The organism is Luteibacter sp. ME-Dv--P-043b, from assembly GCF_030209605.1.
In the GTDB taxonomy this organism is placed as follows: domain Bacteria; phylum Pseudomonadota; class Gammaproteobacteria; order Xanthomonadales; family Rhodanobacteraceae; genus Luteibacter.
The window spans coordinates 1-49,164 of sequence record NZ_JARVRT010000006.1 but is presented as its reverse complement, the minus strand read 5'-3'; the positions used below and the strand labels follow the sequence as shown (position 1 = coordinate 49,164).

General features: G+C 67.3%; 51 protein-coding genes. 30 read left to right on the top strand and 21 right to left on the bottom strand.

Features of this window, described 5'->3' with window-relative positions; translation table 11 throughout:
* Positions 1–218: 218 nt before the first annotated feature.
* Positions 219–2,108, bottom strand: a complete 1,890-nt coding sequence (locus QRN34_RS04075; RefSeq protein ID WP_285402235.1) for a DEAD/DEAH box helicase — start codon at positions 2,106–2,108, stop codon at positions 219–221.
* 148 nt (positions 2,109–2,256) lie between these two features.
* Here QRN34_RS04075 and fghA point away from each other — a divergent pair, with 148 nt between their 5' ends.
* Entirely contained in the window at positions 2,257–3,105 is an 849-nt protein-coding gene (gene fghA, locus QRN34_RS04070) for an S-formylglutathione hydrolase (protein ID WP_285402233.1), read from the top strand.
* Positions 3,102–3,656: a ribosomal protein S5-alanine N-acetyltransferase gene (rimJ, locus tag QRN34_RS04065; protein ID WP_285402231.1), complete on the top strand. Its 555-nt coding sequence runs from the start codon at positions 3,102–3,104 to the stop codon at positions 3,654–3,656. Before fghA ends, rimJ begins: the two co-directional genes overlap by 4 nt.
* Positions 3,657–3,738: 82 nt before the next feature.
* Here rimJ and QRN34_RS04060 read toward each other — a convergent pair whose 3' ends face one another.
* From QRN34_RS04060 to QRN34_RS04050, 3 genes are all read right to left on the bottom strand, one after another.
* Complete coding sequence (locus QRN34_RS04060) at positions 3,739–5,148, bottom strand: DEAD/DEAH box helicase (RefSeq protein WP_285402229.1); 1,410 nt, start codon at positions 5,146–5,148, stop codon at positions 3,739–3,741.
* Positions 5,149–5,377: 229 nt separating this feature from the next.
* Positions 5,378–6,040, bottom strand: coding sequence for a class I SAM-dependent methyltransferase (locus QRN34_RS04055; RefSeq protein WP_285402227.1), 663 nt, complete (start codon positions 6,038–6,040; stop codon positions 5,378–5,380).
* A gap of 55 nt (positions 6,041–6,095) precedes the next feature.
* Positions 6,096–6,395: an EF-hand domain-containing protein gene (locus QRN34_RS04050; protein ID WP_285402226.1), complete on the bottom strand. Its 300-nt coding sequence runs from the start codon at positions 6,393–6,395 to the stop codon at positions 6,096–6,098.
* Positions 6,396–6,613: 218 nt separating this feature from the next.
* Here QRN34_RS04050 and QRN34_RS04045 point away from each other — a divergent pair, with 218 nt between their 5' ends.
* Together QRN34_RS04045 and QRN34_RS04040 are read left to right on the top strand one after the other, a co-directional pair.
* Entirely contained in the window at positions 6,614–7,870 is a 1,257-nt protein-coding gene (locus QRN34_RS04045) for an MFS transporter (protein ID WP_285402224.1), read from the top strand.
* A 31-nt stretch (positions 7,871–7,901) separates the two neighbouring features.
* Positions 7,902–8,390: a peptidylprolyl isomerase gene (locus QRN34_RS04040; RefSeq protein ID WP_036144792.1), complete on the top strand. Its 489-nt coding sequence runs from the start codon at positions 7,902–7,904 to the stop codon at positions 8,388–8,390.
* Between the two features lie 81 nt (positions 8,391–8,471).
* Here QRN34_RS04040 and QRN34_RS04035 read toward each other — a convergent pair whose 3' ends face one another.
* Together QRN34_RS04035 and QRN34_RS04030 are read right to left on the bottom strand one after the other, a co-directional pair.
* A complete protein-coding gene (locus QRN34_RS04035; protein WP_285402221.1) occupies positions 8,472–8,924 on the bottom strand; it encodes an organic hydroperoxide resistance protein in 453 nt (150 codons plus the stop codon).
* A gap of 126 nt (positions 8,925–9,050) precedes the next feature.
* The gene (locus QRN34_RS04030; RefSeq protein ID WP_285402219.1) at positions 9,051–9,614 is read right to left on the bottom strand and encodes a C40 family peptidase; all 564 of its coding nucleotides are present in this window, start codon (positions 9,612–9,614) and stop codon (positions 9,051–9,053) included.
* A 175-nt stretch (positions 9,615–9,789) separates the two neighbouring features.
* Here QRN34_RS04030 and gorA point away from each other — a divergent pair, with 175 nt between their 5' ends.
* Together gorA and hutG are read left to right on the top strand one after the other, a co-directional pair.
* Entirely contained in the window at positions 9,790–11,151 is a 1,362-nt protein-coding gene (gene gorA, locus QRN34_RS04025) for a glutathione-disulfide reductase (protein WP_285402217.1), read from the top strand.
* A 17-nt stretch (positions 11,152–11,168) separates the two neighbouring features.
* A complete protein-coding gene (hutG, locus tag QRN34_RS04020; RefSeq protein WP_036143020.1) occupies positions 11,169–11,948 on the top strand; it encodes an N-formylglutamate deformylase in 780 nt (259 codons plus the stop codon).
* On the opposite strand, the gene QRN34_RS04015 is transcribed toward hutG, so the two are convergent.
* The 6 genes from QRN34_RS04015 to asnS are packed head-to-tail and all read right to left on the bottom strand — an operon-like array spanning position 11,941 to position 17,206.
* On the bottom strand, positions 11,941–12,363 hold the full coding sequence (locus QRN34_RS04015; protein WP_285402239.1) for a RidA family protein: 423 nt from the start codon (positions 12,361–12,363) through the stop codon (positions 11,941–11,943). The genes hutG and QRN34_RS04015 overlap by 8 nt on opposite strands.
* Positions 12,353–13,804 (bottom strand): aldehyde dehydrogenase, encoded by a 1,452-nt coding sequence (locus QRN34_RS04010; protein ID WP_285402214.1) that lies wholly within the window; start codon positions 13,802–13,804, stop codon positions 12,353–12,355. The genes QRN34_RS04015 and QRN34_RS04010 overlap by 11 nt, the downstream gene beginning before the upstream one ends.
* A gap of 8 nt (positions 13,805–13,812) precedes the next feature.
* Positions 13,813–14,601, bottom strand: coding sequence for an SDR family oxidoreductase (locus QRN34_RS04005; protein WP_285402212.1), 789 nt, complete (start codon positions 14,599–14,601; stop codon positions 13,813–13,815).
* 28 nt (positions 14,602–14,629) lie between these two features.
* On the bottom strand, positions 14,630–14,962 hold the full coding sequence (locus QRN34_RS04000) for a hypothetical protein (RefSeq protein WP_285402209.1): 333 nt from the start codon (positions 14,960–14,962) through the stop codon (positions 14,630–14,632).
* 7 nt (positions 14,963–14,969) lie between these two features.
* On the bottom strand, positions 14,970–15,782 hold the full coding sequence (locus tag QRN34_RS03995) for a MalM family protein (protein ID WP_285402207.1): 813 nt from the start codon (positions 15,780–15,782) through the stop codon (positions 14,970–14,972).
* A 20-nt stretch (positions 15,783–15,802) separates the two neighbouring features.
* The gene (gene asnS, locus QRN34_RS03990; RefSeq protein WP_285402204.1) at positions 15,803–17,206 is read right to left on the bottom strand and encodes an asparagine--tRNA ligase; all 1,404 of its coding nucleotides are present in this window, start codon (positions 17,204–17,206) and stop codon (positions 15,803–15,805) included.
* Positions 17,207–17,330: 124 nt separating this feature from the next.
* Here asnS and QRN34_RS03985 point away from each other — a divergent pair, with 124 nt between their 5' ends.
* From QRN34_RS03985 to radA, 10 genes are all read left to right on the top strand, one after another.
* A complete protein-coding gene (locus QRN34_RS03985; protein ID WP_285402202.1) occupies positions 17,331–17,657 on the top strand; it encodes an iron-sulfur cluster assembly accessory protein in 327 nt (108 codons plus the stop codon).
* Positions 17,658–17,849: 192 nt separating this feature from the next.
* A complete protein-coding gene (gene rpsF / locus QRN34_RS03980; protein ID WP_036142999.1) occupies positions 17,850–18,272 on the top strand; it encodes a 30S ribosomal protein S6 in 423 nt (140 codons plus the stop codon).
* Between the two features lie 15 nt (positions 18,273–18,287).
* Entirely contained in the window at positions 18,288–18,518 is a 231-nt protein-coding gene (rpsR, locus tag QRN34_RS03975; RefSeq protein WP_029214018.1) for a 30S ribosomal protein S18, read from the top strand.
* Between the two features lie 115 nt (positions 18,519–18,633).
* Positions 18,634–19,080 (top strand): 50S ribosomal protein L9, encoded by a 447-nt coding sequence (gene rplI, locus QRN34_RS03970; protein WP_036142996.1) that lies wholly within the window; start codon positions 18,634–18,636, stop codon positions 19,078–19,080.
* A gap of 277 nt (positions 19,081–19,357) precedes the next feature.
* Positions 19,358–20,578 carry an alginate export family protein gene (locus QRN34_RS03965; RefSeq protein WP_285402195.1) on the top strand — a complete coding sequence of 407 codons (1,221 nt, stop codon included), beginning with the start codon at positions 19,358–19,360 and terminating at the stop codon, positions 20,576–20,578.
* 119 nt (positions 20,579–20,697) lie between these two features.
* The gene (locus QRN34_RS03960) at positions 20,698–22,119 is read left to right on the top strand and encodes a replicative DNA helicase (protein WP_285402193.1); all 1,422 of its coding nucleotides are present in this window, start codon (positions 20,698–20,700) and stop codon (positions 22,117–22,119) included.
* Positions 22,100–22,906 carry an SGNH/GDSL hydrolase family protein gene (locus tag QRN34_RS03955; RefSeq protein ID WP_285402191.1) on the top strand — a complete coding sequence of 269 codons (807 nt, stop codon included), beginning with the start codon at positions 22,100–22,102 and terminating at the stop codon, positions 22,904–22,906. The genes QRN34_RS03960 and QRN34_RS03955 overlap by 20 nt, the downstream gene beginning before the upstream one ends.
* Before the next feature lie 302 nt (positions 22,907–23,208).
* Positions 23,209–24,177 carry a CsgG/HfaB family protein gene (locus QRN34_RS03950; RefSeq protein WP_285402189.1) on the top strand — a complete coding sequence of 323 codons (969 nt, stop codon included), beginning with the start codon at positions 23,209–23,211 and terminating at the stop codon, positions 24,175–24,177.
* Between the two features lie 109 nt (positions 24,178–24,286).
* Complete coding sequence (gene alr, locus QRN34_RS03945; protein WP_285402187.1) at positions 24,287–25,375, top strand: alanine racemase; 1,089 nt, start codon at positions 24,287–24,289, stop codon at positions 25,373–25,375.
* 82 nt (positions 25,376–25,457) lie between these two features.
* Positions 25,458–26,849: a DNA repair protein RadA gene (radA, locus tag QRN34_RS03940; protein ID WP_285402185.1), complete on the top strand. Its 1,392-nt coding sequence runs from the start codon at positions 25,458–25,460 to the stop codon at positions 26,847–26,849.
* 182 nt (positions 26,850–27,031) lie between these two features.
* Here the strand turns inward: radA and ccsA are convergent, their stop codons facing one another.
* Positions 27,032–27,829, bottom strand: a complete 798-nt coding sequence (gene ccsA / locus QRN34_RS03935) for a cytochrome c biogenesis protein CcsA (RefSeq protein WP_285402183.1) — start codon at positions 27,827–27,829, stop codon at positions 27,032–27,034.
* Between the two features lie 129 nt (positions 27,830–27,958).
* Here ccsA and ffh point away from each other — a divergent pair, with 129 nt between their 5' ends.
* The 5 genes from ffh to rplS all read left to right on the top strand — a co-directional run bounded on the left by ffh (position 27,959) and on the right by rplS (position 31,448).
* Positions 27,959–29,350: a signal recognition particle protein gene (gene ffh / locus QRN34_RS03930; protein ID WP_285402181.1), complete on the top strand. Its 1,392-nt coding sequence runs from the start codon at positions 27,959–27,961 to the stop codon at positions 29,348–29,350.
* Between the two features lie 108 nt (positions 29,351–29,458).
* Positions 29,459–29,710 (top strand): 30S ribosomal protein S16, encoded by a 252-nt coding sequence (rpsP, locus tag QRN34_RS03925; RefSeq protein WP_029213716.1) that lies wholly within the window; start codon positions 29,459–29,461, stop codon positions 29,708–29,710.
* Complete coding sequence (rimM, locus tag QRN34_RS03920; RefSeq protein ID WP_185754529.1) at positions 29,707–30,225, top strand: ribosome maturation factor RimM; 519 nt, start codon at positions 29,707–29,709, stop codon at positions 30,223–30,225. The genes rpsP and rimM overlap by 4 nt, the downstream gene beginning before the upstream one ends.
* A 16-nt stretch (positions 30,226–30,241) precedes the next feature.
* Complete coding sequence (trmD, locus tag QRN34_RS03915) at positions 30,242–31,024, top strand: tRNA (guanosine(37)-N1)-methyltransferase TrmD (RefSeq protein WP_285402176.1); 783 nt, start codon at positions 30,242–30,244, stop codon at positions 31,022–31,024.
* Between the two features lie 10 nt (positions 31,025–31,034).
* The gene (rplS, locus tag QRN34_RS03910; RefSeq protein ID WP_036142965.1) at positions 31,035–31,448 is read left to right on the top strand and encodes a 50S ribosomal protein L19; all 414 of its coding nucleotides are present in this window, start codon (positions 31,035–31,037) and stop codon (positions 31,446–31,448) included.
* Between the two features lie 196 nt (positions 31,449–31,644).
* Here rplS and QRN34_RS03905 read toward each other — a convergent pair whose 3' ends face one another.
* On the bottom strand, positions 31,645–33,708 hold the full coding sequence (locus QRN34_RS03905; RefSeq protein WP_285402174.1) for an EAL domain-containing protein: 2,064 nt from the start codon (positions 33,706–33,708) through the stop codon (positions 31,645–31,647).
* A 97-nt stretch (positions 33,709–33,805) separates the two neighbouring features.
* Entirely contained in the window at positions 33,806–34,831 is a 1,026-nt protein-coding gene (gene epmB, locus QRN34_RS03900; RefSeq protein ID WP_285402173.1) for an EF-P beta-lysylation protein EpmB, read from the bottom strand.
* Between the two features lie 87 nt (positions 34,832–34,918).
* On the opposite strand from epmB, the gene efp reads away from it, so the two are divergent.
* The 6 genes from efp (at position 34,919) to folE2 (ending at position 40,250) form a co-directional block, all read left to right on the top strand.
* Positions 34,919–35,497 carry an elongation factor P gene (gene efp, locus QRN34_RS03895; protein WP_036142959.1) on the top strand — a complete coding sequence of 193 codons (579 nt, stop codon included), beginning with the start codon at positions 34,919–34,921 and terminating at the stop codon, positions 35,495–35,497.
* Between the two features lie 96 nt (positions 35,498–35,593).
* Entirely contained in the window at positions 35,594–36,940 is a 1,347-nt protein-coding gene (locus QRN34_RS03890) for a TRZ/ATZ family hydrolase (RefSeq protein ID WP_285402169.1), read from the top strand.
* A gap of 67 nt (positions 36,941–37,007) precedes the next feature.
* Positions 37,008–37,721 (top strand): bifunctional 2-polyprenyl-6-hydroxyphenol methylase/3-demethylubiquinol 3-O-methyltransferase UbiG, encoded by a 714-nt coding sequence (gene ubiG / locus QRN34_RS03885; protein ID WP_285402167.1) that lies wholly within the window; start codon positions 37,008–37,010, stop codon positions 37,719–37,721.
* Positions 37,718–38,398 (top strand): HAD-IA family hydrolase, encoded by a 681-nt coding sequence (locus QRN34_RS03880; RefSeq protein WP_285402165.1) that lies wholly within the window; start codon positions 37,718–37,720, stop codon positions 38,396–38,398. Before ubiG ends, QRN34_RS03880 begins: the two co-directional genes overlap by 4 nt.
* A complete protein-coding gene (locus QRN34_RS03875; RefSeq protein ID WP_285402163.1) occupies positions 38,395–39,231 on the top strand; it encodes a squalene/phytoene synthase family protein in 837 nt (278 codons plus the stop codon). The genes QRN34_RS03880 and QRN34_RS03875 overlap by 4 nt, the downstream gene beginning before the upstream one ends.
* A gap of 95 nt (positions 39,232–39,326) precedes the next feature.
* Positions 39,327–40,250 (top strand): GTP cyclohydrolase FolE2, encoded by a 924-nt coding sequence (gene folE2 / locus QRN34_RS03870; RefSeq protein WP_285402161.1) that lies wholly within the window; start codon positions 39,327–39,329, stop codon positions 40,248–40,250.
* A gap of 27 nt (positions 40,251–40,277) precedes the next feature.
* Here the strand turns inward: folE2 and QRN34_RS03865 are convergent, their stop codons facing one another.
* From QRN34_RS03865 to yidD, 3 genes are read right to left on the bottom strand one after another with little or no spacing between them, the layout of a single operon-like run.
* Positions 40,278–41,069, bottom strand: coding sequence for a M23 family metallopeptidase (locus tag QRN34_RS03865; RefSeq protein WP_285402159.1), 792 nt, complete (start codon positions 41,067–41,069; stop codon positions 40,278–40,280).
* Positions 41,066–42,406 (bottom strand): dihydroorotase, encoded by a 1,341-nt coding sequence (locus QRN34_RS03860; RefSeq protein WP_285402157.1) that lies wholly within the window; start codon positions 42,404–42,406, stop codon positions 41,066–41,068. The genes QRN34_RS03865 and QRN34_RS03860 overlap by 4 nt, the downstream gene beginning before the upstream one ends.
* Positions 42,399–42,659, bottom strand: coding sequence for a membrane protein insertion efficiency factor YidD (yidD, locus tag QRN34_RS03855; RefSeq protein WP_240003931.1), 261 nt, complete (start codon positions 42,657–42,659; stop codon positions 42,399–42,401). The genes QRN34_RS03860 and yidD overlap by 8 nt, the downstream gene beginning before the upstream one ends.
* Before the next feature lie 115 nt (positions 42,660–42,774).
* On the opposite strand from yidD, the gene dksA reads away from it, so the two are divergent.
* Complete coding sequence (dksA, locus tag QRN34_RS03850; RefSeq protein WP_285402155.1) at positions 42,775–43,821, top strand: RNA polymerase-binding protein DksA; 1,047 nt, start codon at positions 42,775–42,777, stop codon at positions 43,819–43,821.
* Between the two features lie 60 nt (positions 43,822–43,881).
* Here dksA and QRN34_RS03845 read toward each other — a convergent pair whose 3' ends face one another.
* The gene (locus tag QRN34_RS03845) at positions 43,882–44,841 is read right to left on the bottom strand and encodes a LysR substrate-binding domain-containing protein (protein WP_285402153.1); all 960 of its coding nucleotides are present in this window, start codon (positions 44,839–44,841) and stop codon (positions 43,882–43,884) included.
* A gap of 84 nt (positions 44,842–44,925) precedes the next feature.
* Here QRN34_RS03845 and QRN34_RS03840 point away from each other — a divergent pair, with 84 nt between their 5' ends.
* Positions 44,926–46,197 carry an MFS transporter gene (locus QRN34_RS03840; protein WP_285402151.1) on the top strand — a complete coding sequence of 424 codons (1,272 nt, stop codon included), beginning with the start codon at positions 44,926–44,928 and terminating at the stop codon, positions 46,195–46,197.
* A gap of 12 nt (positions 46,198–46,209) precedes the next feature.
* Here QRN34_RS03840 and QRN34_RS03835 read toward each other — a convergent pair whose 3' ends face one another.
* Positions 46,210–46,644, bottom strand: coding sequence for a SufE family protein (locus QRN34_RS03835; protein WP_285402149.1), 435 nt, complete (start codon positions 46,642–46,644; stop codon positions 46,210–46,212).
* The gene (gene cysS / locus QRN34_RS03830; RefSeq protein ID WP_285402237.1) at positions 46,641–48,020 is read right to left on the bottom strand and encodes a cysteine--tRNA ligase; all 1,380 of its coding nucleotides are present in this window, start codon (positions 48,018–48,020) and stop codon (positions 46,641–46,643) included. Before cysS ends, QRN34_RS03835 begins: the two co-directional genes overlap by 4 nt.
* Positions 48,021–48,225: 205 nt before the next feature.
* Between cysS and QRN34_RS03825 the strand changes: the two genes are divergently transcribed.
* Positions 48,226–48,783 carry a glycine zipper 2TM domain-containing protein gene (locus QRN34_RS03825; RefSeq protein ID WP_285402147.1) on the top strand — a complete coding sequence of 186 codons (558 nt, stop codon included), beginning with the start codon at positions 48,226–48,228 and terminating at the stop codon, positions 48,781–48,783.
* Positions 48,784–49,164: the final 381 nt, after the last annotated feature.

Here is a 49,164-nt window from a genome sequence, read left to right as displayed (position 1 = left end):
TCTGCGACCGCTCGCGTCACAACCCACCTCAGTCTTGGAAAGAGCCGGCGGGTAGCCCCCCTCGGGGCCGGTAGCCGCAGGCGTGGCCCCGAGGGGGCTACCCGCCGGCTCTTGCCCCAAAACGCCAAGGCCCCAAAGCCAAACGCGATGCCGAAGGCGAGCCCACACAGAAACCCGCAACAAAAAAAGGCCCCGTTTCCGGGGCCTCTTTACATCGATCAGGAATCGCGTTTCTTGCGTGGCGGCTTGCCACCGCTCGGGCGGTTGCCCGAGGGACGGAAGTTGCCGCGCGACGGCGGACGCGATGCGCCGCCCGGGCCACCGGCACCGGCGCCACCGTTGCCGCTCTGCGGCGATTCCTTGCCGTCCCACTCGGCGATCTTCAGCTGCTGCTGCGCGACCCAAACCTTCTTCAGGTGGGTGAAGGTCTCAGCGGGCATGCCGTCCGGCAGGTCGATCAGGCTGTAATCGTCGCGGATGCTGACGCGGCCGATGAACTTCGCTTCCACGCCGCCCTCGTTGGCGATGGCGCCGACGATGTTGCCGGGCTTCACGCCGTGCTCGTGGCCCACTTCGATGCGGTACGTGCGCTTGCCCGCTTCCGTGGTGTGCGGACGCGGCTGGCGCATGCCCTCGCGGACCGGGCGCCGGTCGCTGAAGTCACCGCCGCCACCTTCACGCGGACCGCGATCGCGGTCGAAGTCTCGCTGCGGACGCTCGCGATCGAAATCACGCGGCGGGCGCTCGGTGTACTCGCGCTTGGCCGGCGGCTCGAGCAGCAGTGGCTGGTCGCCCTGGGCGATCTTGGCCAGCGCGGCGGCGATTTCGATCGCCGGCACGTTGTGCTCCTGCTCGAACTTCTCGACCATCTGCTGGAAGAAGCCGAGGTCGCCCGTGGCCAGCGTGTCGGAGATCTTCTGGTTGAACTTGTTGACGCGCGTGTCGTTCACCGCCTCGATGGTCGGCAGCTGCATCTGCTCGATCGGCTGGCGCGTTGCGCGCTCGATCTGGCGGAGCAGGTTCTTCTCGCGCGGGGTGACGAACAGGATCGCTTCGCCGCTGCGACCGGCACGACCGGTGCGGCCGATGCGGTGCACGTACGACTCGGTGTCGTGCGGGATGTCGTAGTTCAGCACGTGGCTGATCCGTTCGACATCGAGGCCGCGCGCGGCGACGTCGGTGGCGATGAGGATGTCGAGCTTGCCGGTCTTCAGCTGGTCGATCACGCGCTCACGCTGGGCCTGCGCGATGTCACCGTTGATCGCCGCGGCGGCGAAACCGCGCGCCTGCAGCTTGCTCGCGAGTTCTTCCGTCGCCGACTTGGTGCGGGCGAAGACGATCATGGCGTCGAAGCTCTCGGCCTCGAGGATGCGGGTGAGCGCATCCAGCTTGTGCACGCCGCTGACCCACCAGTAGCGCTGGCGGATGTTGGCCGCGGTGGTGGTCTTGTTCTTGATCGTGACTTCGACCGGGTCTTTCAGGTAGGTCTGCGCGATGCGGCGGATGGGCGCCGGCATGGTCGCGGAGAACAGGGCGACCTGGCGACCTTCCGGCGTGGCCTGCAGCAGTTTCTCGACATCGTCGATGAAGCCCATGCGGAGCATTTCGTCGGCTTCGTCCAGCACCAGGAAGCGCAGCGCGGAAAGATCCAGCGTGCCCTTGTCGAGGTGGTCGATGACGCGACCCGGCGTACCGACCAGGACCTGGGCGCCGCGCTTCAGGCCCTGCAGCTGCGGACCGTAGCTCTGGCCGCCGTAGATCGGCAGCACCTGGAAACCGGGCAGGTACGTAGCGTACTTCTGGAACGCCTCGGCCACCTGGATGGCCAACTCGCGCGTGGGGGCGAGCACCAGCGCCTGCGGCTTGTTGCCGGCGCGCAGGTCCAGGCGCGACAGCACGGGCAGCGCGAACGCGGCCGTCTTGCCGGTACCGGTCTGTGCCTGGCCGATGACGTCACGGCCTTCGAGCAGGGCCGGGATGGTGGCAGCCTGGATGGGAGAGGGGGTCTCGTAACCTACCTCGGTCAGCGCGCGCACGACGTTAGCGTCGAGAGCGAGCGCGCTGAAACCGGGCAGGGCCGGAGCGTTGTCTGTTTCGGGGGATGACATGGCGACCTCGAAGAGGGGGCGCGACGGCGACATTCGCGCGCCGGCAGTAGCGTTATTGTAGCAGCGATGGACGCTGTTCGTTGTGGTGTGTGGCCACTTGTCACGCCAGCGTTACACTTCCCGGTCAGCTTTCAGATAGGAGAAGGGCATGTCGGCAGTCGAAACGGTGTCCGAACAGCGATGCTTCGGTGGCGTCCAGGGCTTCTATTCCCATGGTTCGGACGCATGCGGCGGGCCCATGCGCTTCGCCGTTTACCTGCCTCCCGCGGCCGAACACGGGCCGGTGCCGGTCCTGTACTTTCTTGCGGGCCTGACCTGCACGGCGGAAACGTTTACCACCAAGGCCGGTGCGCAGCGCATGGCTGCGGAACTGGGCATCGCGCTGGTCATGCCCGATACCAGCCCGCGTGAGACGGAGTTGCCCGGTGCCACCGGCGACTGGGAATTCGGCGAAGGCGCGGGTTTCTATCTCGACGCTACCGAACAGCCGTGGGCTTCGCGCTTCCGCATGTATACCTACGTGGTGGATGAGTTGCCGCGCGTGCTTGCGGAGCGGTTCGCCCTGGACATGGGCCGTCAGGGCATCTTCGGCCATTCGATGGGCGGACACGGCGCACTGACCGTGGCGTTGCGCAATCCCGGGCGCTATCGCTCGGTGTCCGCGTTCGCGCCCATCGTCGCGCCGGCCAGTGTGCCGTGGGGCGAAAAGGCCTTTCCGCGCTACCTGGGCAACGATCGCAAGGCCTGGGCGAAGTACGACGCCACGGCGCTCGTGACCGCAGGCGCGCGCTTCGACGGTCGGATACTGATCGACCAGGGCGAGGCCGATGGTTTCCTGGTCGGCCAGTTGCAGCCGCAGCGCTTCGAAGCCGCGTGCGAGGACGCGGGCCAGAAGCTCGAACTGCGTATGCACCCCGGTTACGACCACAGCTATTACTTCATCCAGAGCTTCGTCGAGGATCACCTGCGCCACCATGCGAAAGCCTTGTCCGCATGAACGAGCCGATCCGTATGCGCACCTCGCGCACGGTGATCCGATTGCTCGACGTGGAGGATGCGGCGTTATTGCGCACCTATCGCGCGGAAAATCGCGAACACCTCGCGCCGTGGGAACCGTTGCGCAGCGACGCGCATTACACGATGGACGCGTGCCGCGCTGCTATCGACGCCGGTGGGGAAGCGGCGCGCGCCGATCGCGGGTACCCGTTCGCGATACTCACGCCGGATGCGTCCGACATGATCGGCAGCTTCACCTTCGCCAATGTGGTGCGTGGCGTGTTCCAGGCCTGTCATCTAGGTTACGGCATCGCGCGGAAATACGAGGGGCAGGGGCTGATGTTCGAAGCGCTGGATGCGGCGGTCCGCTACGGGTTCGGCCCTCTGGACTTCCATCGCATCATGGCCAACCACATGCCGCGCAACGAGCGCAGTGGTCGCCTGCTGGCGCGGTTGGGCTTCGAAAAGGAAGGCTACGCGCGGCGTTACCTGAAGATCGACGGCGTGTGGGAAGACCATGTCCTCACCGCCAGGATACGTAGCCAGGGCTGACGACATCCCCGAAAACGCGATGGGCCGCACGGACGAGGTGTCCGTGCGGCCCATCGATCACGCCGGAGCGTGGCAGCGATGCTTACGCGTTGCTGCTGGCCGGACGGCCACCGCGACCCTGGCGACGACGCTTGTGGTTGCCGGTGTTTTCACCGGTACCGGCCGCCGAGTGCCCATGCGGACGATGCGACGCCGGGCGACCGCCACCGTTGCCGCCACCGGCGCCCTGGCGCGACTGGCCGTTGCCGGCTGCCGTACGACCCTGGCCACCGCCACCGGAACCCGGTGCGCGCGGCTGGCGCTGCTGGCCGCCACCCTGCTTCGGACGCGGTGCACCGGCATCCAGGCGCAGCGGGGTGCTGGGCTCGTAACCGGCCACGTTGACGATTTCCAGGTCGGACTTGAGCAGGCGGCCGATGTCGCGCAGCAGGCCGGATTCGTCATGGCTGACCAGCGAAATGGCCTCACCCGTGGAGCCGGCGCGGCCGGTACGGCCGATGCGGTGCACGTAGTCTTCCGCGACCATGGGCAGGTCGAAGTTGATCACCACCGGCAGCTGGTCGATGTCGATACCGCGTGCGGCGATGTCCGTGGCGACCAGCACGGTGATGCGGTTGGTCTTGAAGTCGGACAGGGCGCGCGTGCGGGCGTTCTGGCTCTTGTTGCCGTGGATGGCTGCCGACTTGATGCCCGACTGCTCCAGGTGGCGCACGAGCTTGTCGGCGCCGTGCTTGGTGCGGCTGAACACCAGGGTCTGGCGGCGGCTGTCCTGCGACAGGATGTGCAGCAGGAGGTCGCGCTTCTTGGCGGCGTCCACCGGATGCACGCGGTGCGTCACGGTGTTGGCGACCGTGTTGGCCGGCTCGGTGGAGATCTCGCGCGGGTTGCGCATGAACTGCTGGGCCAGGGCCTTGATCTCGGGCGCGAACGTGGCCGAGAACAGCAGCGTCTGGCGCTCCTTCGGCACGGCGGCCAGGATGCGCTTCAACGCGGGCAGGAAGCCCATGTCGAGCATGCGGTCGGCCTCGTCCAGCACCAGCACGTCGACCTTGGACAGGTTCACCGAGCGCTGCTGCATGTGGTCGAGCAGGCGACCCGGCGTGGCCACCACGATATCGACGCCGCGACGCAGCGCGTGCAGCTGGTTGCCCATGCCGACGCCGCCGAAGATGACGGTGCTGGAAAGGGGCAGGTACTTGCCGTAGTCGCGCAGGTTGTCCTGCACCTGGGCGGCCAGCTCACGGGTAGGGGTGAGGATCAGCGCGCGGATGGGGCGCGCCTTCTCGCCGCGCACTTCGTTGGCGATGCGCTGCAGCAAGGGAAGGGCGAACGCGGCGGTCTTGCCGGTGCCGGTCTGCGCGGCGGCCATGAGGTCGTGGCCGGCGATGACCTGCGGGATGGCGGCGGCCTGGATCGGCGTCGGTTTTACGTAGCCGGCTTCGGAAAGGGCACGCAGCAACGCGGGCGCAAGGCCCAGCGAATCAAAAGACATGGGGTGGAGCTCCTGCTTGACTCGAGCGTTCCCTGGAACCGCGCTACGAGTTATGGATTGGCGGCCGCTAACCATGACGAAGACAGCAGGCTGGCCGGTGTCGAGCGCGCTTCCGGGGGTGGGGGAACGGGCGGGAGAAAACTCCGCGCCGGGGGTCCGCAAGGGAGTCGGAGCGCTTCTCGACCGGGTGAGTATACCTTATTGCGACGCACAATGGGCGTCGCGCGGGTCAACCCTGGCGGGAGGCCGTCATCAGGTAGCTGTTGTAGGGCGTGCGGCCGAACAGCGGGCGGAAGTCGACCCGGATGCCGCGCGGCTCCAGCACGTCGCGGATATCCGATTCTGTCGGGAAATACTGCGCCCCGCCGGGAATCCAGCCCACCGCGTGGATGAACTTTTCTTCCAGCACCGTGGCCCGGTAACGCCAGGTGCCGTCGCGGATGACGTTGCGCAGGATCAGCACGCCGTCGTCCGCCAGGTGGTCCACCGCGAAGCCGAGCAGGTCGACCTGGCGATCCCGGGGCAGGTAGTGCAGCACATCCAGCATGGCCACGTGCCCGCGCAGCGGCTGGGTGGCCGTGGCGTCCGCCTCGTGCAGCGCGATGCTCGCGGTCAGCCCGGCGCGCTCCGCGGCCTCGCGCCCCATGGCGATCTTGCGCGGATCGTGGTCGATGCCGACGTAACCCTCGAGCACGTCGCACGCGTGCAGGTAGTGCCCCAGCAGGCCCAGCCCGCAGCCGATATCCAGCAGGGGTAGCGGTCGGCCGCGAATCGCCTGCGCGGCGGCGGCGTATACCGGATCGCTGGCCAGCTTGCCGTGGATGTAGATGCGGTCGCCGTAGCGGCTGAACCGCGAGGCGATGCGGCGGCGTGTCCGGGTATCGGGGTGCATGGCGTCTCCGTCCGTGAAAAAGACGCCGGGCACGCGAGGTGCCCGGCGGGAAGCGCTAGTGCTGGGGCGTCGGGCTCTTGCTCATGTAGGCCTCGTACTCGCTCTTGTCCACCTTGCCGTCATGGTTGGTGTCGGCCTCCTGGATATGGGCGCGCAGGGTCTTGAGGGCCTCGACATCCTTGGGCATGTCCTTGCGCGTGATGTAGCCCTTGCCGTCCTTGTCCAGGTCGCTGAAGGCCGGTGCCGCATGGGCGTCGTTGCCGTCTTGCGGTGCGGCTGCGGGGTGCGCGGAAACGGCGCTGGCGGCCAGGGCCGTGACCAGGCCGATCGAAACGATGAAACGCGAGTGCTTCATGAATCCCTCCGTCGATGGTGCATCGAGACCGATGCGGGCTGTGGACGATGCCCCGGCGCATGTGCAGGTCGTGTACTTCACCAGTAAACCATCGGCTCCGGCCCGCGCCTCGCACCCAGGTCATCGCGGCCAGTCTAGCGGGCGGGGCGCCGGCCTGCCTGTCGATCCGATGCGCTGTGCTAGCCTCGGCGCCGCCCCGGAGTCTTGAGGAAATTCTGATGCCACTTCCCGCCGCGCTCCGCGAACTGGACGCCACCCAGCGCCATACGGTGCTTGCCAGTTTCCTCGGCTGGACCCTGGACGCCTTCGACTACTTCCTGCTGACCTTCGTCATCCTCGCCGTGGCGCACGAGTTCAACGTGCCCAAGCAGGAGGTCACCTACGGCCTGTTCCTTACGCTGGCGGCCCGGCCCATCGGTGCGCTGGTCTTCGGGCGTCTCGCGGACCGCTACGGTCGCCGCCCGGTGCTGATGTTCGACATCGTGCTGTTCTCGGTGCTGGAGGTGGCCTGCGCCTTCGCGCCCAGCCTCGGCATCCTGCTGGGCCTGCGCTTCCTGTTCGGCATCGCCATGGGCGGGGAGTGGGGCATTGGCGCGTCGCTGGCCATGGAGTCCATCCCGGCGCGCTCGCGAGGCCTCGTCTCGGGCCTGTTGCAGAGTGGCTACCCCTGCGGATTTTTCCTCGCGGCGCTGGTCAACTGGCTGCTGGTCGATCACATCGGCTGGCGTGGCCTGTTCATCGTGGGCGCGCTGCCAGCGTTCCTTGTTCTGTATATCCGCCGCAAGGTGCCCGAATCCCCGGTCTGGGAGGGGCGCCGGTCGCAGGCACGCGAGGGCGTCTTCGCCGCCATGCGCGGCCACTGGAAGCTGTTCATCTACCTCATGCTGCTGATGGCGGCGTTCAACATGTTCAGCCACGGCTCGCAGGACATGTACCCCACGTTCGTGCAGGAGACACTGAAGATTCCCGCCGGCTCGGGCACCGCCTTCCTGCTCACCGCGCTGCTCAACCTGGGTGCCCTGGTGGGTGGCCTCACCTTCGGTTCGCTGTCGGAGCGGATCGGCCGGCGGCGGGCGATCATCATCGCGGCGGTACTGGCGATCCCGGTGATCCCGCTATGGACCTATGGCGGCTCGTTGCTGCTGCTGGGCCTGGGCGCCTTCCTTATCCAGGTGATGGTCCAGGGTGCCTGGGGCGTGGTGCCCACCCATCTCAACGAACTGTCGCCCGATGCCGTCCGCGGCACCTTGCCCGGCTTCGCCTACCAGATGGGCAACCTGCTGGCCGCCATCACCGCGACCGCGCAGACCTGGCTGGCGGGACAGCGGGGCGGCGACTTCGCCTTCGCCATTTCCACCTGGATCGCCGTGGTGGCGGTGCTGCTGGCCCTGCTGACCTGGCTGGGCCCCGAGGCACGGGGCGTCGGCTTCGGTGGCAAGGTCGGGCCGCGTGACGACGGCCGTCCCGGTCGGTAAACTGCCGCGTTTTCCTCCGGTAGAAACCAACATGCAGGCTGGCAAGGACAAGGTCATCTCGTTCCACTACACGCTGACCGTCGACGGCGAGAAGGTCGAAAGCTCGATCGAGGGCGGCGAGCCGTTGTGGATCCTGCTGGGCCATGGCCAGCTGATCCCGGGCCTGGAAGCCGGGCTCGAGGGCAAGTCGGAAGGCGACGCGTTCGATATCGAGATCTCGCCCGAGAACGGCTACGGTCCGCGCCAGGAAGGCATGACCCAGCGCGTGCCCAAGAAGTATTTCCCGAAGCAGGGCAAGGGCCTGGCCGTCGGTGATTCCACCGTGCTGTCGCTGAAGGAAGGCGGCAACCGCGTGGTCGTGGTGCAGAAGATCGGCTCCAGCGTGGTCGATGTCGACCTCAACCACCCCATGGCCGGCAAGAGCCTGACCTTCCATGTCGACGTGCAGACCGTGCGCGACGCGACGGAGGAAGAAATCGCCCATGGCCACGCCCATCCCAAGGGTGACGGCGAGCACTGAGCCCCCGGGCACAGGCATAAAAAAACGGCGCCCCATGGGGCGCCGTTTTGTTTTCCGGCCATCGAGCGGCCGGGCTGATGTTTAGGCCAGCGCCTTGCCGTTGACCGACACGTCCACGTCGACATTGCCGCGGGTGGCGTGCGAGTAGGGGCAGACATCTTCGTGCGCGGTCTTGACGATCTCCTGGGCCACGGCGTCGTCGACGCCCGGCAGGGTCACCTCGAGCTTGACCTGCACGGCAAAGCCGGAGCCTTCACGCGGACCGATACCGACGCTGCTGGCCACCGAGGCGTTGTCGACCTTGACCTTCTTCTGGCCAGCGACGAAGCGCACGGCGCCTTCGAAGCATGCGGCGTAGCCAGCGGCGAAGAGCTGCTCGGGGTTGCTGCCGCCGCCATTGCCGCCCATTTCCTTCGGCAGGCGCAGGTCGAGCTTGATCAGGCCGTCGTCGCTTTCGACATGGCCTTCGCGGCCGCCGGCGACCTTGGCATGGGCGGTGTAGACGATCTTCTGCACTTTCGAGAGGTTGCTCATGGCGTTGTCCTTTGACGTGTCAGGGAAGGGAGGGCCGGGCAGGCCGACCACGAGGCTTATAAGACCACACAATTAAATCGTGCACAATTCAAATGGCGTGACGATAGGGGGTCCGTTGTGTTTCGTTCAGTTGAGGACGCGCCGTCCGTAGACGAAATTCTGCTTCCAGTACGAACCGTCCAGGTCGTCCAGGCGCACGGTGCCGCCGGAGTTGGGCGCATGCACGAAGCGGCCCTTGCCGACATACACGCCCACATGGGTCACGTGGCCGCGCCCGAAGAAGACCAGGTCGCCACTGGCGAGGCTGGATTCGTCGACCTTGGGCTTGTCCAGCGCGGCCATCTCCTGCGAGGTGCGGGGCAAGCGTAGCCCCGTGGACGTCAGGTAGATGTAATTGATCAGCCCGCTGCAGTCGAAGCCGCCCTGCGGGGTGTTGCCGCCCCAGCGGTAGGGCGTGCCGACCAGGCCGATGGCACGGAACAGCACATCGTTGGCGGCATCGGCCGGAGGCGCATCTGCCGGTCGGGTCGACCACTCGAGGTTCTTCGCCAGCGGTACGGCCGCTGCGGGATTGCGTTGCTGCGACGACGATCGCTTGGGCGGTGCGCTGCCGCAGGCGGCGATCAGGCTCATGCCCACGGCTAGCGTCAGCCGCCCGAACAGGCGCCACGGACGACAGGAGGTGGGCAAGGCAGATACCACGGATCGTTCCCCAGGAAGGATAGGCGGCCATGAGGTTAACAAATCAAGGGGTTGCACGGAACACCTGCTAAACCGCACGAATTTATCTCACGGACAGGCTCGCTCATTCGCGATCTTCACTGGTGGCTGGCTAGCCTCCGGTTTTGACCTGATGGAGTGCCGCATGACCGTGGAAGCCTTCGACCTCATCGTCATCGGCGGCGGCTCGGGAGGTCTTGCGACGGCCATCCGGGCGGGGAAACACGGCGCCCGGGTGGCGCTGGTGGAGCCGGCGGAACTCGGCGGCACCTGCGTCAACGCCGGCTGCGTGCCGAAGAAGGCGATGTGGTTCGCGGCGCAGATGGCCGAGGCGCAGTACATCGCGGTGGATTACGGCTTCCACGAGACACCGGGCCGCCTGGACTGGCCGCGTTTCATCGACCGGCGCAACGCCTACATCGAGCGTATCCATGGCAGCTACCGGCAGTCGCTGGACAAGGCGCACGTCACCCTGGTTCACGAGCGCGGCCGGTTTCTCGCTGCGGATCGCATCCTGGCCGGCGAGCGGGAGCTCACCGCGCCGCACATCGTCATCGCCACGGGCTCCACGCCGAACACGCTGGAGAAGCCCGGCTTCGATCTCGGCGTCACGTCGGACGGTTTCTTCCGCCTGCGGGAAAGCCCGAAGCGCACGGCCATTGTCGGCGGCGGTTACATCGCCGTGGAACTGGCCGGCGTGCTTCGCGCCCTGGGCAGCGAGGTGGACCTGTATGTCCGCGGCCGCCTGATGAGCGACTTCGACGAGGAGATGTCCTACCAGTTGGGCGAGGAGATGCAGAAGCATGGCATCGGCATCCACTACACGTGCCAGATCGACGCGGTGCACGAAAAGGACGGCGTGCTGATGCTTGACTGCGACCGGGGCAACCACCCCGGGCCATACGATCTGCTGGTGTGGGCCGTCGGCCGTCATGCGAATACCCATTCGCTCGACATCGACCGTATCGGCGTGCATACGGACGGGCAGGGCCATATCGAGGTCGACGACTTCCAGAACACGTCCGTGCCCGGCGTGTATGCGGTGGGCGACGTGACCCAGCGGCTGGCGCTGACACCGGTGGCCGTCTCGGCGGGGCGCAAGCTGGCCGACCGCCTGTTCGGCGGCAAACCGAACGCGCGGCTGGATTACCGCAACGTGCCCAGCGTGGTGTTCTCGCACCCGCCGCTCGGCACGATCGGCATGTCCGAGCAGCAGGCCCGCGAGGCGTACGGCGACGACGTGCAGCTGTACAAGCAGTCGTTCGTGCCCATGCAGCTGGCGCTGGCGCAGCGTCCGATGATGGTGCGGTTCAAGCTGATCTGTGTGGGCGAGGACGCCCGCATCGTCGGCCTGCAGATGCTCGGCCCGGGTGTCGACGAAATCCTCCAGGGCTTTGCCGTGGCGATCAAGATGGGTGCGACCAAGGACGACTTCGACGCCACCCTGGCCATCCATCCCACCTCGGCGGAAGAGATGGTGACCATGGGTGACCGCGTACCCGGTTGAGCGTTTACACTGGCCCCATGATTCCGTACACCCTGCATCGCGGCAACGCGCCGCTCCTGATCAGCCTGCCGCACAACGGCAGCGCCATTCCCGACGACATCGGCGCGCGGATGAAACGCCGCGCCCGACGATCGGTGGATACGGACTGGCACGTGGCCGAGTTGTACGACTTCGCCCGGAACATGGGCGCGAGCATCATCAAGCCGTTCGCCTCGCGCTACGTGGTCGACCTCAACCGTCCGTCGGATGGGCACGCCCTTTACCCGGGCCAGGCCGAAACCGGGCTGGCGCCGCTGGTGATGTTCGACGGCAGCCCGATCTACCGGCCGGGCGCGGAACCGGATGCCGCGGAGATCGCGGACCGTGTCACCCGCTGGTGGAAGCCTTACCACCAGGCCCTGGGCGACGAGATCGCCCGGCTGCGCAAGCAGTTCGGGCGCGTGGTGCTGTGGGAAGGGCACTCCATCCGCAGCCAGGTGCCCATGCTGTTCGAAGGTCGCCTGCCGGATTTCAACCTGGGCACGGCGGATGGCGCCAGTTGCTCGCCCGCGCTGCAGCAGCGCGTGGTCGACCTGCTGCAGGCGCAGGACGAGTACACCTTTGCAGTCAACGGACGCTTCAAGGGCGGCCATATCACGCGTCACTACGGGCGTCCGGACAAGGGCATCGACGCGATCCAGCTGGAGCTGGCGCAGATCAACTACATGGACGAAGACTCGTTCGAATACCTGCCGCGCCAGGCCGCGGGCGTGCAGACGCTGATCGGCGGGATGCTCGAGGCCTGCCTCGTCAGCTGACCACGGCCGCCACGCACTTGAGCTCGATGGCGATGGGCGTGGGCAACGCGGTCACCTCCACGGTGGTCCGGCAGGCATCCACGCCGGCGAACGCTTCCGCGTACAGCCGGTTGTACGTGGCGAAGTCGTCGGCCATGTGGGTGAGGTACACCGTAACGTCCACCAGATCCTCGAAGCGGGCACCGCTGGCCTCGAGCACGGCGCGCACGTTGGCGAACACCTGTCGGCACTGCGCTTCGATGTCGTAGCGAAGCAGCCGTCCATCGGCATCCACGACGTTGCCGGGGATGCTGTTGTCGGCAGGCCTGCGCGGGCCGATGCCGGAGAGGAACAGGAGTGGCCCCACGCGCCGTGCATGCGGGTAGGCGCCCACCGGTTCCGGTGCGTTCGCGGTATGGATGCCCTCAGTGCCCATGGTCGATGCAGACATTCCTGGCCTCGGTGAAAAAACGCATGGCTTCCACGCCGCCCTCGCGTCCCATGCCGGATTGCCGGGTGCCGCCGAACGGCGTGCGCAGGTCGCGCAGCATCCAGCAGTTCACCCAGACGATGCCGACATCCAGCCTGGCGGCGACACGATGGGCGCGCGATACGTCGTGGGTCCACACCGAGGCGGCCAGGCCGTAGGGCGTGCCGTTGGCGATCGCCAACGCCTCGTCTTCCGTGTCGAACGGCAGCAGCGTGACCACCGGGCCGAAGATCTCCTCCTGGTTGGCGGCTGCTTCGGCAGGCAATCCTTCGATGACGGTGGGGGCGATGAACCAGCCCGAGGCGCAGCGGCCGGGCACAGCGACGCGATGGCCGCCGCACAGCACCTGCCCGCCATCGGCCCGGGCGCGCTCGATGCACGCCATGACCTTGTCGAAGTGCGCGCGAGAGACGAGTGCGCCCAGGTCGCTGGTGTCATCCGCGGGGTCGCCGACACGCAGGGCCCGGACGCGATCGAGGTAGGCCGCACGGAAACGTTCGTAGATGCCCCGCTGCACCAGCAGGCGCGAACCGCAGAGGCAGATCTCGCCCTGGTTGGCGAACCCGGAACGCACCAGCGTGGCCATGGCCGCGTCGCTGAAGTCGAAATCGTCGAACACCAGCGTGGCGTTCTTGCCGCCCAGTTCCAGCGACGTTTTTTTCAACCGGGCCGCCGCGGCAGTGGCGATCGCCGTGCCCGTGCGCGTGCTGCCGGTGAAGGACACCGCCTTGACCGCATCGTGCGTGACGATGGCTTCGCCCACGCGGGCGCCCGTGCCCTGCACGATGTTGAGCACGCCCGGCGGAAAGCCCGCCTCCGTGACCAGCGTGCCCAGCAGCCACGCCGTGTAGGGCGTCACCTCCGACGGCTTGGCCACCACAGTGTTGCCGGCGGCCAGCGCCGGGGCGATCTTCCAGGTGAACAGGTAGAGCGGCAGGTTCCAGGGGCTGATGCAGCCGACCACGCCCAGCGGCAGGCGCAGCGTGTAGTTGATGGCGCCGTGCGCCATGCCGTGCGACTCGCTGCTCCACTGCGTGGCGGCCGCGGCGAAGAAGCGCAGGTTGGCGATGGCGCGGGGAATGTCCAGCGAGCGGGCAAGCGCGACGGGCTTGCCGCTGTCCTGCGATTCCGCGGTGGCGAAGGTATCCATGCGTGCCTGGACCAGGTCGGCCAGGCGGAACAGGCAGGCAGCGCGGACATCGGCCGGCGTCGTGGCCCAGCCCGGTGCCGCGCGGCCGGCGGCAGCCACCGCGGCGGCGACGTCGGTGGCGTCGGAGTCCGGGCAGCTGGCGAAAACGCTGCCCGTGGCGGGATCGACCACATCGAGATAGGCCCCGCCGTGGGGTGCACGCGGTGCGCCGTCGATGAAGTTGGCCAGGACGATCATGCGTGCCGTCAGTTGAGGCTGCGGGTGCGCCCGCCATCGACGCTCAGGCTGACCCCGTTGACGTAGCCGGCCGCCGGGCTGGCCAGGAAGGCGATCACCGCCGCCACCTCGGCCGGATCGCCGAAGCGCGCCGCCGGGACACTGGCCAGCAGGCCGCGTTCCACATCCTCACGGCTGCGGCCCGCCTTGCAGCTGGCTTCGACCAGGGCCTCCAGGCGGGGTGTGCGCGTATACCCCGGCAGCACGTTGTTGACAGTGATGCCGTCGTGCGCCACCTCCGCCGACAGGGTCTTGGCCCAACCCGCCACGGCGGCGCGCACCGTATTGGACACGCCGAGGTTGGGGATCGGTTCCTTGACCGAGGTGGAAATGACATTGACCACGCGCCCGTAGCGCGCGGCACGCATGCCGGGCAGACACGCCTGGGTGACCACCTGCGCCGCCAGCAGGTGCTGGCGGAAGGCGGTGAGGAAATCGTCGGGTGTGGCGCTGGCAGCCGGCCCCGGCGGCGGGCCGCCACTGTTGTTCACCACCACGTGCACGGCATGCAGGCCGACGATGCGCGCCACGGCGGTGGCCAATGCATCGGTATCGAGCATGTCCACGGCGATGGGTTCGTGGGCCTGCCCGGGCTGACCGGCGGGCAGTTCGCGTGCCAGGGCCGCCAGGGTGTCCGCCGAGCGGGCGAGCAGGGTGACGCTTGCGCCGAGTGCCGCCAGTTCGAAGGCGGTGGCGCGGCCTATGCCCTGCGAAGCGCCGCAGACCAGGGCGTGGCGACCGGTGAGGCGAAGATCCATGCGAACTCCCTCGTTGGAATGGCAAGCGTCAGCGTTGTTTCGCGGCCCACCACTGTAACGCCATCGCCGCCAGCCAGCACGGCCAGGCCAGCCAGGGCGCGCGGCGCCACCAGGCCTGCCAGCGGTTGAGGTCGGCATCGTTGAAAAGGGCCGGTGCATCCGAGCGCAGCACGCGGCGCACGCGCAACCAGTTGGCCATGCCGTTGGGCCGGCCGGTGTCCGCTTCGGTGATGGTTTTCCACTGGTCCGGATAGCGTGCGCGGAGAATCGCCGTGAAGCGCCACTGCGCGACGAAGTGCAGCACGAAGAAGGCAATGGCCCCCAGCAGGAGCGCGAGATAGAGGATCACCGGGGTCTGCATGGCGGGGTCAGCTGTCCTTGTCTTTCTTCTTGGCGTCGGTGCCCAGCAGGTCGGTGGTCACCACGCTGCGGAGGGTGGAGATCACGCCGTTGCCCTGCGACGCCTTGGAGCAGACGGCGTTGTTGATCGCCCGCTTGTAGGTGTCGTTCTGCATGCCGAGGAACAGCACGCCATCGGGGCCGTGCGGAATCTTGAAGCTGCCGGCCGAGCTCATCTTCACCGGCGCCTCGGCCGAGAAGCTGCTGGGTGACTGTTCCCAGTAGGTCTGGTCTTTCTGCTGCTTGGCCGACGAATACACCACCATGTAGCGGGCTTTCTCGTCATCGACCTTGAACTTGCCGAAGGCACCGGTGGTTTCGCTGGTCCAGCCCATGTATTCGCACAGCTGGATGTCCTCGGCGTGCAGCGGCTGGAAGGCGTCGTCCAGCAGCACCACCGTGGGCGCGAACAGGTAGCTGGAACTCAGCCAGCGGCCGTTGAGCTCCGACTTCATGGCGATGGTGTAGGGCAGCTGGGCACCGGTGGGCAGGCGGAACGCCAGGAAGTAGCTGCGGTCGCCATTGAGGTTGGCGACCGGGCTGTCCTTGGTCAGTTCGAACCGCTGCGGCTGCCAGGGAAGCATGTCCTGGTAGGACAGGTCGGCGAAGCTGCCGCAGCAGGGCGTCGCCGCGTCCAGCGTCTTGCGCGCCGCATCGATGGCCGCCGTGGTCTTCTCCGGCGGCCGGAAGTTGGGCGGCACGATGGCGCTCATCGTGTGGCAGGCGCCGAGGCCGAGGATGGCCACGGCGATCAGCAGGGGGCGTAGGACGTGTGGGGGCATGATTTTTTCAGGGAAGCTCGTCAGAACTCGGCGCTTCCTGCGGCACGGGGATAGGGAATGGCATCGCGGATGTTGGCCAGGCCGCAGACGTACACCAGCAGGCGCTCGAAACCGAGGCCGAAGCCGGCGTGCGGCACCGTGCCGTAGCGGCGCAGGTCGCGATACCAGTTGTAGACGTCCTTATCGAGGCCGAACTGGTCCATGCGGCGGTCGAGGTAGTCCAGGCGCTCTTCACGCTGGGCACCGCCGATGATCTCGCCGATGCCCGGTGCAAGGACGTCCATGGCCGCGACCGTCCTGCCGTCGTCGTTGAGCCGCATGTAGAACGCCTTGATTTCTTCGGGGTAGTTCATGACGACCACGGGACGGCCGATATGTTCCTCGGCGAGGTAACGCTCGTGCTCGGTCTGCAGGTCGATGCCCCAGGCCACCGGGTGCTCGAACGACTTGCCGCACTTCTGCAGGATCTCGACCGCCTCGGTGTACTGGATGCGCTCGAACGGCTTGGCGATGAACGCCTCCAGCCGGGTGATGGCGTCCGGTTGCACGCGCTCGGCGAAAAAGGCCATATCGTCCTGGCGTTCGTCCAGCACCGCCTTGAAGATGCCCTTGAGGAACAGCTCGGCCAGGTCGGCGTTGTCGTCCAGGTTGGCGAAGGCCACCTCCGGCTCGACCATCCAGAACTCCGCCAGGTGGCGGGTGGTGTTCGAGTTCTCGGCGCGGAAGGTGGGCCCGAAGGTGTACACCTTGCTCATGGCCAGGGCGTAGGCCTCGACGTTGAGCTGGCCGGACACGGTCAGGAAGGCCTCGCGACCGAAGAAATCCTTGCGCCAGTCGATGCCGCCCTTGTCGTCGCGCGGCAGGTTGGCCAGGTCCAGGGTGGACAGGCGGAACATGTCGCCGGCGCCTTCGGCGTCGGACGTGGTGATGATCGGCGTGTTGATCCAGAAGAAGCCCTGCTCGGTCAGCAGCCGGTGGATCGCCGTCATCATGGTGTGGCGCACGCGGGTCACCGCGCCGAACAGGTTGGTGCGCGGGCGCAGGTGGGCCACCTCGCGCAGGAACTCCATCGAGTGCTGCTTGGGCTGGATGGGGTAGGTGAGCGGGTTCTCGACGAAACCGGTGACTTCCACCCGCGTGGCCTGGATCTCGAAGGCCTGGCCCTTGCCCTGCGAGGGCACCAGCCGACCGGTGGCGATGACGCCGGCGCCGGCGGACAGGTGCTTCACCTCGGTCTCGTAGTTGGCGAGATCGGCCGTGGCGACCACCTGGATGGGCGCGAAGCAGGAGCCGTCACTCACGTTGACGAAGGAGAGGCCACCCTTGGACTCGCGCAGGGTGCGCACCCAGCCGCGGACGGTCACCTCGTGTTCGCCTGCGGCCGTGCCGCCGGCGAGGGCCTGCTTGACGCTTACCACCGTCATCGATTGAAACTCCGGAAAAGGCGCCGCATTTAAAGCTGGCGCGTAGGACACGACCTTGCATGATAATGTAAGGGTCGGGTGAACGGCACCGTTCCCGGGTATACCACGGTAATAAAACGAACTCATGAGCATCCAGATCACTCCCGCCGCCTCCGAACGCATGCGCAGCTTCCTGTCCCGGGCGCCGCAGGCCGCCGGTGTGCGCTTTTCCGTCAAGCGGATGGGCTGCTCGGGCTTCGGCTATGTGGTCGACCTGGCCGGCGCCATCGCCGCCGAGGACCAGGTGCTCGATATCGACGGCATCCGTGTCGTGGTCGATCCCACCAGCCTCCCGCTGGTCGACGGTACCCTGATCGACTTCCAGCGCCAGGGCCTGAACGCCTCCTTCGTGTTCCACAACCCGAACGCCACGGGCGAATGCGGTTGCGGCGAGTCGTTCACCGTCGCCTGAAGCCCTCCCCGTAGGAGCCGACGATGTCGGCGATACACGCCTCACAGGCCACCCGTGCCGCCCCGGTTGCGACACCCCCCGGTTTCTCCCTACAATAGGCGGCTGGCCCTTCCCCAAGGAGGGGTCTTCTTGCCTCACCGTACGAACGGGAGGCTGCCATCCCCGTAAGGGGTGCATCCACAAGGAGTCACCATGCGTCATTATGAAGTCGTGTTCCTGGTCCATCCGGACCAGAGCGAACAGGTGCCCGCCATGATCGAGCGCTACAAGGCGCTGATCGAAGGCGACAACGGCACGATCCACCGTCTCGAAGACTGGGGCCGCCGCCAGCTGGCTTACCCGATCGAAAACCTCGCCAAGGCTCACTACGTGATGCTGAACATCGAGGTTTCGCAGAACGCCCTGAACGAGCTCGAGACGGGCTTCCGTTTCAACGATGCCGTGCTGCGCCACCTGGTCGTCCGTCGTGACGAGGCCGACACCGAGCCGTCCTTCATCCTCAAGAGCAAGGAAAAGGATGAACAGAAGGGTTCGCGTCGCCGTGACGACGACAGCGACGGCGACGACCGCCGCGGTGGTCGCGACAACGACAACGATCGCGACAGCGACGACTAATCGGGGATCACAGCCATGTCAAAGTTCTTCCGCCGCCGCAAGTTCTGCCGTTTCACCGCCGAAGGCGTCAAAGAGATCGATTACAAGGATCTCAACACCCTCCGCCAGTACGTGACCGAGAACGGCAAGATCGTCCCTAGCCGCATCACCGGCACGAAGGCCCGCTACCAGCGCCAGCTGGCGACCGCGATCAAGCGCGCTCGCTTCCTCTCGCTGCTGCCGTACACCGACAACCACGACGTCTGATCGCGGTAGCCCTCCCTGAACAGGGGAGGGCGTCCGGCGTCACACGTTTTATTTCGGACAACCGTCCTGGCTGCATGGGGCCCATCCCGTGCTAACGAAACGATAGGAAATACCCATGGAACTCATTCTCCTCGAGAAGGTGAAGAACCTCGGCAACCTCGGCGACAAGGTCAACGTCAAGCCGGGTTACGGTCGTAACTTCCTCCTCCCGACCGGCAAGGCCGCCCGCGCGACCGCCGCCAACCTCGAAGCGTTCGAAGCACGTCGTGCCGAGTACGAAGCCAAGGCCAAGGACCAGCTGTCCGGTGCCGAGGGTCGTGCCGCCAAGCTCGACGGCGCCGAGGTCACCATCGAAGTCAACGCTTCGCCGGAAGGCAAGCTGTTCGGCTCGGTCACCCCGCGTGACGTGGCCGAGGCCCTGACCGCCAAGGGTCTTGAAGTCGACAAGAGCGAAGTGATCCAGGCCGAAGGCCCGTTCCGCAACACCGGCGAGTACGAAGTCACTGTCGTCCTCCACGCCGATGTGCAGCAGATGGTCAAGGTCAAGGTCATCGGCGCGTAAGCACCGGTTACCGCGATACCCGACGGGCGCCCTTGTGGCGCCCGTTTTCGTTGGTGCCGCGCGACGTGTCGTCCCGGCTTGCCATGGCAGGCGACGGCGTGCGGCATTGCGTAATGTCTCAGGCTTCCGCCTCGCCCCGACGCACGCCGTCGCGGCCGTTCGCCGAGGGCGACCGGCGTAGCGACGCCGTTTTGCGCGTCAACCGTCCGCTCCGCCTTGGCCGGCCTCGTGCCGCCACCTAGAGTCGGGTGTCCCGTGGGTGGATGGAAGGCGTCGGATGCGTAAGTGGTGGTGGCGGTCGTGCCTCGGCATGGCCGGTAGCTGGATGGGTGGGGCGTCGGCGTGGGCCGCGGATGCGCCGGTCGAAAGCCCGTTCAATCTCGACGTGCGGTATCGCTACAGCAACCTGCATTCCGACGGGGCACCGAAGCGCGGCCATGCCAACACCCTGCGCACGCGGGTCGGTTATTACTGGCGGATCGGCAACGGATGGAGCGCCTACGGCGAAGCCAGTCGCACATGGTCGTTGTTCGGCCAGCAGTACGACGACGGCTCCGGGCGCCGCACGCCGTATCCGGCCGAGGCGGACCCGTCCTCCACCGGTATCAGCAATGCCTGGGTGTCTTGGCGCAACGACGATGTGGCCGTGCGCGCGGGCCGGCAGTACATCCGCCTGGACGGGGGGCGCTTCGTCAGCAACAACCCGTGGCGGCAAAGCCTGCAGTCGTTCGACGGCGTCGGCGTCACCTGGAAGGCCTGGCAGGGCGCGGAGCTTCGTTATTACTGGCTCGGCAGGGTCAATCGCACGCTCGGCTACGATTTTCACGACCGTGACCAGCGCCGATGGAAGCTGGACGCCCACCTGCTCCACGTCGACCAGGACTTGGCCCTCGGCAAGCTCTCCGCCTACGGCTATTTCATCCGCAACGACACCGTGGCCGCCCAGTCGGTGAAGACGGTCGGCGTGCGCTGGACGGGCAGTGCGGCCGTGGGGCCCGCGGGCGCCGCCCTGGGCTGGACGGCGGACACCGCGCGGCAGCACGCCTATGCGAACAACCCCGCGCGGTTCAGCCTCGGCTACCACCTCATCGACGCCACCTGGGGCGTGCCCGCGCTGTCGCTGCGGCTGGGTGAGGAACGGCTGGACGGCAACGGCCGCAACGCCATCAACGTCGCCTATGGCGCGGCACGCGCCTTCAACGGCTGGGTGGTGGCATTCCGTATCCCACGCAGCGGCCTGCGCGAGCGTTACGTCGGGCTGCTGGGCTCCCTCGACGCCGGCCGGAAGATCGGCTGGCAGGTCACCTCGCGGCACTTCGTCGCGGACGAGGGCGGGGCGGTGCTGGGTCGCGAACTGGATGCCGGCGTGCTGACCGACCTGGGCCACGGCTTCTCGTTGGATGTCCAGTTTGGCGATTACCGGGCTGCCGGGCACGGCGTGGACGAGCGCAAGCTCTGGCTGATCGGGCAGTATCGTTTCGGCGACATGCCGCGCTGACGGTTTCGCCCACAGGTTATCCACAGACTTATCCTCTCAACGCCTGCGACCGGGGCGCGTATCATGGCCGGACGGCGACCCGGGCCCGGGTCACGCGCCGACGTATGACGAGGTAAACCATGTCTTTCAATCCAGAACGCGGCGATCGCGGCGATCGCAAGCGCCGCCGCGATCGCGAGCCCACGGCGTTCGAGTCCCTGCGCATCCCGCCGAACTCCATCGAGGCCGAGCAGGCCGTGCTGGGCGGCCTGATGCTGTCGCCGGATTCCCTGGACAAGGTGGCCGACAAGCTCACCGACGACGATTTCTACCGCAAGGATCACCGCCTGATCTGGCGCGCCATCAACGAGCTGGCCAACAAGGGCATGCCGTGCGACGCCGTGACGCTGGGCGACTGGTTCGCCGCCAACGACATGGCCGAGATGGTCGGTGGCGCCAGTTATCTGATGGAACTGGCCAACTCCACGCCCAGCGCCGCCAATATCGGCGCCTATGGCGACATCGTGCGCGAGAAATCCGTGCTGCGCATGCTGATCGACGCTGGTACGTCGATCACCGAGGACGGCTTCCGCCCCGAAGGCAAGAGCGTCCAGGAAGTGATGGAGCTGGCGGAGCAGCGCGTGTTCCGCATCGCGGAATCCGGCGCGCGTGGCAAGAAGGACATCGTCTCGGTGCGCGAGGCCGTGGGCGAGGCTTTCCGCATGCTGACCGAACGCTACGAGAAGCGCGGCCAGCTGACGGGTCTTTCCACCGGCTTCACCGATCTGGACGAACTCACCTCTGGCCTGCAGCCGTCCGATCTGGTGATCATCGCGGCGCGCCCGTCGATGGGCAAGACGGCGTTCGCGCTCAACCTCGCCGAAGCCGCCGCCCTGCGCGGCAAGAAGGCGGTGGCGGTGTTCTCGATGGAAATGTCGGCGTCGCAGCTGGCCTTCCGTCTGATCTCGTCGCTGGGTCGCGTCCACGCACAGCACCTGCGCAATGGCGACCTGGCCGAGGAAGACTGGCCGCGCGTCACCTCTGCCATCACCATGCTGTCGGATGCGAAGATCTTCATCGACGACACGCCCGCCATGTCGCCGGTGGAAATGCGTTCGCGCTCGCGCCGCCTGCAACGCGAGCATGGCCTGGGCCTGATCGTCATCGACTACCTGCAGCTGATGCAGGTGCCGGGCAACAGCGAAAACCGCGCCACGGAAATCTCGGAAATCTCCCGCGGGCTGAAAGCGCTGGCGAAGGAGCTCAACGTGCCGGTGATTGCGCTGTCGCAGTTGAACCGCTCGCTGGAGCAGCGTGCCGATAAACGTCCGATGATGTCCGACCTGCGCGAGTCCGGCGCTATCGAGCAGGACGCCGACGTCATCATGTTCATCTACCGCGACGAGTACTACAACAAGGAATCGCCCGACAAGGGCCTGGCCGAGATCATCATCGGCAAGCAGCGTAACGGTCCGACGGACACGATCAAGCTGGCCTTTCTCGGGCATTACACCAAGTTCGAGAACTGGGCTCCGGATGCGTATGTGGGCTCGTTCGACTGATCCGGCGCCACGCCGGGTCATCGCGGCCGCGGCGTGGCTGTCGATGTGCCTGTATGCCGGCATGTCAGCCGCCGCCGGACAGATCACACTGCCCGAGCATCCCACCGTCGATCAGCGCGCGGACATCGAGCAGCGCCTCAACGACTGGCCGTTGCTGGCGCGTTTCGCCCGGGACAACGCGACCTACCCGCCACCGAAGCCGGGCGAGAAGCGCGTGGTCTTCTTCGGCGACTCCATCACCGATTTCTGGGGGCGCCCGGTGGGCGAATTCTTCCCCGGGCACGGCTATATCAATCGCGGCATCAGCGGGCAGACCACGCCGCAGATGCTGGTGCGTTTTCGCGCGGACGTGATCGCGCTGAAACCGGCGGTGGTGGTCATTCTCGCCGGCACCAACGATATCGCCGGCAACACCGGTGCGTCGTCGCTGGGCATGATCGAGGACAACCTGTCGTCGATGACCGAACTGGCGCGTGCCCATGGTATTGGCGTGGTTCTGTCGACGTTGCTTCCCGTGCACGATGGGGTGGTGGCGGATCAGTCGGTGCGCCGGCCGCCATCGACCATCCGTGCGTTGAATGCGTGGATTCGCCAGTACTGCGCCAGCCAGCACCTTGTTTTGCTCGACTACGCCCCGGCCATGACCGACGGCCACGCCGCACTCAGGCGCGAACTCAGTGACGACGGCCTGCATCCCAATGCACAGGGATACGCGGTCATGTCGCCGTTGGCGGAGCATGCTGTCGAGAAGGCGCTGGCCGATAGCGGGGCACGTGACGGACGGTAGCCCGATCGGTGCTTCCGGGTTAGACATGCCGCTTCAACGAAGGTCCGCGCGGCTCGCGGCCTGACACGTTGTTTTAAGACATCGCCCAATGGATTCGGGTATGCCGCGCTGATGGAATATCGGCGATCGCTTCCGTGCCGTGACAGGTTTCATCCCGTCGCATGCGGACGCGTTTCCTCCGAAGCATGCGTACATCAGACGCGCCAGCGCCCTGCTTTGTTTCCGGGTATCGACTGACTTACTGCGTCCGGTCGGTTCTCTAGCATCGTGCCCTGGTTTGACGGCATAAAACAGGATCACCTATGGACATTTCGATCAGACACGCCGGCGTGGCGTCGCTTGCGCTTGGCCTTACTCTTTCGCTTTCCGGATGCACGGCGGCCAATCCGCTCGTGGCAAAAGCGCAGAAACAACACGAGGAAAAAGTCGCCGCCATTCCCCATTGTGCCCGCAAGCTCGGCACCATTTCGGTGATCGAGCCGGAGGGCGACGTGCACTGGTGGACCCAGCAGCAGTTGCCTTCGCCCACCAAGCTGATCAAGGTGTTCATCAACAAGTCCGGCTGCTTCACGCTGCTCGATCGTGGCATGGGCATGGGCGCCGCCATGCGCGAGCGGGCGCTGGCCGCGGGCGGCGAACTGCGCGGCGGCGCCAACGTGGGCAAGGGGCAGGTCAAGGCCGCGGATTATGTGATGGTGCCGGATCTGATCTCCGCCAACGCGGATGCCGGCGGCAGCGCGCTCAGCGCGCTCGCCAGCGGCCTGATCGGCGGCAGCACCGGCCGCCTGGTGGGGGCGATCAACATCAGTTCCAAGACATCCGACGTCGTGCTCACCGTCACGGACGTTCGCTCATCCGAGCAGGTCGCCATGACCGAAGGCCACGGCGAGAAGAACGACATCGGCCTCGGCGCCCGCGGTTCGCTGTTCGGCAGCCAGAGTCTCGGCGGTGCCGGTATCGGCGGTTACGCCAACACCACCATCGGCCAGGTCATCACCATGGCCTACCTCGATGCGTACACCAAGCTGGTCAACGAAATGGGCGGCATGCCCGGCAATGCGTCGGCAGCCAACGCGCGGCAATCCGGCACGGTACGTGTTGCGACGCGCATGTTCGCCACGTCAACGATGAAGGGCAAGGCGGTGCGCTCGCTTGATCCCGGCATGGTGGTCTACCCGACGGGCGACAAGGTCGGCTTGGTCTGGGAAGTGGAGGACGAGCACGGCAACCGTGGCTGGGTCTCGTCGGAACATTTCGACCTGGCCAAGTAACGCCGGATGGCGGCCCTGTCCCGGGGTCGCCATCCCCGTGCCCTACGGTTGCCCGGTCGATGCGACTAGACTGTGCGGTCACTTCCGCCAGGCATGCCGCCGTCGAGCCATGAGCCGTACCACCGTCGCCACCATCCATCTGGGCGCGCTGCGCCACAACCTCGCACGTGTCCGGTCGCTGGTCGGCAGCGCAAGGGTCATGGCCGTGGTCAAGGCCGATGCGTACGGTCACGGCCTGGAGCGTGTCGCCCGTGCGCTGGGCGACGACGCCGAGGCCTTCGCCGTGGCGGCCATCGCCGATGGCCTCCGGCTGCGCGCCGCCGGCCATCGTCAACGCATCGTGGTGCTGTCCGGTCCCGATACGCCCTCCGACATCGCCGAAATGCAGCGGCTGGGCCTCGACGCGCTGATCCATCACGACGCGCAACTGCCCTGGCTGGCCCGGGCCGATCCGGCACGCGGCTCCCTGCGCGTATGGATCAAGGTCGACACGGGAATGCACCGGCTCGGTTTCGACCCCGCACGGATCAGGGATATTCACGCGGCCCTGTCCGCCATGCCGGCGATCGATCCGGAGCTGGGGCTGATGACGCATTTCGCCTCGTCGGAGGCGTTCGACGACGAGGATACCGCGCGGCAGATCGCCTTGTTCAGGCAAAGCACGGAAGGCCTGGCCGGACCACGGGCACTGTCCAATTCCGCGGCGGTGCTGGGCTGGCCGGATGCGCGTGGCGACTGGGTGCGTACCGGCGGTCTGCTTTACGGGCTGTCCGTCGTCGAGGGCAAGACGGGTGACGACTTCGGCTTCCGGCCGGTCATGACGCTGGCCACGCGGCTGGTCGCCATCAACCGTGTCGGCAAGGGCGAGCGGGTCGGTTACAACGGTACCTACACCTGCCCGGAAGACATGGACATCGGCGTGGCGGCCGTCGGCTACGGCGACGGTTACCCGCGCAGTGCCGCGGCCGGTACGCCGGTGCGGATCAACGGCTGCACGGCGCCGCTGGTCGGGCGCGTGTCGATGGATCTCATCACGATCGACCTGCGTGGCGTGCCCACGGCCCGCACCGGCGATCGCGTCACGCTATGGGGCGATGGCCTCCCCGTGGAAACGGTCGCGGCCGCGGCGGGTACGATTTCCTACGACCTCACCTGCGGCATGACGCGCCGCGTGCTGTTCGTCGAAGACGAGACCTGAAGGGCCGCCCGCGTCGGCGTATCGATCCCTGCGACGCGTCTGTGCGATACAGCTCCCTACCTTTTACGGAATGCCCCCGACCATGGCCAAGGCCAAGACCGCCTACGTATGCACCCAGTGCGGCGCCGAGCACAGCAAGTGGCAAGGGCAGTGTGCCGAATGCAACGAGTGGAACGTGCTGACGGAGTTCGTCGTGCAGCCGGCCAAGCCCGCCGCCGTATCGTCGCCCGGCGCACGCCGCGGCGGCTACGCGGGCGACGCGGCCGGTGCGCCGCGCATCACGGCGCTCGCCGAGGTGCTGCTGACCGCCGAGGCGCGCACCCACACGGGTATCGGTGAACTCGACCGCGTCCTCGGCGGTGGCCTGGTCGATGGCTCCGTCGTGCTGATCGGTGGCGATCCGGGTATCGGCAAGTCCACGCTGCTGCTGCAGATGCTCGGCACCCTGGGCGCGGTGCTGCCCAGCCTTTACGTCACCGGCGAGGAATCGCTAAGCCAGGTGGCCGGCCGCGCGCAGCGTCTCGATCTTCCGCTGGCGCCGCTGCACGCGCTGGCGGAGACCTGCATCGAACGGATTCTCGAGCAGGTGGCCACCGCGCGCCCGCGCGTGCTGGTCATCGACTCGATCCAGACCATCTGGACGGAAATGCTTACGGCGGCGCCGGGTTCGGTGAGCCAGGTGCGCGAGTCCGCGGCCAAGCTCACCCGCTTCGCGAAGGAAACCGGCACCTCGGTGTTCCTCGTCGGCCACGTGACGAAGGAGGGCGGTATCGCCGGCCCGCGCGTGCTCGAGCACATGGTCGACGCGGTGCTCTATTTCGAGGGCGAGTCCGGCAGCCGCTTCCGCGTGCTGCGCGCCTTCAAGAATCGCTTCGGCGCGGTCAACGAACTGGGCGTGTTCGCCATGTCCGAGAAAGGCCTGCGCGAGGTCGCCAATCCGTCGGCCATCTTCCTGTCCTCCCACGCCGGGCCCACGCCGGGCAGTGCGGTCATGGTCACCCGCGAGGGCACGCGCCCGTTGCTGGTCGAGGTGCAGGCGCTGGTCGACCAGTCGTCGCTGGGCAATCCCCGCCGCGTGGTGCTGGGCCTGGAGCAGAACCGGCTGGCCATGCTGCTGGCCGTGCTGCATCGTCACGGCGGCGTGGCCGCCTACGACCAGGACGTCTTCGTCAACGTGGTCGGGGGTATCCGTGTGCAGGAAACGGCTTCGGATGTACCGGTGATCATGGCCGTGTTGTCCAGCCTGCGTGATCGACCGCTACCCGAGAAGACCATCGCCTTCGGCGAAGTGGGGCTATCGGGCGAGATCCGCCCCGTGCCCAACGGCGAGGAGCGCCTGAAGGAAGCCGCCACCCACGGCTTCCGGCGTGCCGTCGTGCCTGCCGCCAACGCCCCCAAGCGCGGCCGTGTCGGCGACATGGAAGTCATCGCGGTAGAACGCCTCTCCCAGGCCCTGGACGCCAGCCGCGACTAGCCCCAGCGCCCGCCGCAACCGCAACCGCAACCGCAACCGCAACGAACGCGTAGGAGCGCACGCTGTGCGCGAAAAGCCAACAAGGCGTTGACGCGGCACCTTGGCTAGAGCGGCAACAAGCCAACAAGACGTTGACGCGGCACCTTAGCCAGGGCGGCAACGATCCACAAAGCCCAGCCCCCTCACGCCACCCGATGCAACACCAACTCCAGCACCGCCTTCGTCCCAAAAAACGCCAACAGCAATATCCCCATCCCCGCCAGCGTCAGGTAAACGGCCCGGATACCGCGCCACCCGTGCCGCCAGCGTCCCCACAGCAGCACGCCGAACACCACCCAGGCGACGATCGATAGCACGGTCTTGTGGACCAGGTGCTGGCCGAACAGGTCGCCGACGAACAGCGCGCCGGTCACCAGGGTGAGCGTCAGCAGCACGAAGCCCGCGGCGATCAACCGGAACAGCAGGACCTCGGTGAGGGTGAGCGGGGGCAGGGCACGCAGCCAGTGCCCGAACCGGCTGCGGCGCAGGGCCCGTTCCTGGATCGCCAGCAGGATGGCCAGCGCGGCGGCGATCGAAAGCAGCCCGAACGCCAGCACGGCGATGGTCACGTGCAGCTCGATCTGCCAGGTCATGCTGTCCGGCGCGGTCTTCGGCGCGAGGAACGCGTCCACGGCCACGAAGATCGCCGCCAGCGGGAATACGATGATGCCCAGCCCTGCGACGGGCCGTGACAGGTTGACCAGCAAGGTCAGCACGGAGGCGATCCAGGCCACCAGCGACAGGGCGGCGAAGAAATGCAGGTCCAGCGTGCCGCGATGGGCGCTGAGCAGGACCGCGCCATGGGCCAGGGCAGCCACGCCGGCCAGCGACGCCCCCACGCGCGCAAGGGGCTGCCCGCCCGTCGCCAGCGGCCGCGCGAGCGCACCGGCGGCGAACAGGTAGAGGGCGACGGCGACCAGCGAGAAAGTGGTGACGATCATGGCGACGCAGTGTGGCATAGCCGCTTTGCGCCGTGAATGCGACACGCTGTCATTTGCGCGCGTTCGGAGCGTCCGGTACCCATAGTGGGCTATAATCCGTCGTTTACAGCATCTCCGGCACGACTCGCCATGTTCGAATCGCTCAGCAATCGCCTCTCCGATACCGTCAACCGCCTGCGTGGTCGCGGCCGGCTGACCGAGGAAAACATTCGCGAGACGTTGCGCGAGGTGCGCATCGCGCTGCTCGAGGCCGACGTGGCGCTGCCGGTGGTCAAGGCGCTGATCGAACGCGTCAAGGTGCGCGCGGTCGGCCAGGAAGTCCTCAAAAGCCTGTCGCCGGGCCAGGCGCTGGTCAAGGTGGTCAGCGACGAGCTCACGGCCGTCATGGGCCAGGCCAACACCGAGCTGAACCTGGCGGCCACCCCGCCGGCGGTCGTGCTCATGGCCGGCCTGCAGGGCGCGGGCAAGACCACCACCGTCGGCAAGCTGGCGCGGTTCCTGCGCGAGCGCAAGAAAAAGCGCGTCATGGTGGTCAGCTGCGACGTCTACCGTCCCGCCGCCATCGAGCAGCTGCGCACGCTGGCCGAGCAGGTCGAAGTCACCTTCTTCCCGTCGGAAGCCGGGCAAAACCCCGTCGATATCGCCCGTGCCGCCGTGGCGGCCGCCCGCCGCGAGGTCATGGACGTGCTGCTGGTCGATACCGCGGGCCGCCTGCACATCGACGAAGCCATGATGGACGAGATCAAGGCGCTGCATAGTGCCCTCGATCCCATCGAAACCCTGTTCGTCGTCGACTCGATGACCGGCCAGGATGCCGCCAACGTGGCCAAGGCCTTCGCGGATGCGCTTCCGCTCACCGGCGTGGTGCTGACCAAGACGGACGGCGACGCCCGCGGCGGTGCCGCGCTGTCGGTGCGCTACATCACCGGCCGTCCGATCAAGTTCCTGGGCGCCGGCGAAAAATCCGACGCGCTCGAGCCGTTCCATCCGGACCGCCTGGCGCAGCGCATCCTCGGCATGGGCGACGTGCTGTCGCTGGTCGAGGAAGTCGAGCGCAAGGTCGACCAGGAGAAAGCCCAGAAACTGGCCGAAAAGGTCATGAAGGGCAAGCGCTTCGATCTCAACGACATGCGCGACCAGCTCGAGCAGATGTCCAACATGGGCGGCCTGGCCGGCCTGATGGACAAGCTACCTGGCATGGGCAACCTGCCCGACAGCGTCAAGTCCAAGGTCAACGACAACGAACTCAAGCGCATGGTGGCCATCATCGGCTCCATGACCAAGAAAGAACGCCGCCACCCCGATCTGCTCAACGGATCGCGCAAGGCACGCGTAGCGCGCGGCTCGGGCACGCAGCCGGCCGACGTCAACCGTCTGCTGAAGCAGTTCATGCAGATGGAGAAGATGATGTCCAAGCTGTCCAAGGGCGGCAGCAAGGGCCTCATGCGCCAGATGCGCGGCGCCATGAAGGGCATGGGCGGTATGGGTGGCATGGGCGGCGGCATGCCGCCGATGCGCTGATCGCACTAAAGCCCTTCCCTTTTTCGTAACTTTCGCTAAAATGCCGGGTTTACCGCGCCCGCTTCTCGCGCGCGCCTTGCCGGCATACGGCATTCTGGAGCTCGTAATATGGTTAAGATTCGTCTTTCGCGCGGTGGCGCCAAGGGCCGTCCGTTTTATCACGTCGTCGTGACCGACCAGCGCAGCCCGCGCGACGGTCGCAACATCGAGCGTGTCGGCTATTACAACCCGGTCGCTTCGGGTGCCGACAAGCGCCTCGAGCTCGACGTCGCCAAGGTCCAGGCCTGGGTGGCCAAGGGTGCACAGCTGACCGACAAGGTCCGTGCGCTCGTGAAGGAAGCCGGCAAGCTGGCTGCCTGATGTCGCTGGAGTCCGGTAAGCGCGTCCGTCTCGGGCGCATTGTCGGGCTCTACGGCGTGCAGGGGCAGGTCAAGCTCGAAAGCTGGACCGACCCCCGCATCCAGATCTTCCGTTACCAGCCATGGCTGCTGACCGCGCCGGGCGTGGAAAAGGAGATCGACGGAATCCGCGGACGCGCGCAGGGCAAAGGCCTCGTGGCCACCCTGCCGGGTATCGAGGATCGCGACCAGGCGACAGCGCTCATCGGGTGTGAGATCACGGTCTCCCGCGATGCGCTCCCGCCTCCTGCTCCCGGCGAGTTCTACTGGACCGATCTCGAAGGCCTCGAGGTCGTTACCACGGAAAACGTCATGCTGGGTCGGGTCAACCATCTATTCGCCACCGGTGCCAACGATGTCATGGTGGTGAAGGACGGCGAGAGGGAGCGGTTGATTCCATTCGTCCAGGGCCCCTACGTGCATTCGGTCGATTTCGACGCCGGGCGCATCGTGGTGGACTGGGACCCCGAGTTCTAGGCAACGACACCAGGTCATGCGCATCGATGTGGTCTCGTTGTTTCCCGACTTCATCCGCCAGTCGGCGGCGGTCGGGGTGGTCGGCAGGGCGCAGCAGCGCGAGTTGTTACGGGTAGAAACCTGGAACCCTCGCGATTTCGCCCCCGACAGGCATCGCACCGTGGACGGTCGCCCCTTCGGCGGTGGACCTGGCATGGTCATGTTGATCGATCCCTTGCGGGCGGCGCTTGCCGCGGTTCGCGAGGCCGCACCGGAACCGGTGCATGTGATTTACCTCAGCCCGCAAGGTGCGCGGCTGACGCAGAAGAGGACCGAAGCGCTGGCGAGCCTGCCGCGAATCGCCCTGATCTGTGGACGTTACGAGGGCGTGGACGAACGCCTGCTGGAGCACGAGGTCGACGAGGAGCTCTCGATCGGCGATTATGTGCTGTCCGGTGGGGAGCTTGCCGCAGCAGTCGTCATCGATGCGGTGGGTCGTCTTCAGGAGGGTGCGTTGAACGACGCGCAATCCGCCCAGCAGGACTCCTTCTCGGATGGCCTGCTGGACTGCCCGCATTACACCCGTCCCGAGCATCACGATGCCTGGGGTGGCGTGCCGGAGGTGCTGCTTTCCGGCGATCACGCGGCTATTCGCCGCTGGCGTCGAAAACAGTCGCTGGGTCGTACCTGGCTGCGCCGGCCGGATCTGCTAACGCAGCGTGCGCTCGATGATGAATCGAGGGCATTGCTGGATGAATTCCGCCGTGAATACGCACGGCCAAACGGTGCGGCCGGAAACGACCGCCGTAATAAAAATTGACAGGTGTGCCATGAACAAACTCCTCCAACAGTTCGAAGCCGAGCAGATCACCCGCCAGCTGCCGGATTTCGGTCCTGGCGACACCGTGATCGTCAACGTCAAGGTGAAGGAAGGTAACCGCGAGCGCGTCCAGGCGTTCGAAGGTATCGTCATCGCCAAGCGCAGCCGCGGCCTGCACTCCGCTTTCACCGTGCGCAAGATCTCGCACGGCACCGGCGTCGAGCGCGTGTTCCAGTCGCACAGCCGTGCCATCGACTCGGTCGAAGTCAAGCGTAAGGGCAAGGTCCGCGGCGCCAAGCTGTACTACCTGCGCGGTCTGGAAGGCAAGGCTGCCCGCATCAAGGAAGACATCGCCGCCGCCGCTGCTGCGAAGGTCGCCAAGAAGGCTGCCGCCGCGTCCGCCGCCGCTGCCGCCGCCGAGTAATCGGCTGCCGCAAGGCGCAACAAAAAGCCCGCGAGCGATCGCGGGCTTTTTGCTTTGGTCGGTTGCACAGCGCCTTGCGTGTCTGGTGTACCTGCGTGTCCGGCGTAGGAGCGCACGATGTGCGCGGGCCATGACATGAAGCTGGCGCGCCAGCCCGATGGTCTTCGCGAAAAGATGTCGCGCACAGCGTGCGCTCCTACACCGGCATGTATTCTTCGGCGAGCACCTTGGCGGGTTCCTGCAGGAAGTTGCCCTGGACGAAGTCGACGCCGCAGGCGAATAGCAGCGACGTGCTGACGGCGTCTTCCACCCACTCGGCAATCGTCTGCTTGCCCGAGACGTGGCCTTCCTTGCAGATTTCGGCGATTTTCTTCTGGTTTTCCGGGTGCTGCGGAAGGTCGGTCATGAAGTTGCGATCGATCTTCAGGTAATCGGCTTCGATGTGGCTGAGGATCTGGAACGAGTTGAGGCCCGAGCCGAATTGCTCGATGCCGAACTTGCCGCCGGCCTTGCGCCATCCCGAGACGAACTCCTGCGTGGGACGCAGGCTGGTCAGCACCTTCGATTCCGGCATCTCGATGACCAGGGTGCTCCGTCGCAGCTGGGCGGCTTCCAGGCGACGGCAAAGCCAGGGCAGCAGGTCACGGTCTTCCAGTGACTGCTGGGTCATCTTCACGAAATACGTGGTGGTCATGCCGTCGTTCTCGCGGTGCATCAGCGCGTCGATGGCGTGGCCCAGCACCCAGCGGTCGATCGCCGGCAGCAGGCCGTTGCGCTCGGCCACCGCGAAGAAGTACGAAGGCAGCACGTCGCCCTTGGGGCCACGCATGCGGACCAGGATCTCGTAGAACTCGCCGGCGGCATCCTGCAGGCTGATGATCTGCTGGTGGTAAAGGCGCAGGCCGTCCTTGGACAGCGCGTCGCGGACGAGGTCGAGCCAGTATTGCTCTCGCTCCGCGTCCGCTTTCTCGCGGGCGCTCGGGTCGTGCAGCTCGACGCGGTTGCCACCCTGGTTCTGGGCGTTGCGCAGCGCCGCGCTGGCCTGGTGCAGCACGGTATCGCTGTTGGCGTTCTTCTCGGCGAGCAGGGTGCCGCCGATGGTGATCGTGACGGTCAGTGAGCGCGACCCGGCGTCGAAGATGTGTTCGGAAATAGCAGTGCGCAGCCGCTCGGTCAGCGCGGCGTGTTCCAGGTCGCCGCGCGGGGACAGCACCAGGCCCAACGTGTGGTCGCCCAGCACGCCGGCCACGTCGTCCTCGTCGATGGACTCGGCGATACGCGCGGCGATGGCGGCCAGCAGCGGGTCGGCGTTGCCGATGCCGGCGCTGGTGACGATGTCCCTCCAGTTGTCGGGCTCGATCAGCAGCACGGCCTGGCCCTCGCGACCGGCCGCGGCGGCGGCCACGGCCTCGTCGACGTGCTCCAGCGTGCGCGCCCGGTTGAACAGGCCGGTGACCGGGTCGCGCTGCAACTGTGCGACCAGGGCGGCATCGACGATCTGCTGGCGGAAGACGATCTGCAGGCAGGTCTCGCCTTCGAACGTGGCGTGGGCGAACTCGACCAGGGAGGTGAATGTGCTGCCGTCGTCGCGGCGGGCCAGCAGTTCGACCGGGGGTGGCGACTTGTCGCCCTTGGACAGGCTGCGCAGCGTGGCCTTGAAGGCGTCGGCGTGGGTGCCGGCGATCAGGTCGAGGATGGGCAGGCCGAGGATGTCGTCCATCTCGGCAAAGCCGAAGGCTTCCAGGTAGGCCTGGTTGACGCGGACATGCATGCCCTCGTGCACATAGGCGATGGCGTCGCGCGAGGAATCCAGCAGCGAGTCGCAGCGGCGCTCCGTCTCGCGCAGGGAGGTTTCCAGGCGGCGCACCTGGCGGCGCGTGGAGAGGGATTCGAACTCGCGCTCGGTGATGGCCAGGATCTGGTCCGGGCGCCCGCGGGGGGCCACGCCCCGGCAGCCGGCGGCGATCAGCTCGGCCACGGCGTCGTCGCGCAGGGTGTCCACGATGGCGATCAGGGCGAGGTCGCGGCCGCTGGCATTCAACTGGCGCATGACCGCCGTGGGCTCGACGCCGGCGACGTCGGGATTCATCAGCACCAGATCGGGGACCAGCTCGTCGAGGGACGCCTGGATGCCCTCGGCGTCCGTCGCCCGGGCCGGCCTGACCGCCACGCCGCCATTGCGCAGCACGTTGATCAAAAGCTCGGCGTCTTCCACCGAGTCTTCGATGAAGAGGATCCTGATGACGTTGTCGTGTTTCATGCCGTTCCGGTTGCCGCTGGCCTACCCGACGAGCCCGTGCCCCGGCCCGCTCCCCCCGTGTCGCGGCCCGGCTTTTCAGGGCCGGGCAAGGGACATACTAGCGCGCGAAATCGGCAATAGGGCGCTTGGCGGGATCGCCTGGCAGTTCACGCACCAGTTTGGGAACGAGGTAGCCCGGCAGTCGCCCTCGCAGGCTGTCGATGAGGCGCAGGGCGTGCGCGTCGTCCACCTCGAAGTGGGTGGCGCCGGCCACCTTGTCGAGCTGGTGCAGGTAATAGGGCAGCACCCCGGCCGCGAACGAGCGCTCGCTCAGGCTGGCCAGCGCGTCGGCGTCGTCGTTCACACCGCGCAGCAGCACGGACTGGTTGAGCAGGGTGGCCCCGGCGTCGCGCAGGCGTCCGCATGCGGCATCCACGGCGTCGTCGAACTCGTTGGCGTGGTTGGCGTGCAGCACCACCACCTTCTGCAGGGGCAGGGCCCCCAGCCAGTCGGTGAACTCGGCGTCCACCCGCTCGGGCAATACGACGGGCAGGCGGGTGTGAATGCGCAGCCGGATGACGTGGGGCAGGGCGGCCAGGCCACGGGTCAGCTCCGCGAGCTTGTGCGTGGCCAGCGACAGCGGATCGCCCCCGGACAGGATGATTTCACGGATGGAGCTATCCGCCCGGACGTGGGCCAGGGCGTCGCGCCACTGCGCGGCGGCGGCGATTTCCTCGCCATAGGGAAAGTGGCGGCGGAAGCAGTAGCGGCAGTTGACTGCGCAGCTGCCACTGGCGATCAGCAGCGCCCGGCCGTCGTACTTGTGCAGGAGGCCCTGCCCGGCCTTCGCCGCCATGTCGCCCACGGCGTCGACGGTGAAACCCTCGGCGGTGTCGTGCTCGGCGCGGCGGGGCAGCACCTGCAGCAGCAGGGGGTCGTTCGGATCGCCGGGACGCATGCGGGCCACGAAGCCGCGGGGCACGCGCAGGGGAAAGCCCGCATCGTCGGGCGGCAGGAGGTCCGGCCGGCCGGCGAGCCCCACCGCGGCGAGGAGTTCGCCCGCGTCGGTGATGGCTTCGCGCCATAGCTCGCGCCAGGCCCTGGCGGGCGGCGATAGGCGTGACATGGGGCTTGCGGTTATCATTGCGGACCTTGGGTCGGGCCTTGCAGCCCATCACAGACCCCATTTTAACCGCCCAGCGGGGCGGATATCACTCCGGAGCAGATACAGATGGGCATGCTTGGCCTCAACGACGTCAAAACGGGCAAGAAGATCATCCACAACGGCGATCCCTGGATCATCACCGAAGCGGACTTCGTCAAGCCGGGCAAGGGCCAGGCGTTCACCCGTATCCGCATCCGCAACCTCAAGGACGGCCGCACCACCGAGCAGACGCTGAAGTCCAGCGATTCCTACGAAGAGGCCGATGCCGTCGATACCGACGCCAGCTTCTCGTACGTCGAGGGCACCGGCAACGACCGCGAGTGGATCTTCATGCAGAGCGAAACCTACGACCAGCACCGTGCCAGCCTGGCCGCCATGGGCGACGCCTGGAAGTGGCTCAAGGGTGACGAGGAATGCGTCATCACCCTCTTCAACGGCAACATCATCGCCGTGCAGGCGCCGAAGTTCGTCGAACTGAAGATCGTCGAGACCGACCCCGGCGTCCGTGGCGACACCTCGGGCGGCGGTGGCAAGCCGGCCACGCTGGAAACCGGCGCCGTGGTCCGCGTGCCCCTGTTCGTCAACCAGGACGAAGTCATCAAGGTCGATACCCGCACTGGCGAGTACGACAGCCGCGTCAAGTAAGGCCGTCCATCCCCGTTCGGCCGATCGGCACGGTGGCCTCCAGGGCACCGTGCCGCTTTTGTTTCGAGGCTCCCGTTTCCCCATCGAGGCCCCCGCATGAGCAACAGCCCCATTGAGATCGACCTGCTGATCGAGGCGCGCTGGGTCGTGCCCGTCGAGCCCCACGCGGTGGTCCTGAACGACCACGCGGTGGCCGTGCACGGCGGCGAGATCCTCGCCATCCTGCCGGCGGACCAGGCTCGCGCTGCCTACGCGCCGAAGGAGCGCGTGATACTCGACGAGCACGCGCTGATCCCCGGGCTGATCAATGCCCACACGCACAATCCCATGACGCTGCTGCGGGGCCTGGCGGACGACCTGCCGCTGATGACCTGGCTGCAGGAGCACATCTGGCCTGCCGAGGCCCGCGTGATGGGCCACGACTTCATCCGCGACGGGGTGGAGCTGGCGGTGGCGGAGATGATCCGTGGCGGCACCACCTGCGCCAACGAGAACTACTTCTTCCCTGATGTCATCGCGGCCACCTATCGCAAGATGGGCTTTCGCGCCGTCATCGGCCTGCCGGTGATCGACTTCCCCACGCCCTGGGCGAAGACCTCCGACGAATACTTCAGCCGCGCGCTGGAAGTGCACGACTCGCTCCAGGGCGAGCCGCTGCTGACCACGGCCTTCGTGCCGCACGCGCCGTACACCGTGTCCGACGAGAACTTCGAGCGCATCCGCGTGCTCTCCGATCAGCTCGACATTCCCGTGCACCTGCATACCCACGAGACTGCGCAGGAAGTGGAAGAGGCCGTGGCGAAGGACGGCATGCGTCCATTCGCGCGCCTGCAGAAGCTCGGCATCGTCAACGAGCGCCTGCTCGCCGTGCACATGACCCAGCTCACCGATGGCGAAATCGCCGCCTGTGCCGCCGCCGGCGTGTCGGTGGCGCATTGCCCGGAATCCAACCTCAAGCTGGCTTCCGGCTTCTGTCCCGCCGAGAAGCTGCGCGCCGCCGGCGTCAACGTCTGCATCGGCACCGACGGCTGCGCCTCAAACAACGACCTGGACATGTTCAGCGAGATGCGCACGGCCGCCCTGCTGGCGAAGGCCGTGGCGCAGGATGCCGCCGCGTTCGACGCAGCTTATGCGCTGCGCGCCGCCACGCTCAACGGTGCGAAGGCCATCGGCCTGGGTGACCGCGTCGGTTCCATCGAGCCGGGCAAGCGCGCCGACTTCGCCGCCGTACGCCTGGACGCGCTCGAAACCCAGCCGCTGTACCACGTCGCGTCGCAGCTGGTGTATGCCGCCGGTCGGCACCAGGTCAGTGACGTGTGGATCGACGGCCAGCGCAAGCTGTCCGGCGGCGAGCTGGTCGATGTCGATGTCGCCGGCATCCGCGAGAAGGCACGCGGCTGGCGCCAGCGCATCGCCGCCGGCGACGATGCCACCGATGCGTGACCCGAACCCTCGTCATTTTCCTGCTGCCCAAGCGTGGCGCGCCCGCAGCGCCCCGGAGGCCTGAACCATGCAAACCCAGAACCCATCGAACGTCAGCCCGGACGAGATCGCCCGCTTCGAAAAGCTCGCCGCACGCTGGTGGGACCCGGACGGTGAATCGCGTCCGCTGCACGACCTGAACCCCGTGCGCGCCGCCTACGTGGGCGCGCGCGCCAACCTGCGCGGCGCGCGGGTGGTCGATGTCGGGTGCGGTGGCGGCCTGCTCAGCGAGGCACTGGCCCGTGCCGGCGCGCAGGTGACGGCGATCGACCTCGGTGCCAAGCTGATCGAAATCGCGAAGCTGCACCTGTTCGAGTCCAACCTGCAGGTGGACTACCGCGTGCAGTCGTCGGAGGCACTCGCCGCCGCCGAGCCGGCCTCGTTCGATGTCGTCTGCTGCATGGAAATGATCGAGCACGTGCCCGATCCGCTGGTGCTGATCCGCGACCTGGCCGCCATGCTCAAGCCGGGTGGCCAGTTGTTCCTTTCCACGCTCAACCGCACGCCGCTCGCGTTCGGTGCGGCCATCGTGGGTGCGGAATACCTCATGCGCCTGCTGCCGCGCGGCACGCACCACTACGCGCAGTTCCTCAAGCCCTCCGAGGTGGCCGGCATGCTGCGCCGTTTCGATCTTGAGATCGAAGACCTCCGCGGGCTCGCCTATAACCCGCTGACGCGCAATGCCGCGCTGTCGTCCAACACGTCGGTGAACTACGTGCTGGCGGCCCGGAAGGGCGCGTGAGCGTGCTGTCGTTCAAGCCGGAAGGCGTGTTCTTCGACCTCGACGGCACGCTGCTGGACAGCGCGCTCGACCTGCACGCCGCCGTGGTCGACCTCTGCGCCGAACAGGGGGCCATGCCCCCGGCCTATGACGCGGTACGACCGGTGGTGTCGCGCGGATCGCGCGCGATCATCGCGGCGGCCATGCCGGGGCTGGATGCGGAGGCGATCCTGGCGCTCGTCCCTCGCTACCTGGAGATATACGAAAGCGGCCTGGCCCGCCACACGGTGCCCTTCGAGGGTATCGAGTCGCTGCTGGCCGGCATCGAGACCGCCGGCATGCGTTGGGGCGTGGTGACCAACAAGCCCGGTTTCCTCACCGATGCGCTGCTGCCACGTGCGGTGCCGCACTGGAAGCCCGCCGCCGTGGTCTCCGGCGACACGTTGCCGGTCAAGAAGCCCGATCCGGCGCCCGTGGTGCATGCCTGCGCCCTGGCCGGCTGCGCGCCGTCCCGCTCCGTGTTCGTCGGCGACGATCGCCGCGATATCGCCGCCGGCGCCGCCGCAGGGTGCTACACCGTCGCCGTGCGCTGGGGCTACCTCGACGGCGGCGACCCGGACACCTGGGAGGCCGACAGGGTCGTCGATCGTGTAAGCGACCTCGCTGCGTTGCTGGGCGTAGGGGAGGCGGTGGCGTGAGCGACGGCGCAACCCAGAGCTACATCGACAAGTGGCTGGCGGTGCAGCCGCAACAACGCATCGCGCTGGGCTTCGTCGATCCGGCCGTGCGCGACGAGCACGTGGCCCTTGCCGCCTTCGAACAGGAACTGATCGCTTCGGCCTACGGTATCCGCGAGCCGCAGGTGGCCGCCGCCAAGCTGCAGTGGTGGGCGGAGGAACTGTCCGGCGCGGCAGCCAGTGGCGGCCGGCATCCGCTGACCAAGCAGCTGTTCGCCAGCGAGCGGGCACGCCGAGTCCCGGCGGCGCTGTGGCTCGCGCCGGTGCTGGCCGCCATGGCGCAGCTGGAGCAGGGCACCTCGTCCGATTTTGCCGCCCAGATCGCGGCGGCACGCGGGCTGCACGGCGCCCTGGCCGCGCTCGAAACCGCATGGTGGTTCGGCCCCGAGGCCTCCGCCGAAGCCGCGACCCGCGTGGCGACCTTGTCGCACCTGGTCTTCGCGCTGTCGCGGCTGGAACTGGACGCCGAGCGCGAACGTCTGCCCTTGCCCATGTCGCGACTGGCGCGTCACGGATTGTCGCGCGGCCAGTTGAAAACGGATGCGCCGGCGCGCCGCGACGCCATCCGCGCGCAGTTGCAGGAGCTGGCTGCTGGCCTGCGCGACGCACTGTCGCTGGATGCCCCGCTGAGCACGTTCCGTGGCCTGGAGGGCCGCACCGCGCTGGCCACCGCCCGTGGTGCCGCGCGGGCCCGCGAGCCGTTCACCGAGCTGCATCGGCGGCAGTCGCGCACGGGCCCGGCGACAGCCATCCGCGCCTGGCTGGCCGCACGTCACGCGGGACGATTGGGCTGAACACACCGTTTCCCGGCACTCACCATTGAGCCCACGCGCTGGGCCCCCATTTCGGCACGGTCAGGCCGGACAACCCGGTCCCCAGGATATCCACGATGTACATCCACGAGTCTCCCACCCGCCTGTTGCCCGACGTCGCGTCGCAGGACCATGCACTCGCCCTCGGCACGCTCGACTGGGTGGGCATGGACGGCATGGAAATGCCGGTGGCGTTCGATGCCGGTGACGGTGACATCCGCTCCACGGGCGCCCGCGTGGGTGCTTTCGTCAACCTGGTCAAGGCCGAGGCCCGCGGCATCCACATGTCGCGGCTGTACCTGCTGGTCTCCGAGGCGCTGGGCGCCGGTCCGCTGACGATCGCCGGTGTCCGGGCGTTGCTGGAGGCCTTCCTCGCCTCGCACGAAGGCCTGTCCGACCATGCCCGCGTGACCATCGCTTTCGAGCACCTGGTGCGGCGGCCGGCCCTGCGCAGCGAGAACAGCGGCTGGCGCGCCTATCCGATCACCGTCGACGCCACCCTGAGCCAGGGTGCGTTCCGTCTGGAGATCACCACGGACGTGGTGTATTCCTCGACATGCCCAGCCTCCGCAGCCCTGTCCCGTCAGCTGATCCAGGACAACTTCGCCAGCACGTTCTCGTCCGGCCAGTCGCTGGACCGCGACACCGTGCTCGCCTGGCTGGGCACGGAGAAAGGTGTGCTGGCCACGCCACATGCGCAGCGCAGCACGGCCACCCTCCGCCTGTGCCCCGCCGGTGAGGGCGTGTTCCCGCTGATCGGCCTCATCGACCAGGTCGAGCATGCGCTGGGTACTCCCGTGCAGACGGCGGTCAAGCGCGCCGACGAACAGGCCTTCGCCCTGGCCAACGGCCAGAACCTGATGTTCTGCGAAGATGCCGCCCGCCGCATCCAGAAGACCCTGGAAGCCGCCCCCGACGTGGCCGACTTCCACATCCGCGTCGCCCACCACGAAAGCCTGCACCCCCACGACGCCGTCGCGTTCGCCCGCAAGGCGCGGTAAGGCGCCCTTGCGGCGCCGCAGCTCCCTTCAGCGAATCCCCGGCAGCAACAACGGATCGAGCCGTGTGCCGAACCAGTTGAAGCCCCAGTGCACGTGCGGCCCGGTGGCGCGTCCCGTCTTGCCGGCCGCGCCGATCACCTGGCCCTGCTTCACGTGCTCGCCCACGGTCACGTCGATGCGCGACAGGTGCAGGAAGTTGGACGACAGTCCGAAGCCATGGTCGAGCAGCACCGTGCCGCCCGTGAGGTACAGGTCGGGCTTGGCGAAGGTGATGACGCCATCGGCCGGTGCCTTCACCGGCGTGCCCTCGGGAACGGCGATATCCATACCCGAATGCGGGGCCTTGGGATCGCCGTTGTAGATACGCTGGTTGCCGAAGCGGCCACTGATCCTTCCCTTCACAGGCCAGATGAACCCGTGGGTGAAGTCTTCGCGGGTGTCGTCGCGGTTGCGTGCGGCGACCACCTCGGCCTGCTCGCGCTCGATCCGTGCGGCGATCTCCGGCGGCGGATTCACGGTGGTCGGCGGCACGCCCTCCACGCGCTCGATCGGCCAGTCGCGCGGGGTGACACCGACCTGGCGCTTCGTCCCGTCCACGACCACGACCAGCGGGCCCTTCTCGTCGCGCCCGGCACCGAACACGAACACGCCGTCGTCGCCCACGTGCACCGGTTTGCCGGCAACGGTGACCCGCGCGCCCGGGGGTGCGTGGGCGATCACCAGGCCGCCCTGCGACACGCTGACGGGCAGGTCGGGAACGGCGGCCGATGCCGCCGCGACCGAGAACAGGGCGAGCGCCGTGCTTACGATCCTTCTCATCGGTCGAACGTCAGGCGCTGGCCACGGACAGTGCCATCGACGGTCTTGCCGTCCCACACGCGCTGGCCGTTGACGAAGGTCGAGACGATGCTGCTGGAGAACGTCTCGCCTTCGAACGGCGACCAGCCGCACTTGGAGAGGACTTCTTCGCGGGTAACCGTGTGCGGTTTGTTCGGGTCGACAAGGACCAGGTCGGCCGCGTAGCCCTCGCGCAGGAAGCCGCGGTTCTCCACGTCGAACAGTTTGGCAGGGGCGTGGCATACGGCCTCGACCACGCGCTCAAGGGTCAGTTTGCCTTCGGTCACGCGCTGGAGCGCCGCCTGCAGGGCGAACTGGACCAGCGGCAGGCCGGACGGCGCCTTGTCGTACTTCTGTTCCTTTTCTTCCAGCAGGTGCGGGGCGTGGTCGGTGGCGAGCACGTCCAGGCGGCCTTCGGCCAACGCCTCGATGATGGCCTCGCGGTCGGACGCGTCCTTGATCGCCGGGTTGCACTTGATGAACGAGCCCTTTGCCTCGTAGTCGGCCCTGCCGCCGAAATGCAGGAAGTGCACGCAGGTTTCCGCGGTGATCCGCTTGCCTTCGATCGGGCCGGGCTCGAACAGGGCCAACTCGTCGGCGGTGGAGATATGCAGCACGTGCAGGCGGGTGTTGTGCTTCTTCGCGAGCGAGATGGCCAGCCGGGTGGACTTGATGCACGCCTCGCGCGAGCGGATGTGCGGGTGCTCCCACATCGGGATGTCGTCGCCGTACTTCTCATGGGCCTTGGCGAGGTTCACGTCGATCATCGGCGTGTCCTCGCAGTGGGTGATGATCGGCGTGGGCGCGTCGCGGAAGATGTGATCGAGGGTTTCCGGGTTGTCGACCAGCATGTTGCCGGTGGATGCGCCCATGAACACCTTGATGCCCGGCGCGGCCTTGGGGTCCAGCGCGCGGATGGCCTCGAGGTTGTCGTTGCTCGCCCCCATGTAGAAGGCGTAATTGACGACCGACGATTTGGCGGCCAGGTCGTATTTGTGTTCCAGGGAGTCGCGATCCAGCGCGGGCGGCTTGGTGTTGGGCATTTCCATGAAACTGGTGATGCCGCCGGCGGCACAGGCGCGCGATTCACTGGCCAGGTCGGCTTTCTGTGTGAGCCCCGGCTCGCGGAAGTGCACCTGGTCGTCGATCATGCCGGGCAGCAGCCAAAGGCCGGTGGCGTCGATGACCTGTTCGTCACGCTCCGTTGCCAGGTCCTGCGCAATGGTCGCGATTTTTCCGCCACGTACGCGCACGTCGGCCTTGAACCGGCGGCCTTCGTTGATCAGTTCGGCGTTCTTGATGAGCCAGGCATCAGTCATGGGTATGCACTCCTTGGGCGCCGCAGCGGCGCAGGACGAATTGTTCGGGGACGGGGTCGTGGCCGCCTTCACACAGCGGCTGGCAGCGCAGGATGCGCCATAGTCCCAGGATCGAGCCGCGCAGTGGCCCGAACCGGGCGATGGCGACGCGGGTGTAATCGGAACAGGATGGATGGAAGCGGCATCGGGCCCCGAGGAGGGGACTGAGCCACCGTTTGTAGAAGGAAAGCAGTATCAGGAGAAGGCGGGTCACAATCAGTCCGGTGCCTACCGGCGTAAGCCAGGGCACAGTATCCCAGAAGAGAGGTTGCTGGGGTAACGCATCTGGGCTATAACACCCCGCCGCCACGGCCACCGAGGTGAAGGATATGGCGAAAAACGCTAGCAGTTCCGCAGCCGCCAAGGGCGCCGCCAAGAAGGGCGGGTCAGGCGATGTGACGTCGGCCAGGACGCCGGCCAGCAAGGCGGTGGCCAAGGCCGCAACGAAGACGACCGCGCCCGCGGCGAAGAAGGCTGCGCCCGCGCCGGCCGCGAAGCCCGTGGGCAAGCCGGCGGCGCCCACCGCCAAGGCCGCCGCGAGCAAGGGCGCTCCTGCCAAGGCCGCCACCGCGAAGGCCCCGGCCAAGGCGGCAGCCAACAAGGCGGCATCCACCCACGCTGCCGTCGGCAAGCCCGCCGCCGGCAAGTCGGCTCCGGCCGCTGCCAAGGCGCCGTCGAAGCCGGCCGCTGCCGCCGCCAAACCGGCCGTCACGGCGGCCGCGACGAAATCCAAGGCGCCGGCCAAGGCCGGGCCCGCACCCGCTTCCCCGCCGGCGGCGAAACCCTCCGCCCCGGTCCATGACGCACCGACGCCCGTGAAGGGCAGGACCGCCTCCGCGGTCGGCAGCGCAACCTCATCCAGTAACGAGAAGTCCACGCACCCCAGCATGAACAGCACCGCTCCCCAATCCCCCGACAATGGCATCACGCGCGAGGACGGCCGTTACGCACTGCCGGCTTCGACTCTCATCGACCTGCCCAAGGGCTACAAGCCCGGCCCGGACGAGGAGTACATGAATCCTCGTCACCTGGCTTATTTCCGCAACAAGCTGAAGGACTGGCGCGACCAGCTGGTCGAAGAATCCCGCCAGACCATGGACAACCTCCGTGAGGAAGTCCGCGACGTGGGCGACGAGGCCGAGCGCGCCACGCGTGAAACCGAGAACTCGCTCGAACTGCGCACCCGCGACCGCTATCGCAAGCTCATCTCCAAGATCGACAAGGCCCTGCGCCGGATCGAGGAAGGCCGTTACGGCTTCTGCGAAGAGACCGACGAGGAAATCGGTGTGGAGCGTCTCGACGCCCGCCCGATCGCCACGCTCACCCTCGATGCGCAGGAGCGCCGCGAGCACCTGCAGAAGCAGATGGGCGACTGACCGTCACCCGTTCCGCTTCGGCATGAAAGAGCCCGCGAGCGATCGCGGGTTTTTTTTATGTCACTCAGCCATAGGCTGCACCTGCTGGCGCACCGCCTCCAGCAACAGCGTGGCCAGGCGGCTCGCCGGCGCCTCGGAGTGGGCCTGCGCGCGATACAGCACGAGTGAAATCTTCGGCAGTGCCGGCAGCGACAGCACGGCGCGGTCGAGCGCGCGCACATGCGAGGGTAGCCCGAATGGCGTGCGCACCGTGAGGCCGAGGCCTGCCGACGTGGCGGCCCACAACGCGGCCAGGCTGGCACTGCCGAAGGCCCGGCGCCAGGGCAGGCCGGCACGGTCGAGCGCGGTGATGACGATCTCGCGCAACGGGCACGGCGCGTCGAGCATGATCAGCGGTAACGGCTCTTTGCTCTTGGGTCGACGCGGGCCGGAGCCACCGTGCTCGCGTTCCGTCCACCAGGGGGCATCGACCCGCTCAGCCGCCGTCGGGCCGATCCATAACAAGGGGAGCCGCGCCACGCGCTCGGCGTACGGAGATAGGGGCTGGTCGCCCGCGTCCCACGCCAGCGCCAGGTCGAGCTGCCCCAGTTCGAGGCGCTCGCGCAACTCGCCGCTGCGCGCCACGCAGGCCTCGATGCGCACCTTGGGGTGCGCGCGCGCGAAGCGCCCCAGCACGGCCGGCAGCAATGTCTCGCCGAAGTCTTCCTGCAAGCCCAGCCGCACCCAGCCCTGCAAGTCGGCGCCGCGCATGGCGGCGCCGGCTTCGTCGTTGAGTTCAAGCATGCGGTGCGCGTAGGCCAGTAGTGTCTCGCCAGCGTCTGTCAGTGCCAGGCCACGCCCCTTCTTGCGGAACAGCACCGTGCCGGCCTGCGACTCCAGCTTCTTCAGCTGCGCGCTCACGGCAGAGGTCGAACGCCCCAGCCTGTCGGCCGCGCGCGCGTAGCTGCCAAGGGCGATGCCGGTGGAGAACGTGCGCAGCACATCGAGATCGAGCATCACCTGGCCCGTAGGCAGCGTCATGTTTATCGTCCTGTTTTTCAGGACTAATATCGCATTATTTTCTGATTTTCAAAACCTTCGAAGCGGCGGAGACTGCGTCGCATCATGACCTTATCGACGTGTTCTTCGACGTACCCACCGCGCCATCGCTGGAAGGTGCTGGCCGCTGGGGTGGCCGCCAACGCAGCGTTTTCCGTGGCCTTCAGCGGCATTCCCATGACAGCGGTGCTCATGCGCACCGGCTACCGGCTCGACAACGCCACCCTCGGCCTGGTGCTCGGCCTCATGGGCCTGGGTATCGCGGTGAGCGAACTGCCGTGGGGCCTGTTGACCGACCGCTGGGGAGACAGGCCCGTGCTGCTGACCGGCCTGGGCAGTACCGCGCTCGCACTCGTGGCGATGGCGCTCTGGGCCGCGCCGACTGCGCGGCACATCCCCGGCCTCGGCGTGCTGGGGGCGGGGCTGTTGCTGGTCGGCCTGCTGGGCGGCAGCGTGAACGGTGCGAGCGGCCGTGCGGTGATGACCTGGTTCGACGCCAGCGAGCGCGGGCTTGCGATGAGCATCCGCCAGACCGCCGTGCCGCTGGGCGGTGGTATCGGCGCGCTGGTGCTGCCGTATGTGGCGCTGCACTTCTGCTTTGCCGCGCTCTACGGCCTGCTGGCCGTGCTGTGCGGGCTGGGCGCAGTGATGAGCTGGGCCTGGGTGCATGAGCCGGGCACCAAGTCTAGCGTGGCCGACGCAGTCCTCTCGTCTAACGCATCAAAAAAAGGCCCGCTGCGAGATGCGCGCGTGTGGCGCATCGTGCTGGGCATCGGCGGCCTCTGTGCGCCACAGTTCGCCGTGCTGTCCTTCGGCACCGTCTTTCTGCACGACTTCGGTCATGCAGGCCTTGCGACGGTCACTGCCACCATGGTGTTCACGCAGGTCGGCGCGATGGTGATGCGCGTGTGGAGCGGCCGTTGGACCGACCGTCATCGCAACCGACCCGCCTACTTGCGGGCCTGCAGCGCACTCAGCGTGCTGCTGTTCGCGGGACTTGCGGTGCTGGTGATGGCCGCGGGCACGCATGCCGCCGACTCGGGGGCGCTGCGCGTCGCACTGGTTGTATTGCTGGGTTTGAGCGGTGTTTGCGTCTCGGCATGGCACGGCGTCGCCTACACGGAGCTCGCCACGCTGGCCGGTGCGGCGCGTGCGGGCACCGCCTTGGGCATGGCGAACACCAGCGTGTTCCTGGTGTGCTTTGTCACGCCTTTCTCGATCCCCTACCTGCTCGCGTATCAGGGCTGGCCGATGGTGTGGCTCGCCGCAAGCGCCTGTGCGCTGGTAGCGATGCCATTGCTGGTGCCGCGTGCCGAACGCCTTCCCGCGCATGCGTGAGAGGAACCGTTTTTACGTCTCCAGCGCCTGGGCGGCCTGGGCCTTGAGCTTCACCAGCATGGCCGCCAGGCCGTTGGAGCGGGTGGGCGAAAGGTGCTTGGCCAGGCCGATGTCCTGGATGAAGGTGGGCTCGGTCTCCACGATCTCCCGCGCGGAACGGTCGGAATACACGCGCAGCACCAGCGCGATCAGCCCCGACACGATGGCGGAATCGCTGGCGGCGTCGAAGTGCATGCGTGAGGCGTCACCCGACGGAATCAGCCAGACCATGGACTGGCAGCCATGCACGCGGTGCGCTTCCGTCTTCCACTCATCGGGAAACGCGGCCAGCTGTCGGCCGAGGTCGATGAGGTACTGGTAACGTTCCGTCCAGTCGCTGAAGAACGCGAATTCCTCCGCGATGGCGGTCTGGGCCTCCGAGGCCGTGGCTTCGATAGGCGTGCTCATGCCTTCACCACGCTCCAGCGCGTGCCCTGTGCGCTGTCCTCGATGGCGATGCCCAGCGCCTTGAGCTGGTCGCGGATGGCATCCGATCGCGCAAAATCCTTCGCCGCTCGTGCGGCCCGGCGCTCTTCCAGCAGGGCCTCGACGGCCGCTTCGTCCACGGCATCGCCCGGGTTGCCCTGGCGGAACCAGGCTTCCGGATCGTCCTGGAGCAGGCCGAGCAGGGCTGCGCCGCCGAGCAGGGCCGCCTTGGCCGGGCCTCGCTCCGCGCCGCTGGCGCGCCGCGCCGTGTCCACCAGCTGGGATATCTCGGCCAGGGCCTGCGGCGTGTTGAGGTCGTCGCACAGTGCCGCCTCGACGGTGGCTGGCACCACCGGCGCCCCGGCATCCACGTCGGCCATGTCGCGTAGCGCGCCATACCAGCCGTCCAGCGTGCGCACCGACTGCGTCAGCGCGCTGTCGGACCAGTCGAGCGGCTGGCGGTAATGGCCGCGCAGCAGCATCAGGCGGAGGGCCTCGCCGGGGTGCCGCGCCAGCAGCTCGTGCAGCTGCAGTACATTGCCGATCGACTTGGACATCTTCCGGCCGTCGAACGTCAGCATGCCGTTGTGCAGCCAGTAGCGGGCGAATGTCTTGCCCCCGTGGGCGCAGACGCTCTGGGCGATCTCGTTCTCATGGTGGGGGAAGGTGAGATCCACGCCACCGGCATGGATGTCGATGGTCTCGCCCAGGTGCGCCTCGCTCATGGCCGAGCACTCGATATGCCAACCGGGACGGCCACGACCCCAGGGGCTGTCCCAGCCGGGCAGGGAGGCATCGGACGGCTTCCACAGCACGAAGTCGCCGGGGCTCTTCTTGTACGGGGCCACCTCGACCCGCGCACCCGCGATCAGGTCGTCCGGATCGCGACCGGAGAGTGCGCCGTACTCGGCATACGATTCCACATGAAAGAGCACATGACCTTCGGCGGCGTAGGCGTGCCCGGACGCGACCAGTCGCTCGATCATCCCGACGATCTGCGGGATGTGGTCCGTGGCGTGGGGCTCGACATCCGGCGGCGCCACGCCCAGGCGGGCCATGTCCTGACGGAAGGCCTCGGTGTAACGCGCGGTGATCTGGCCGATGGGCACGCCCGCCGCGCCCGCGGCGGCATTGATCTTGTCGTCCACATCGGTGATGTTCCGCGCGTAGACCAGCGTCGGGTAATGGCGGCGGATCAACCGCGCCAGGACGTCGAACACCACCGGCGGACGGGCATTGCCGATGTGGATGTAGTTGTAGACGGTGGGCCCGCAGACATACATGGTCACCCGGTCCGGGTCGAGCGGGATGAACGCTTCCGTGCGGCGCGTCAGGGTGTTGTAGAGCGAGATCGGCATGCGGGAATCCATGAACGTGCGCGGTGGGTGACCGGCCGTGAATACTAGCAAGGCCAGCGCCCGGGCGGGCGCACGCACGATGGCGCGTTCGGTTGACATCAAATGTGACGACGCGGGCCGGGAGTTCTAAGCGTGGATTCAGCGTTAACTTGTTGAAATACACATCAGTAGGCGCGCCTGTGCGCCTGGCTGGAGGTTTTCCTACATGTCTCGCCTGCTTATCCCTGCGCTCATCCTCGCCGTTTTCGCCTCTGGCGTCAGCGCCCAGGACGGGCGGTATGCGCCTCCGCCCCCGCCGGGTCCGGTCGGCCCGGACGACAACACCCATTTCGGTTGGGCCGATGTCCTGCGTGTGGACCCGGTCTACGGCGTCGCGCGGGTCGAAACGCCGCGCCAGGAGTGCTACGACCAGCCGGTCGTGCGTCGCGAGTCCAGCGGCAACAGCACCGCCGGCACCATCCTGGGCGCCGTGGTCGGTGGCGTGCTGGGCAATACCGTCGGCCATGGTGATGGCCGCAAGGCCGCCACGGTCGTCGGCGCGGTCGCCGGCGGCGCGGTCGGCAACGGCATCGCCCGCAATGGCGATCGCACCTACGAAGGCACGGAAACCCGCTGCCGCGACGTCAGCTCGGTCTCGGAGCAGCGTCGCATCGCGGGCTACGATGTCGAGTACCGCTACCGGGGCGAGGTCTACGTCTCGCGCCTGAACTACGACCCGGGCGAGCGCCTACGGGTACGGGTGAGCGTGGCGCCGGCGGACTGACCGGCCTAGGGCACGGTAGCGACGAAAAGGCCACGAGCGATCGTGGCCTTTTTGTTGGCACCATGTGCCTGTTTCCGCCTTCCGCGCCTTCCGCGCCATTCGTAACCACGTAGGAGCGCACGATGTGCGCGAAAAGCCAACAAAGCGGTGAAGCGGTGAAGCGGTGAAGCGGTGAAGCGGTACCGCTCGAGCAAGAGCCGGCGGGTAGCCCCCTCGGGGCCACGCCTACGGCGACCCGTCAAGGAAGGGCCGCTCTGCGGCCGTTTATCTATTGCCCTTCGGGCCGGGTCGGGCTTCGAACGGAGGTTTCCGATTCGACATCCTGTCTCAGCGGAAACGGCCGGCCGTCCTGGCCGGCCCCCTTCGGGCTTTTTCCGTTCG

Bases quoted from the DNA above. Each gene is read 5' to 3' on its own strand.
- QRN34_RS04075 (WP_285402235.1), bottom strand. From the start codon at position 2,108: ATGTCATCCCCCGAAACAGACAACGCTCCGGCCCTGCCCGGTTTCAGC.
- fghA (WP_285402233.1), top strand. From the start codon at position 2,257: ATGTCGGCAGTCGAAACGGTGTCCGAACAGCGATGCTTCGGTGGCGTC.
- rimJ (WP_285402231.1), top strand. From the start codon at position 3,102: ATGAACGAGCCGATCCGTATGCGCACCTCGCGCACGGTGATCCGATTG.
- QRN34_RS04060 (WP_285402229.1), bottom strand. From the start codon at position 5,148: ATGTCTTTTGATTCGCTGGGCCTTGCGCCCGCGTTGCTGCGTGCCCTT.
- QRN34_RS04055 (WP_285402227.1), bottom strand. From the start codon at position 6,040: ATGCACCCCGATACCCGGACACGCCGCCGCATCGCCTCGCGGTTCAGC.
- QRN34_RS04050 (WP_285402226.1), bottom strand. From the start codon at position 6,395: ATGAAGCACTCGCGTTTCATCGTTTCGATCGGCCTGGTCACGGCCCTG.
- QRN34_RS04045 (WP_285402224.1), top strand. From the start codon at position 6,614: ATGCCACTTCCCGCCGCGCTCCGCGAACTGGACGCCACCCAGCGCCAT.
- QRN34_RS04040 (WP_036144792.1), top strand. From the start codon at position 7,902: ATGCAGGCTGGCAAGGACAAGGTCATCTCGTTCCACTACACGCTGACC.
- QRN34_RS04035 (WP_285402221.1), bottom strand. From the start codon at position 8,924: ATGAGCAACCTCTCGAAAGTGCAGAAGATCGTCTACACCGCCCATGCC.
- gorA (WP_285402217.1), top strand. From the start codon at position 9,790: ATGACCGTGGAAGCCTTCGACCTCATCGTCATCGGCGGCGGCTCGGGA.
- hutG (WP_036143020.1), top strand. From the start codon at position 11,169: ATGATTCCGTACACCCTGCATCGCGGCAACGCGCCGCTCCTGATCAGC.
- QRN34_RS04015 (WP_285402239.1), bottom strand. From the start codon at position 12,363: ATGGGCACTGAGGGCATCCATACCGCGAACGCACCGGAACCGGTGGGC.
- QRN34_RS04010 (WP_285402214.1), bottom strand. From the start codon at position 13,804: ATGATCGTCCTGGCCAACTTCATCGACGGCGCACCGCGTGCACCCCAC.
- QRN34_RS04005 (WP_285402212.1), bottom strand. From the start codon at position 14,601: ATGGATCTTCGCCTCACCGGTCGCCACGCCCTGGTCTGCGGCGCTTCG.
- QRN34_RS04000 (WP_285402209.1), bottom strand. From the start codon at position 14,962: ATGCAGACCCCGGTGATCCTCTATCTCGCGCTCCTGCTGGGGGCCATT.
- QRN34_RS03995 (WP_285402207.1), bottom strand. From the start codon at position 15,782: ATGCCCCCACACGTCCTACGCCCCCTGCTGATCGCCGTGGCCATCCTC.
- asnS (WP_285402204.1), bottom strand. From the start codon at position 17,206: ATGACGGTGGTAAGCGTCAAGCAGGCCCTCGCCGGCGGCACGGCCGCA.
- QRN34_RS03985 (WP_285402202.1), top strand. From the start codon at position 17,331: ATGAGCATCCAGATCACTCCCGCCGCCTCCGAACGCATGCGCAGCTTC.
- rpsF (WP_036142999.1), top strand. From the start codon at position 17,850: ATGCGTCATTATGAAGTCGTGTTCCTGGTCCATCCGGACCAGAGCGAA.
- rpsR (WP_029214018.1), top strand. From the start codon at position 18,288: ATGTCAAAGTTCTTCCGCCGCCGCAAGTTCTGCCGTTTCACCGCCGAA.
- rplI (WP_036142996.1), top strand. From the start codon at position 18,634: ATGGAACTCATTCTCCTCGAGAAGGTGAAGAACCTCGGCAACCTCGGC.
- QRN34_RS03965 (WP_285402195.1), top strand. From the start codon at position 19,358: ATGCGTAAGTGGTGGTGGCGGTCGTGCCTCGGCATGGCCGGTAGCTGG.
- QRN34_RS03960 (WP_285402193.1), top strand. From the start codon at position 20,698: ATGTCTTTCAATCCAGAACGCGGCGATCGCGGCGATCGCAAGCGCCGC.
- QRN34_RS03955 (WP_285402191.1), top strand. From the start codon at position 22,100: ATGTGGGCTCGTTCGACTGATCCGGCGCCACGCCGGGTCATCGCGGCC.
- QRN34_RS03950 (WP_285402189.1), top strand. From the start codon at position 23,209: ATGGACATTTCGATCAGACACGCCGGCGTGGCGTCGCTTGCGCTTGGC.
- alr (WP_285402187.1), top strand. From the start codon at position 24,287: ATGAGCCGTACCACCGTCGCCACCATCCATCTGGGCGCGCTGCGCCAC.
- radA (WP_285402185.1), top strand. From the start codon at position 25,458: ATGGCCAAGGCCAAGACCGCCTACGTATGCACCCAGTGCGGCGCCGAG.
- ccsA (WP_285402183.1), bottom strand. From the start codon at position 27,829: ATGATCGTCACCACTTTCTCGCTGGTCGCCGTCGCCCTCTACCTGTTC.
- ffh (WP_285402181.1), top strand. From the start codon at position 27,959: ATGTTCGAATCGCTCAGCAATCGCCTCTCCGATACCGTCAACCGCCTG.
- rpsP (WP_029213716.1), top strand. From the start codon at position 29,459: ATGGTTAAGATTCGTCTTTCGCGCGGTGGCGCCAAGGGCCGTCCGTTT.
- trmD (WP_285402176.1), top strand. From the start codon at position 30,242: ATGCGCATCGATGTGGTCTCGTTGTTTCCCGACTTCATCCGCCAGTCG.
- rplS (WP_036142965.1), top strand. From the start codon at position 31,035: ATGAACAAACTCCTCCAACAGTTCGAAGCCGAGCAGATCACCCGCCAG.
- QRN34_RS03905 (WP_285402174.1), bottom strand. From the start codon at position 33,708: ATGAAACACGACAACGTCATCAGGATCCTCTTCATCGAAGACTCGGTG.
- epmB (WP_285402173.1), bottom strand. From the start codon at position 34,831: ATGATAACCGCAAGCCCCATGTCACGCCTATCGCCGCCCGCCAGGGCC.
- efp (WP_036142959.1), top strand. From the start codon at position 34,919: ATGGGCATGCTTGGCCTCAACGACGTCAAAACGGGCAAGAAGATCATC.
- QRN34_RS03890 (WP_285402169.1), top strand. From the start codon at position 35,594: ATGAGCAACAGCCCCATTGAGATCGACCTGCTGATCGAGGCGCGCTGG.
- ubiG (WP_285402167.1), top strand. From the start codon at position 37,008: ATGCAAACCCAGAACCCATCGAACGTCAGCCCGGACGAGATCGCCCGC.
- folE2 (WP_285402161.1), top strand. From the start codon at position 39,327: ATGTACATCCACGAGTCTCCCACCCGCCTGTTGCCCGACGTCGCGTCG.
- QRN34_RS03865 (WP_285402159.1), bottom strand. From the start codon at position 41,069: ATGAGAAGGATCGTAAGCACGGCGCTCGCCCTGTTCTCGGTCGCGGCG.
- QRN34_RS03860 (WP_285402157.1), bottom strand. From the start codon at position 42,406: ATGACTGATGCCTGGCTCATCAAGAACGCCGAACTGATCAACGAAGGC.
- dksA (WP_285402155.1), top strand. From the start codon at position 42,775: ATGGCGAAAAACGCTAGCAGTTCCGCAGCCGCCAAGGGCGCCGCCAAG.
- QRN34_RS03845 (WP_285402153.1), bottom strand. From the start codon at position 44,841: ATGACGCTGCCTACGGGCCAGGTGATGCTCGATCTCGATGTGCTGCGC.
- QRN34_RS03840 (WP_285402151.1), top strand. From the start codon at position 44,926: ATGACCTTATCGACGTGTTCTTCGACGTACCCACCGCGCCATCGCTGG.
- QRN34_RS03835 (WP_285402149.1), bottom strand. From the start codon at position 46,644: ATGAGCACGCCTATCGAAGCCACGGCCTCGGAGGCCCAGACCGCCATC.
- cysS (WP_285402237.1), bottom strand. From the start codon at position 48,020: ATGCCGATCTCGCTCTACAACACCCTGACGCGCCGCACGGAAGCGTTC.
- QRN34_RS03825 (WP_285402147.1), top strand. From the start codon at position 48,226: ATGTCTCGCCTGCTTATCCCTGCGCTCATCCTCGCCGTTTTCGCCTCT.